Annotated in this window: 49 protein-coding genes, 1 rRNA gene and 1 riboswitch (1 of these 51 cut by a window edge); of the genes, 29 read left to right on the forward strand and 21 right to left on the reverse strand. The window is 64.2% G+C overall.

The window, feature by feature from the left end; translation table 11 throughout:
• Positions 1–67 precede the first annotated feature (67 nt).
• Both rho and trxA read right to left on the reverse strand, forming a co-directional pair.
• Positions 68–1,324 carry a transcription termination factor Rho gene (rho, locus tag K8I04_06380; protein MBZ0071336.1) on the reverse strand — a complete coding sequence of 419 codons (1,257 nt, stop codon included), beginning with the start codon at positions 1,322–1,324 and terminating at the stop codon, positions 68–70.
• A 209-nt stretch (positions 1,325–1,533) separates the two neighbouring features.
• A complete protein-coding gene (trxA, locus tag K8I04_06385) occupies positions 1,534–1,860 on the reverse strand; it encodes a thioredoxin TrxA (protein MBZ0071337.1) in 327 nt (108 codons plus the stop codon).
• Between the two features lie 300 nt (positions 1,861–2,160).
• Here trxA and rhlB point away from each other — a divergent pair, with 300 nt between their 5' ends.
• From rhlB to K8I04_06425, 8 genes are all read left to right on the forward strand, one after another.
• A complete protein-coding gene (rhlB, locus tag K8I04_06390) occupies positions 2,161–3,477 on the forward strand; it encodes an ATP-dependent RNA helicase RhlB (protein MBZ0071338.1) in 1,317 nt (438 codons plus the stop codon).
• Positions 3,478–3,567: 90 nt separating this feature from the next.
• On the forward strand, positions 3,568–4,461 hold the full coding sequence (gene gspC / locus K8I04_06395; protein ID MBZ0071339.1) for a type II secretion system protein GspC: 894 nt from the start codon (positions 3,568–3,570) through the stop codon (positions 4,459–4,461).
• 73 nt (positions 4,462–4,534) lie between these two features.
• Entirely contained in the window at positions 4,535–6,556 is a 2,022-nt protein-coding gene (gene gspD, locus K8I04_06400) for a type II secretion system secretin GspD (protein MBZ0071340.1), read from the forward strand.
• Complete coding sequence (gene gspE / locus K8I04_06405; protein ID MBZ0071341.1) at positions 6,553–8,079, forward strand: type II secretion system ATPase GspE; 1,527 nt, start codon at positions 6,553–6,555, stop codon at positions 8,077–8,079. The genes gspD and gspE overlap by 4 nt, the downstream gene beginning before the upstream one ends.
• A gap of 96 nt (positions 8,080–8,175) precedes the next feature.
• Complete coding sequence (gspF, locus tag K8I04_06410; protein ID MBZ0071342.1) at positions 8,176–9,390, forward strand: type II secretion system inner membrane protein GspF; 1,215 nt, start codon at positions 8,176–8,178, stop codon at positions 9,388–9,390.
• 171 nt (positions 9,391–9,561) lie between these two features.
• The gene (locus K8I04_06415) at positions 9,562–10,095 is read left to right on the forward strand and encodes a hypothetical protein (GenBank protein MBZ0071343.1); all 534 of its coding nucleotides are present in this window, start codon (positions 9,562–9,564) and stop codon (positions 10,093–10,095) included.
• 148 nt (positions 10,096–10,243) lie between these two features.
• Complete coding sequence (locus K8I04_06420) at positions 10,244–10,558, forward strand: hypothetical protein (GenBank protein MBZ0071344.1); 315 nt, start codon at positions 10,244–10,246, stop codon at positions 10,556–10,558.
• Positions 10,559–10,859: 301 nt separating this feature from the next.
• The gene (locus K8I04_06425; GenBank protein ID MBZ0071345.1) at positions 10,860–12,077 is read left to right on the forward strand and encodes an MFS transporter; all 1,218 of its coding nucleotides are present in this window, start codon (positions 10,860–10,862) and stop codon (positions 12,075–12,077) included.
• A gap of 148 nt (positions 12,078–12,225) precedes the next feature.
• Here the strand turns inward: K8I04_06425 and cpdA are convergent, their stop codons facing one another.
• From cpdA to argE, 3 genes are all read right to left on the reverse strand, one after another.
• Positions 12,226–12,996 carry a 3',5'-cyclic-AMP phosphodiesterase gene (cpdA, locus tag K8I04_06430; GenBank protein MBZ0071346.1) on the reverse strand — a complete coding sequence of 257 codons (771 nt, stop codon included), beginning with the start codon at positions 12,994–12,996 and terminating at the stop codon, positions 12,226–12,228.
• Between the two features lie 235 nt (positions 12,997–13,231).
• Positions 13,232–14,560, reverse strand: coding sequence for an amino-acid N-acetyltransferase (gene argA / locus K8I04_06435; protein ID MBZ0071347.1), 1,329 nt, complete (start codon positions 14,558–14,560; stop codon positions 13,232–13,234).
• 487 nt (positions 14,561–15,047) lie between these two features.
• Complete coding sequence (argE, locus tag K8I04_06440) at positions 15,048–16,211, reverse strand: acetylornithine deacetylase (GenBank protein ID MBZ0071348.1); 1,164 nt, start codon at positions 16,209–16,211, stop codon at positions 15,048–15,050.
• A 382-nt stretch (positions 16,212–16,593) separates the two neighbouring features.
• Between argE and K8I04_06445 the strand changes: the two genes are divergently transcribed.
• The 4 genes from K8I04_06445 (at position 16,594) to ilvD (ending at position 23,580) form a co-directional block, all read left to right on the forward strand.
• Positions 16,594–17,748 carry a GNAT family N-acetyltransferase/peptidase C39 family protein gene (locus tag K8I04_06445; protein MBZ0071349.1) on the forward strand — a complete coding sequence of 385 codons (1,155 nt, stop codon included), beginning with the start codon at positions 16,594–16,596 and terminating at the stop codon, positions 17,746–17,748.
• A gap of 288 nt (positions 17,749–18,036) precedes the next feature.
• Complete coding sequence (locus K8I04_06450) at positions 18,037–19,521, forward strand: RimK family protein (protein ID MBZ0071350.1); 1,485 nt, start codon at positions 18,037–18,039, stop codon at positions 19,519–19,521.
• 92 nt (positions 19,522–19,613) lie between these two features.
• Positions 19,614–21,377 carry a histone deacetylase family protein gene (locus tag K8I04_06455; protein ID MBZ0071351.1) on the forward strand — a complete coding sequence of 588 codons (1,764 nt, stop codon included), beginning with the start codon at positions 19,614–19,616 and terminating at the stop codon, positions 21,375–21,377.
• Between the two features lie 511 nt (positions 21,378–21,888).
• Positions 21,889–23,580: a dihydroxy-acid dehydratase gene (ilvD, locus tag K8I04_06460; GenBank protein ID MBZ0071352.1), complete on the forward strand. Its 1,692-nt coding sequence runs from the start codon at positions 21,889–21,891 to the stop codon at positions 23,578–23,580.
• A 16-nt stretch (positions 23,581–23,596) separates the two neighbouring features.
• On the opposite strand, the gene K8I04_06465 is transcribed toward ilvD, so the two are convergent.
• Both K8I04_06465 and K8I04_06470 read right to left on the reverse strand, forming a co-directional pair.
• The gene (locus K8I04_06465; protein MBZ0071353.1) at positions 23,597–24,322 is read right to left on the reverse strand and encodes a DUF1624 domain-containing protein; all 726 of its coding nucleotides are present in this window, start codon (positions 24,320–24,322) and stop codon (positions 23,597–23,599) included.
• 241 nt (positions 24,323–24,563) lie between these two features.
• Entirely contained in the window at positions 24,564–25,229 is a 666-nt protein-coding gene (locus K8I04_06470; GenBank protein MBZ0071354.1) for a TIGR04211 family SH3 domain-containing protein, read from the reverse strand.
• Between the two features lie 269 nt (positions 25,230–25,498).
• Here K8I04_06470 and ampD point away from each other — a divergent pair, with 269 nt between their 5' ends.
• The 4 genes from ampD (at position 25,499) to K8I04_06490 (ending at position 28,813) form a co-directional block, all read left to right on the forward strand.
• Positions 25,499–26,077 (forward strand): 1,6-anhydro-N-acetylmuramyl-L-alanine amidase AmpD, encoded by a 579-nt coding sequence (ampD, locus tag K8I04_06475; protein MBZ0071355.1) that lies wholly within the window; start codon positions 25,499–25,501, stop codon positions 26,075–26,077.
• Between the two features lie 58 nt (positions 26,078–26,135).
• On the forward strand, positions 26,136–27,044 hold the full coding sequence (gene ampE, locus K8I04_06480; GenBank protein ID MBZ0071356.1) for a regulatory signaling modulator protein AmpE: 909 nt from the start codon (positions 26,136–26,138) through the stop codon (positions 27,042–27,044).
• Positions 27,045–27,291: 247 nt separating this feature from the next.
• Positions 27,292–27,894: an alpha-ribazole phosphatase family protein gene (locus K8I04_06485; GenBank protein MBZ0071357.1), complete on the forward strand. Its 603-nt coding sequence runs from the start codon at positions 27,292–27,294 to the stop codon at positions 27,892–27,894.
• Between the two features lie 79 nt (positions 27,895–27,973).
• Complete coding sequence (locus K8I04_06490; GenBank protein MBZ0071358.1) at positions 27,974–28,813, forward strand: helical backbone metal receptor; 840 nt, start codon at positions 27,974–27,976, stop codon at positions 28,811–28,813.
• A 166-nt stretch (positions 28,814–28,979) separates the two neighbouring features.
• Here K8I04_06490 and K8I04_06495 read toward each other — a convergent pair whose 3' ends face one another.
• Genes K8I04_06495 through K8I04_06505 form a run of 3 tightly spaced genes read right to left on the reverse strand, consistent with a single transcriptional unit; the run spans position 28,980 to position 32,316 of the window.
• A complete protein-coding gene (locus tag K8I04_06495; protein MBZ0071359.1) occupies positions 28,980–29,546 on the reverse strand; it encodes a cob(I)yrinic acid a,c-diamide adenosyltransferase in 567 nt (188 codons plus the stop codon).
• Between the two features lie 48 nt (positions 29,547–29,594).
• Positions 29,595–30,359, reverse strand: coding sequence for a TonB family protein (locus tag K8I04_06500; GenBank protein ID MBZ0071360.1), 765 nt, complete (start codon positions 30,357–30,359; stop codon positions 29,595–29,597).
• 1 nt (position 30,360) lies between these two features.
• Positions 30,361–32,316, reverse strand: coding sequence for a TonB-dependent receptor (locus K8I04_06505; protein ID MBZ0071361.1), 1,956 nt, complete (start codon positions 32,314–32,316; stop codon positions 30,361–30,363).
• A 118-nt stretch (positions 32,317–32,434) separates the two neighbouring features.
• Positions 32,435–32,667, reverse strand: a riboswitch (cobalamin riboswitch).
• 119 nt (positions 32,668–32,786) lie between these two features.
• Between K8I04_06505 and K8I04_06510 the strand changes: the two genes are divergently transcribed.
• The gene (locus K8I04_06510) at positions 32,787–33,230 is read left to right on the forward strand and encodes a hypothetical protein (GenBank protein MBZ0071362.1); all 444 of its coding nucleotides are present in this window, start codon (positions 32,787–32,789) and stop codon (positions 33,228–33,230) included.
• 62 nt (positions 33,231–33,292) lie between these two features.
• On the opposite strand, the gene K8I04_06515 is transcribed toward K8I04_06510, so the two are convergent.
• The 4 genes from K8I04_06515 to K8I04_06530 all read right to left on the reverse strand — a co-directional run bounded on the left by K8I04_06515 (position 33,293) and on the right by K8I04_06530 (position 36,143).
• A complete protein-coding gene (locus tag K8I04_06515; GenBank protein MBZ0071363.1) occupies positions 33,293–33,496 on the reverse strand; it encodes a hypothetical protein in 204 nt (67 codons plus the stop codon).
• A gap of 209 nt (positions 33,497–33,705) precedes the next feature.
• Positions 33,706–34,470 (reverse strand): ABC transporter ATP-binding protein, encoded by a 765-nt coding sequence (locus K8I04_06520; protein ID MBZ0071364.1) that lies wholly within the window; start codon positions 34,468–34,470, stop codon positions 33,706–33,708.
• Positions 34,467–35,462 (reverse strand): iron ABC transporter permease, encoded by a 996-nt coding sequence (locus K8I04_06525; GenBank protein ID MBZ0071365.1) that lies wholly within the window; start codon positions 35,460–35,462, stop codon positions 34,467–34,469. The genes K8I04_06520 and K8I04_06525 overlap by 4 nt, the downstream gene beginning before the upstream one ends.
• Before the next feature lie 3 nt (positions 35,463–35,465).
• Complete coding sequence (locus tag K8I04_06530; protein MBZ0071366.1) at positions 35,466–36,143, reverse strand: HAD-IB family hydrolase; 678 nt, start codon at positions 36,141–36,143, stop codon at positions 35,466–35,468.
• 144 nt (positions 36,144–36,287) lie between these two features.
• Between K8I04_06530 and K8I04_06535 the strand changes: the two genes are divergently transcribed.
• The 4 genes from K8I04_06535 (at position 36,288) to bfr (ending at position 40,185) form a co-directional block, all read left to right on the forward strand.
• Positions 36,288–36,800, forward strand: coding sequence for an RNA pyrophosphohydrolase (locus tag K8I04_06535; protein ID MBZ0071367.1), 513 nt, complete (start codon positions 36,288–36,290; stop codon positions 36,798–36,800).
• Positions 36,801–36,891: 91 nt separating this feature from the next.
• On the forward strand, positions 36,892–39,159 hold the full coding sequence (gene ptsP, locus K8I04_06540) for a phosphoenolpyruvate--protein phosphotransferase (protein MBZ0071368.1): 2,268 nt from the start codon (positions 36,892–36,894) through the stop codon (positions 39,157–39,159).
• Between the two features lie 230 nt (positions 39,160–39,389).
• On the forward strand, positions 39,390–39,605 hold the full coding sequence (locus K8I04_06545) for a (2Fe-2S)-binding protein (protein ID MBZ0071369.1): 216 nt from the start codon (positions 39,390–39,392) through the stop codon (positions 39,603–39,605).
• A 115-nt stretch (positions 39,606–39,720) separates the two neighbouring features.
• Positions 39,721–40,185 carry a bacterioferritin gene (gene bfr, locus K8I04_06550; GenBank protein ID MBZ0071370.1) on the forward strand — a complete coding sequence of 155 codons (465 nt, stop codon included), beginning with the start codon at positions 39,721–39,723 and terminating at the stop codon, positions 40,183–40,185.
• A gap of 27 nt (positions 40,186–40,212) precedes the next feature.
• On the opposite strand, the gene K8I04_06555 is transcribed toward bfr, so the two are convergent.
• From K8I04_06555 to K8I04_06575, 5 genes are all read right to left on the reverse strand, one after another.
• Positions 40,213–40,968, reverse strand: coding sequence for a PepSY domain-containing protein (locus K8I04_06555; GenBank protein ID MBZ0071371.1), 756 nt, complete (start codon positions 40,966–40,968; stop codon positions 40,213–40,215).
• Positions 40,955–41,488, reverse strand: coding sequence for an FMN-binding protein (locus K8I04_06560; GenBank protein ID MBZ0071372.1), 534 nt, complete (start codon positions 41,486–41,488; stop codon positions 40,955–40,957). Before K8I04_06560 ends, K8I04_06555 begins: the two co-directional genes overlap by 14 nt.
• A gap of 216 nt (positions 41,489–41,704) precedes the next feature.
• Entirely contained in the window at positions 41,705–42,922 is a 1,218-nt protein-coding gene (locus tag K8I04_06565; protein MBZ0071373.1) for an OprO/OprP family phosphate-selective porin, read from the reverse strand.
• A gap of 188 nt (positions 42,923–43,110) precedes the next feature.
• On the reverse strand, positions 43,111–43,533 hold the full coding sequence (locus K8I04_06570) for a CopD family protein (GenBank protein MBZ0071374.1): 423 nt from the start codon (positions 43,531–43,533) through the stop codon (positions 43,111–43,113).
• 14 nt (positions 43,534–43,547) lie between these two features.
• Positions 43,548–44,051 (reverse strand): TlpA family protein disulfide reductase, encoded by a 504-nt coding sequence (locus tag K8I04_06575; protein MBZ0071375.1) that lies wholly within the window; start codon positions 44,049–44,051, stop codon positions 43,548–43,550.
• 432 nt (positions 44,052–44,483) lie between these two features.
• Between K8I04_06575 and argC the strand changes: the two genes are divergently transcribed.
• From argC to K8I04_06605, 6 genes are all read left to right on the forward strand, one after another.
• The gene (gene argC / locus K8I04_06580) at positions 44,484–45,515 is read left to right on the forward strand and encodes an N-acetyl-gamma-glutamyl-phosphate reductase (protein MBZ0071376.1); all 1,032 of its coding nucleotides are present in this window, start codon (positions 44,484–44,486) and stop codon (positions 45,513–45,515) included.
• 44 nt (positions 45,516–45,559) lie between these two features.
• The gene (locus tag K8I04_06585) at positions 45,560–46,294 is read left to right on the forward strand and encodes a hypothetical protein (protein MBZ0071377.1); all 735 of its coding nucleotides are present in this window, start codon (positions 45,560–45,562) and stop codon (positions 46,292–46,294) included.
• Complete coding sequence (locus K8I04_06590; GenBank protein MBZ0071378.1) at positions 46,294–46,731, forward strand: polymer-forming cytoskeletal protein; 438 nt, start codon at positions 46,294–46,296, stop codon at positions 46,729–46,731. The genes K8I04_06585 and K8I04_06590 overlap by 1 nt, the downstream gene beginning before the upstream one ends.
• 68 nt (positions 46,732–46,799) lie before the next feature.
• On the forward strand, positions 46,800–47,162 hold the full coding sequence (gene erpA / locus K8I04_06595; GenBank protein ID MBZ0071379.1) for an iron-sulfur cluster insertion protein ErpA: 363 nt from the start codon (positions 46,800–46,802) through the stop codon (positions 47,160–47,162).
• A gap of 157 nt (positions 47,163–47,319) precedes the next feature.
• On the forward strand, positions 47,320–48,480 hold the full coding sequence (locus K8I04_06600; GenBank protein ID MBZ0071380.1) for a citrate synthase: 1,161 nt from the start codon (positions 47,320–47,322) through the stop codon (positions 48,478–48,480).
• Positions 48,481–48,599: 119 nt separating this feature from the next.
• Entirely contained in the window at positions 48,600–50,048 is a 1,449-nt protein-coding gene (locus tag K8I04_06605; GenBank protein ID MBZ0071381.1) for a TrkH family potassium uptake protein, read from the forward strand.
• 26 nt (positions 50,049–50,074) lie between these two features.
• On the opposite strand, the gene K8I04_06610 is transcribed toward K8I04_06605, so the two are convergent.
• A complete protein-coding gene (locus K8I04_06610; GenBank protein ID MBZ0071382.1) occupies positions 50,075–51,208 on the reverse strand; it encodes an anhydro-N-acetylmuramic acid kinase in 1,134 nt (377 codons plus the stop codon).
• 158 nt (positions 51,209–51,366) lie between these two features.
• The gene (locus K8I04_06615) at positions 51,367–52,695 is read right to left on the reverse strand and encodes a peptidoglycan DD-metalloendopeptidase family protein (protein MBZ0071383.1); all 1,329 of its coding nucleotides are present in this window, start codon (positions 52,693–52,695) and stop codon (positions 51,367–51,369) included.
• 407 nt (positions 52,696–53,102) lie between these two features.
• On the opposite strand from K8I04_06615, the gene tyrS reads away from it, so the two are divergent.
• Complete coding sequence (gene tyrS / locus K8I04_06620) at positions 53,103–54,308, forward strand: tyrosine--tRNA ligase (GenBank protein MBZ0071384.1); 1,206 nt, start codon at positions 53,103–53,105, stop codon at positions 54,306–54,308.
• Between the two features lie 652 nt (positions 54,309–54,960).
• Positions 54,961–55,000, forward strand: a 16S ribosomal RNA gene (locus K8I04_06625) (its annotated part continues 1,321 nt past the right edge of the window); the annotation flags it as partial.

Below are 55,000 nucleotides of genomic sequence, written 5' to 3' on the forward strand. Positions count from 1 at the left end.
ATCCCGAATCCCGAATCCCGAATCCCGAATCCCGAATCCCGAATCCCGAATCCCGAATCCCGAACCCTCACCGCTTCATCGAATCAAAAAACTCGGCGTTGGTCTTGGTGTCCTTGAGCTTGTCGAGCAGGAACTCCATGGCGGCGAGTTCGTCCATGGGGTGCAGCAGCTTGCGCAGGATCCACATCTTCTGCAATTCGTCGGGCTTGGTGAGCAGTTCTTCACGGCGCGTGCCCGAGCGGTTGATGTTGATCGCCGGGTAAACGCGCTTCTCGGCGATGCGGCGGTCCATGTGGATCTCCATGTTGCCGGTACCCTTGAACTCCTCGTAGATCACGTCGTCCATGCGTGAGCCGGTCTCCACCAGTGCCGTGGCCAGGATAGTCAGCGAACCGCCTTCCTCGATGTTGCGCGCGGCGCCGAAGAAGCGCTTCGGACGCTGCAGGGCGTTGGCGTCGACACCGCCGGTCAGCACCTTGCCGGACGATGGCACCACGGTGTTGTAGGCGCGCGCCAGACGGGTGATGGAATCGAGCAGGATGACCACGTCGCGCTTGTGTTCGACCAGGCGCTTGGCCTTCTCGATGACCATCTCGGCGACCTGCACGTGGCGGCTGGCTGGCTCGTCGAAGGTCGACGACACCACTTCACCGCGCACCGAACGCACCATCTCGGTCACTTCCTCCGGGCGCTCGTCGATGAGCAGCACGATCAGGTAGCACTCGGGGTGGTTGGCAGCGATGCTCTGGGCGATGTTCTGCAGCAGCATAGTCTTGCCGGCCTTGGGCGGCGATACGATCAGACCGCGCTGGCCCTTGCCGATGGGCGAGGCGAGATCGATGACGCGCGGCGTGATGTCTTCGGTGCTGCCATTGCCGAGTTCCAGCTTGAGGCGCTGGGTCGGGTGCAGCGGGGTGAGGTTCTCGAACAGGACCTTGTTCTTGGCGTTCTCAGGTGAGTCGAAGTTGATCTCACTGACCTTGAGCAGCGCGAAGTAGCGCTCACCCTCCTTCGGGGGCCGGATCTTGCCGGAGACTGTGTCACCGGTGCGCAGGTTGAAGCGGCGGATCTGGCTGGGCGAGACGTAGATATCGTCGGGGCCGGCGAGATAGGAACTGTCCGCCGACCGCAGGAAGCCGAAACCGTCCTGCAGGATCTCCAGCACACCATCGCCGTAGATGTCTTCGCCGCCCTTGGCGTGCGATTTGAGGATGGAGAAGATCACCTCCTGCTTGCGCGAGCGGGCGGCGCCGTCGATGCCCATCTCCTGGGCGAGTTCGATGATTTCAGAGGCGGGTTTCTGCTTCAGTTGGGTGAGATTCATGAGTTGTTCGAAGATGTGTGAATGAAAAACGGGCTGTTGGGGGTCACGACACAAAGCCCGAGCGGGCTGGGAACTACGTACTGAACGGGGGGGTGCCGGTGACGGCGGAAAATCAAACTTAGGAATATTTTTCTAACCTGAATGGGGCAAGGCTAGCATGCCGGTGGGGCAGCGTCCAGCCCGGCGATGCGGGCCGGACACCACTTTTGTCAGAGATTGCTGTCGATGAAGGCGGTCAGCTGTGACTTCGACACGGCGCCCACCTTGGTCGCCTCCACACCGCCGTTCTTGAACAGCATCAGGGTCGGGATCCCGCGGATGCCGTACTTGGGTGGGGTCTGTGGATTCTCGTCGATGTTCAGCTTGGCGATCTTGATCTTGCCGGCGTACTCGTCGGCGATCTCGTCCAGGATCGGTGCAATCATCTTGCACGGGCCGCACCACTCGGCCCAATAGTCCACCAGGACCGGTTCACTGGACTTTAGCACATCGCTCTCAAACGATGCATCGGTGACATAGACAATACGATCGCTCACAAATGAGTCTCCTGAAGTAGCTGCGGTCTGCCCGGCAGGCAGCCCCTGATCATCCCAGTGTCACCGCGTCCGGTGTTTGATCCGGGCGCGCGCTGCGGCCTGCGCGACGGCCCGCTGGAGTCATCATCGCCGGGTGCGGCGGGCGGCTCACGGGGGGGGCAGGGCTGGAATGATGGGTCAGAGTCGTGGGCCGGGCATCGGATGGCTGCCATTCTGAGCCCAACCCGCCGCGCAATGCAAGCCCGCCGCCGCTGCCTGCACGGTTATGCGTCGGCCGGTTTTCGGTTATGCTGCGCCGTTATGGCGCAACAACATCTAACGGAATGTCGATTCACCACCCTCGGGCTGGCCGAGTCGATACTACAAGGGCTCGCGGCAGCGGGGTTCTCTCAATGCACACCCATCCAGGCACAGACCCTGCCGCTGGCGCTGCTGGGGCGGGATGTCGCCGGGCAGGCGCAGACCGGGACGGGCAAGACGGCCGCCTTCATGCTGGCGCTGTTCCAGAATCTCCTGACCCGGCCGGGCCCGGCGGATCGCCGTCCCAACCAGCCGCGCGCCCTGGTGCTGGCGCCGACCCGTGAGCTGGCCATCCAGATCCACGCGGACACGCAGCTCCTCGGCAAATACACGGGGTTGACGTACGCCCTGTGCTACGGCGGCACCGGCTACGATCAGCAGCGCAAGGATCTGGAGGCGGGGGTGGACATCCTGATCGGTACACCCGGTCGCATCATCGACTACTTCAAGCAGCATGTCTTCGATCTGCGCGCGGCCCAGGTGGTGGTGCTGGACGAGGCCGACCGTATGTTCGATCTCGGTTTCATCAAGGACATCCGCTTCCTGCTGCGACGCTGTCCACCACCTGAGCAGCGCCAGGGGCTGCTGTTCTCGGCGACCCTGTCGCTGCGCGTGACCGAGCTCGCCTACGAGCACATGAACAACCCGGAACTGATTCGTATCGAACCCGAACAGGTCACGGCGGAGCGGGTCCGGCAGGTGCTGTACCACACCGCCAACGAAGACAAAACACGGCTGTTGATCGGCCTGCTCAAGCATATGGATCCGCGCCGCAGCATCGTCTTCGTCAACACCAAGCGTGTTGCCGACCGGGTCTGGGGCTACCTCGAGGGTAACGGCTTTGCGGCGGCGATCCTGTCCGGGGACGTCCCTCAGCACAAACGTCAGACGCTGCTCGCGCGCTTCCAGGCAGGTGACCTGCCGGTCCTGGTGGCTACCGATGTCGCGGCCCGCGGCTTGCACATCCCCGAGGTCAGCCATGTCTTCAACTACGACCTGCCGCAGGATGCCGAGGACTATGTGCACCGCATCGGGCGCACGGCACGCCTGGGGGCGGAGGGTGATGCCATCAGTTTCGCCTGTGAGACCTATGTCTACTCCCTGCCGGAGATCGAGGCCTATATCGGCCACAAGATCCCGGTAGAAACGGCGGGGGATGCGCTCCATGCCGAGTTGCAGCCGCCGGTGAAGGTCGAACGCTGGCCGCGCCGCCCCGGTAGCCCCGGAGGCCCCGGCGGTAAGAAGCGCAATGGAGGTGGCTCGGGCCGCGCGGGCGGCGGGGGGCGTGGACGCCGCCGCCAGGGCGCGGACAGCTGACCCGGGCGAGGTCCGGGTGGACATGGGTTCCGGGTACGCCCCCGCGTCGAGGGGCGGTGGATACGGATGGATACGGGGGGTTCCCAGTTCATGCAGTTGAACCAGGTGATCGACTGGCTGCAGGGGCCTCGCGCCGAACACACGGCGCGGGTGGCCGCCCTGCTGCTCGGCGTCTGGGTACTGTACCGGCTGGCGGTGGTGGTCTGGCAGGTGGTGCCGGCCCCGCCCCTGCCGGACGTGGTGCTGGAGCCGGCGGCACCCACGACGGCGGCGGCTGCGATGCGCCAGGGGGTGGACATCAGTACTGTCGTCAATTGGCACCTGTTCGGTGCACCCGGCGAGACCGGTGCACCCACGGGCCCCGTGCCCATCGACGCGCCGGAAACCCGGCTCAATCTGGTCCTGCGCGGCGTGCTATCCTCCGGCGATTCTAAGAGCGCCTACGCCATCATTGCCGAACCCAATGGAAAGGAAAACTTTTTCCGGATCGGATCGGCCCTGCCCGGTGGAGCCGAGTTGGTCGAGATCCATCCCGATCGCATCATATTGAAGCGTGCCGGGCAGCACGAGACCCTGCGTCTGCCGCGAGACGGGCTGGAGGGCGGGGCGCCGACGCGCGCCCGGTCGCCTGGGTCCGCAGCAACCGCGTCCTCCGGTCCGGCCGACACGGCCGGGGAACTGCTGGCCGACTACCGCCAGCGCATGGCCGAAAATCCGCAGTCGCTGCTGGATCTGGCCCGGCCGGTGGCGTACAACGATGCGAACGGCTTCGCGGGATTCCGGCTGTTTCCGGGCAACAATCCCGCGTTGTTCGGGCAGCTGGGCCTGCGGCCGGGCGATCTGGTCAAGGCCGTGAACGGTATCGTGTTGGACAGTGCCGTGCGCGGGGTGGAGGGGATGCAGAGCCTGGCCGAGGCCAGGCAGCTGAATCTGCGTATCGAGCGCGCCGGTCAGGAGATCGATCTGTCGGTCGATATCCCGTGAGTTGCGCCGCCGGTCGGTTGTGGAGCGAAGCCGCGACCGCCGACGCACGCATAACAACAACAGGCCCTAGAGTATGGATTCTATGAAGGCGGCAGGCATGGCGGGTGCGAAGGGCTCAGTGCGGGCGGCGCTGGTGTTGATGCTGGCGCTGGCATGGCAGACGGCCTTCTCGACCAGCGTCACCCTCAACCTCAAGGATGCCGACATCAATGCCCTGATCGGCACTGTCGCCGAGGTCACCGGAACCAACTTCATTGTCGACCCGCGCGTCAAGGGCAAGGTCACGGTGGTATCCGCCAAGCCGATGGAGTCCGACGAGATCTACCAGGTCTTTCTGTCCATTCTGAAGGTACATGGCTATGCCGCGGTCCCCAGCGGCTCCGTGGTCAAGATCGTGCCCGACGTCAACGCCAAGTCCGAGGGTGTGCCGGTCGCGACCGGTCAGACGCCGGGGCGCGGCGACGAGGTGGTCACCCGCGTCATCGCGGTCAACAACGTCTCCGCCGCCCAGCTGGTGCCCATCCTGCGCCCGCTGGTTCCCCAGCAGGGGCATATGGCCGCCTACCCGGGCACTAATCTGCTGATCATCTCCGACCATGCCGAGAACATCGAGCGCCTGGTCGAGATCGTGCGGCGCATGGATCAGCAGAGCGACAGCGAAATCGAGGTCATGCCGCTGCAGCACGCCTCGGCCGTCGAGGTGGTGCGCATCATCACCGCCCTGGACCGACCGCAGCCGGGCCAGCCGCAGGGGGCGGCCGGCGGTGGCCCGACAGTGATCGCCGACGAGCGCACCAACAGCGTGCTGATCGGCGGCGACAAATCCGACCGCCTGCGCCTGCGCATGGTCATCTCGCACCTGGACACGCCCCTCGACCGGGGCGGCAACACCCACGTCATCTATCTCAAGTACGCCAAGGCGGAGGATCTGGTACAGACCCTGACCGGCGTCAGCGCCAGCATTGCCGAGGAGAAGAAGGGTGAGCCGCCCGCAGGCCAGGGCGCCGTTACCATCCAGGCCGACGAGAACACCAACGCGCTGGTCATCAACGCGCCGCCGGATGTATTCCGTTCGCTGGCGGCCGTGGTCCGCCAACTGGACATCCGCCGCGCCCAGGTGCACGTCGAGGCGGTGATTGCCGAGATCTCCTCCGACAAGGCGGTCGAGCTCGGCATCCAGTGGCGTGCGACCACCGATCTCTCCAACAATGGCATCCTCGGCGGTACCAACTTCGGTGGCACCGGTACGTCGATCAATGCCGCGGCGACGAATCCGCTGGCCACCGGCGACGGCCTGAGTCTGGGTTATTTCGAGGGCACCTCGACCATCTTCGGTACGGAGTTCCTCAACCTGGGGGCGCTGGTGCGGGCGTTGGCCTCGGACTCTGCGAGCAATATCCTTTCCACGCCGAACCTGGTGACGCTGGACAATCAGGAAGCCGAGATCATCGTCGCCCAGAACGTGCCCTTCATCACCGGTTCCTACTCCAGTACCGGCGCCGCCGAAGGGGCGTCCAATCCGTTCCAGACCATTCAGCGCGAGGACGTCGGTCTGACACTCAAGGTCAAGCCACAGATCAACGAGGGCGATGCCATCCAACTCGAGATCGAGCAGGAGATCTCGAGTGTCGGCAACAAGGCGGATGCCGTCGACATCGTGACCAACAAGCGTTCCATCAAGACCACGGTGCTGGTCGAGGACCGGCAGATGATCGTACTTGGTGGTCTGCTGGACGACACGCTGAGCGAGAACGTACAGAAGGTGCCGCTGCTCGGTGACCTGCCGGTGGTCGGCAATCTGTTCAAGTCACGCAAATCGACCAAGACCAAACGCAACCTGATGGTATTCCTGCAGCCGTCCATCCTGCGGGATGCGGCCTACTACACCTCGACCAGCGCGGCCAAGTACAACTACATCCGCGCCCGCCAGATGCAGCTGCGCGAGACCGGCGTCAATCTGCTGCCGAACGACGCGGCACCGGTACTGCCGGAATACCCGCGGCCGGGGGTGTCGGAAGGCCCTGAGGTCAAACCCTATCTGGATCAGGACACGCCGGCTCCGGCGTCGCCCGGGGCGTCCACCCCAACGCCATGAGTGACTCCGCGCTGAGCGCAATCCTGGAGGAGCCGGTGGCAGCCACCCCCGCCGCCCCCGGCCGGCCGAGCTTCGCCTTCGCCAAGCGCCACGGTGTGCTGGTCAGCGGGGAGCGCGACGGCAGCGTGATCGTGCGCCATCGCCCCGATGTCAGTTTGGCCGCACTCGCTGAGTTGCGGCGCTTCCTCGGCCGGTCCCTGGTCCTGGAGGTTGTCCCGGCGGAGCGTTTCAACAGCCTGTTGACCGACGCCTACGAGACCGAGACCAGCCAGACCATGCTGATGATGGAGGACCTGGGTGAGGACACCGACCTGTTCCGCATCGCCCAGCAACTCTCCGAGCCCGAAGACCTGCTGGACTCGGAAGACGATGCGCCCATCATCCGTCTGATCAACGCGCTGTTCACCGAGGCCATCAAGGAAAACGCCTCGGACATCCACATCGAGACCTTCGAGAGCCGCTTGGTGGTGCGGTTCCGCGTCGATGGCGTGCTACGCGAGGTGTTGCAGCCGCAGCGTGGGATCGCGCCCCTGATCGTGTCGCGCATCAAGGTCATGTCCAAGCTCGACATCGCCGAGAAGCGCCTGCCGCAGGACGGCCGCATTTCGCTGCGCGTCGCCGGTCGTGCAGTGGACGTACGCGTCTCGACCCTGCCCTCCGGGCACGGCGAGCGGGTGGTGCTGCGCCTGCTCGACAAGCAGGCCGGGCGCCTCGACCTGGAGCATCTGGGCATGGCGCACGAGGCGCGGCTGACCATGGATCGGCTGATCCACCGGCCGCATGGCATCATTCTGGTCACCGGTCCGACCGGCTCCGGCAAGACCACTACCCTGTACGCGGCACTGACCCGGCTCAACGATCGCAGTCGCAACATCCTCACCGTCGAGGACCCGATCGAGTACTACCTCGACGGCATCGGTCAGACCCAGGTCAACACCAAGGTCGACATGACCTTCGCACGCGGCCTGCGCGCCATCCTGCGCCAGGATCCGGACGTGGTGATGGTCGGTGAGATCCGCGACCTGGAGACCGCCGAGATCGCCGTGCAGGCGAGTCTCACCGGCCACCTGGTGCTGTCGACACTGCATACCAACAGCGCGGTCGGCGCCATGACCCGTCTGCGCGACATGGGCGTCGAGCCCTTCCTGCTGTCGTCGAGCGTGATCGGCGTGCTGGCGCAGCGCCTGGTACGGGTGCTGTGCCCGCAGTGCAAGCAGCCCTACACCGCCAGCGCCGGTGACTGTGCCATTCTGGATCTGCCGGCTGACAATCCGCCGACGCTCTACCGGGCGGTCGGCTGCGCGGCCTGCAGCAACCTCGGCTATCACGGCCGTACCGGCATCTACGAACTGATCGAGATCGACGACCCGCTGGCCAGCATGATCCACGCCGGCGCCAACGAACCGGAGATGGAGCATTACGCCCGTACCCACTCGCCCAGCATCCGTCAGGACGGCCGCCGCCGCATCCTCGAAGGTAAGACGACGCTGGAAGAGGTGTTGCGGGTGACGCGTGAGGATTAGATGCAAGAGACAAGAGACAAGATGCAAGTAAATGCGCAATACCGTGTCAAAGGCTTTACTTGTCTCTTGTCTCTTGTCTCTTGCATCTGCATGTAAATGCCTGCATTCGAATTCATCGCACTGGACAGCGCCGGTCGCCAGCACAAGGGTGTGCTGGAGGGCGACAGTCCGCGTCAGGTGCGCCAGCAGTTGCGCGAGCGGCAGTGGACGCCGCTGTCGGTGCAGGAGGTGGCGGCGCGCGAGGCCAGGGCGGCGCGCGGCTTCAGCCTGCGGCGCGGCGTGGCGGCCGGCGATCTGGCGCTGTTGACACGGCAGCTGGCGACGCTGGTCCGCTCGGGCCTGCCGCTGGAGGAGGCGGTGCGCGCGGTCTCGCAGCAGACCGAGAAGGCGCGCCTCAAGAGCATGCTGCTGGGTGTGCGCGCCCGGATCATGGAAGGCCACACGCTGGCCGCCGGTCTGGCGGAATTCCCGCACGTGTTCCCCGAGTTGTACCGTGCCACTGTCGGCGCCGGCGAGCAGTCCGGTCACCTGGATGTCGTGCTGGAGCGCCTGGCCGACTACACCGAGAGCCGCCAGCAGCTCGGCCAGAAGATCCAGCTGGCGCTGTTCTACCCCGCCATACTCACGCTACTGGCCATCTCGGTGGTGGTACTGCTGCTCACCTACGTCGTCCCGCAGGTGGTGCAGGTATTCGAGAATATCGGCCAGCAGCTGCCGTTGCTCACCCGTGGGCTGATCGCGGTCAGCGATTTCCTGCGCGCGTATGGCCTGGCCCTGCTGGTGCTGCTCGGCGTCGCCGCTGGCGTGCTGGCCTGGATGCTGCGCAAGCCCGGGCCGCGCCGGCAGTGGCACCGTCTACTGTTGCGCATGCCGCTGGTCGCACGCCTGGTCCGTGGCCTGAACACGGCACGCTTCGCGCGCACCTTCAGTATCCTGCTGGCCTCGGGCGTGCCGGTGCTGGACGCCCTGCGCATCGGTGCGGAGGTGATCGGCAATATGCCCATGCGCGAGGCCGTGGAGGACGCGGCCCGCAAAGTGCGTGAGGGCGCCAGCATTTATTCGGCCCTGGACAAGAGCCACTATTTTCCCCCACTGACCCTGCATCTGATCGCCAGCGGCGAGGCCTCCGGCAACCTCGAAGACATGCTCGAGCGCGCCGCCACCAGTCAGGAGCGGGAGATCGAGGTACTGGTCGCGACGCTGCTCGGCCTGTTCGAGCCGCTGTTGATCGTATTGATGGGTGGCCTGGTCCTCATCATCGTACTCGCCATCCTGCTGCCCATCTTCGACCTCAATCAGCTGGTCAGATAGCGTCGGACCGGCCGAGTACCGTCGTCCGGGGTACGGGAAATCCTTTTTTGCCCGTGCATTCCGCCTCTTCTATGGCTGGATTCTGCCTTGATGCCGGTGCCCCTCGAGGAGGGGGAATAAACCCTCGCGTGCCGCCGTCTTCCCGCTATGACAACGGGGAGACTGTTGCCCATGAACATCGTCTGCCGTATCTGTCGCGCATGGATCTTGCGTCAGCGGATCGAGTCCCACCGGTCGCAGCTCGAACGGGTCGCCTTCGCCTGGGGGCATGACGCCGTACTCGCCCGCCACCTCGCCGCGAGTGCCGGGCGTATGGCGGCGCACGACCTCTCCCTGTTCCGCGCCGGCAGTCGGCTGCGCGTAACGCTGTTCCGGTCCCTGCTGGACGGCTTCCGTATCTATCAGCGCGACAACCATGAGGTCCTGAACTTCGTCCCCAGGGAAAAGATGTCGGCGGCGCGCCGGCCGCTGGTGCACCGCGTACGTCAGGCCCTGGGTCAGCTCGACGACCTGCAGCGGCTGATCGTGGTGCTGGTGGATATCGGCGCCTGCAGCTACACCGAGGCGAGCCAGGTGCTGGGTATTTCGCGTGCGGAACTGTTGGCGCAACTCTGCCACGCGCGCGTCCACCTGAAGCTGCAGCTGCTTGACGCCGGGCGTACCGGGCAGAGCGCAGTGCGCCTCCAGCCATGGTGCGCGAAATGACACCGAAAAATCATTCCTGCCGAACAGGCGGCAGGAAGACACTGCAACACAAGCAAGTCATGCAGTGGCTGTTGAGCGGCGCCCGGGCGAAGCGTATGGCCTGGCCCGTGTTTTTCCCGTGTGACCCCGTGGCAATACGGTACTTCGGATGAAACGGCCGCCTTCGTCCTACGAAATGCTGGTGTCGTTCGCCGATGGCCAACTCGACGCCAATGATCGCGAACGGGTGCTGACCTTGCTCGACATGGACGCCGAGCTGAGCCGTGAGGTATGGGAACTGCGCAAACTCAAGGACATGGTCGACCTGTCCTATCAGGACCTGCCCGAACTCCTCGCGCCCTTGCCGGGTACGTCGCCACGCCGTCGGGGACGGTTGACAGTGGTGGTCTCCATCGTCGTACTGGTGTTGCTCACCTATCTGCTGCTGCTCGCCACTGGCCTGCTGGCGCCCCCCGGCACCTGATTCACGCCCGATCCCGGATCCAGCGACCTTGTCGGTGCTGTCCGCGGCAGTCTTTATCAACCTGAACAACGTACTTCAGCCACGCAAGCACAGGGAAGACGCTGCGATGAAACAGCGTCGCAACGCTCCGGCTCACCACATGGTGGGTGAGGAGTACTGTTGTGTGCAACGTATGATCGTGACCGTGTTGTTCCGTGTGCGTACGTGGCAAATGCGGTTTTTGGGATCAATATCCACCTGCAGATAGGAAATCGCCGCGCATTGCGCGAGAATGCGGGACGGATTCCACTACCCGCCCGGCATGAAATTCAAATTCCTCACCCGTTCGCTCCGGCACCGCAACTTCCGGCTGTATTTTTTTGGACAACTGCTGTCGTTGAACGGCACCTGGATGCAGAGTATCGCGCAGGCCTGGCTGGTCTACCGGTTGACCGATTCGAGTTTCATGCTGGGGCTGGTGAGCTTTCTCAATCTGGCGCCGGTGCTGGTGCTGGGGCTCGCGGCCGGGGCGCTCGCCGACCACTATTCGCGCTACCGGCTGCTCTGGATGACGCAGACGCTGGCGATGCTGCAGGCCTTCGTCCTTGGCGCGCTCACGCTGAGCGGGTATGTGCAGGTGGGGCATATCCTGGTGCTGGCAACACTGCTCGGCATCATTCATGCCTTCGAGATCCCGGCGCGACATGCGCTGGTGGCGGGGCTGGTCGACCGTGTCGACCTGCCCAATGCCATCGCGCTCAATTCCAGTCTGTTCAACCTGGCGCGCTTCGTCGGTCCGGCGCTGGCGGGTCTGCTGATCGCAGTGTTCGGCGAGGGACCGCTGTTCATCCTGAACGGGCTGTCCTTCCTGGCGGTGCTGGTGGCACTGGCGGCCATGCGGCCGCGCCCCAGGATGCATGTGCGCCCCAGCGGCGGCAGCGGCGGGCCCTGGGCCGCGCTGCGCTTTGCGTGGCGCCAGCCGCCGTTACGCTATGCGCTGGCGCTGGTGGCCCTGGTGGCTTTGGTGGGGACGCCCTATCTGGTGCTCATGCCGGTGTTTGCGCGCGACGTGTTCGGCGGCGATGCGCAGCAACTCGGCCTGCTGGTCGGTGCTTCCGGCTTCGGTGCCCTGCTCGGCGCCTTGCGGCTGGCGCAGCGTAGGATGAGCACGGGTCTGGAGCGCGTGATCGCGGTTTCCGGTCTGCTCGCCGGCCTCGGCCTGCTGCTGTTTTCTCAGGCCAGCAGCTTCGCCTTCGCCCTGGCGAGCCTGCCCATCATCGGCTTCGCCCTTACCTCGCTGGTGGCGGGCACCAATACCTTTCTCCAGCTCGAAGTGGAAGACAGTCTGCGCGGCCGCTTGATGTCGCTGTTCTCGGTGGTGTTCCTGGGTTCCGCGCCGCTCGGCAACCTGCTCGCCGGCAGCGTCGCACAGCACATCGGAGTCGCCCACACCGTCGCCGCCTGCGGGGCGATCTGCCTCATCGGCGGCGCGGTGCTCGGCTATGGCCTGTGCCGCAGTGCGGCGGCGCAGCGGGACTGAGGAGATGGATGGCCACGGAACCCTTATTGGCCACGGAAACACACGGAAGTACACGGAAGGCGGGGATACGGCGGGTTTTGCATTCCGTGTACTTCCGTGTGTTTCCGTGGCCAGGTTTCGCCTTTAACGACTTTCGTGGGTTCCGTGGCTAAAGCGGGGTTTTGCGGCGGGTGACATAGACGACGCCGGTCTCGATGCGGCCGTCGGGATGCAGGTCCAGCCAGCGGTAGCCGGGGGGGCGGTCGTCGAGGGTGAACGCGTCGCAGCCGGGCTTGAATTGCGTGCAGCTGGAGGGCGAGGCGAGCAGGCGCACAGCACCGCGCAGCCGGTCGAATTCCTGATGCACGTGCCCCCAGAGGAGGCCACGTACCTGGGGGTGGCGGTCGAGTACCTCGAACAGTACCGCGGCGTTGTCGAGCATGAGCCGGTCGAGCCAGGCGCTCCCGATCGGCACTGGCTGATGATGCAGACAGATCAGCGCATGCCGGTCCGGATGCTCCCGCAATGCGGCATCCAGGCGTTCGATTTCCTGCGGCCGCAGGTGACCGTGCACGGCACCGGCTACGGCGCTGTCCAGCAGGATCAGCTGCCACTCGCCCGGCAGCAGCCGTCCACCACTCTGCACCCGCGGCCCCTTCAGCACGCAGCTGAAGACGTCGCGGGCATCATGGTTGCCCGGCAGACAGTAGATCGGTGCCCCCAGCGGTGCGAGCATCCGGAGCAGGCGTCGGTACGCAGGCGTGCCACCGTCGTGACTGAGATCACCGGTGGCGAGGATACCGTCGATCCGTGACTCGCGTGCGCGTATACCATCGACCACCGTCGCGAGCGTCTGCGCGGTGTTCACCCCGTGCAACATGCCCCCGGCCCGGTCAGTCAGGTGCGTATCGGTGATCTGCACGAAGCGCAGGCTGCTCATGTCACGTCAAAGCGCTGCCAGCCACGAAACCCAGCATTGGCCACGGAACCACACGGAAGTACACGGGATACGAAACCTGCCGGATCCCCGCCTTCCGTGTTTTTCCGTGTGGTTCCGTGGCCAATATGGTTTTTTCAGGGCCAATAGCCTTTCGTGGCTTGCGTAACGTGCATGGTGAAAAGAGTTTTACCCGTGCTTTCCATGTCTTTTGCGGCACATGCCGGTCGCGCGCCGCCTATTCCGCCAGCGGCTTGATGAACACCTTGGAGTTGCGCTGGTAGTTATACAGGTCGCGGCGCCGCACGGGGAGGTCGCCCACGACGGCCGCTGCGAAGCCGCGTTCACGGAACCAGTGTGCGGTGCGGGTAGTGAGTACGAACAGCCGTCGGATACCGGCCTCGCGCGCGCGTTCCTCGATGGCGGTGAGCAGCGTGTCGCCGTATTCCTCGCCCCGGTAGTCGGGGTGCACGGCCAGGCAGGCGAGCTCACCGACCGCCTCGTCGGCATAGGGATAGAGCGCGGCACAGGCGGTGATCATGCCGTCGCGCTCGACCACCAGGAACTGATCGATCTCCATCTCCAGCAACTCGCGGGAGCGTCGCACCAGCGCGCCTTCGGCTTCCAGCGGTTCGATCAGCTCCAGGATGCCGCCGACGTCGTCGATGCCCGCCTGGCGCAGGCCCTCATAGACATCGGTTGTTACCAGGGTGCCGACACCGTCGCGGGTGAACAACTCCCGCAGCAGGGCGCCGTCGCTGGCATGGCCGACCAGGTGGGCGCGCCGCACGCCGCGCTTGGCGGCCCGGGTGAGGCTGGCCAGCTGGCGGGCGGTGTCCTCGGGCAGGGCCCGCCGGCCACGCAGCAGCTTCTCGGCGTCGGCCGGGCTGAGCTGGCGGACGGGCCTGCGACCCTTTGCCAGTCCCGGGCCGTCGGTGAGCAGGATGAGCTTGTCGGCCCGCAGCTCGATGGCGGTGTGCATGGCCACGTCCTCGGCGCTCAGGTTGAACACCTCGCCGGTGCGCGAATAGCCGAGCGGCGACAGCAGCACGATGCGCCCACCCTCCAGCTGCTGGCGGAGGGCGGCGCCGTCGATGCGGCGCACCTCGCCGGTATGGCAATAGTCCACCCCTTCGCGTACGCCCAGCGGCTTGGCGATGACGAAATTGCCACTGGCCACGCCGATGCGCGCGCCTGCCATGGGCGTGTTCGCCAGTCCCATCGACAGCAGCGCCTCCAGGTCTACCCGCAGGGTACCCACCGCCTCTTTGACGCAGGCCAGCGTCGCCTCGTCGGTGATGCGCAGGCCATTGGCATAGCGGATCTCCGCACCGGCCTTGCGCAGCCGCTCCTCGATCTGCGGCCGCGCGCCATACACCAGCACCAGCCGGATACCCAGGCTGTGCAGGAGGGCGAAATCCTGGATCAGCGCTGTGAACCCGGGCTCCGTGATCGCCTCGCCGGAAAAGCCGATGACAAATGTACGGCCGCGGTGGGCGTGGATGTAGGGCGCCGAATGGCGGAAGCCGGTGACGAATTCGCTGGTGATGGGGTTCTTGTTAGGCACAGGGGAGCTCGGTGTTGGGTTCGTGGGCTTATTTGTAACGTAAATGTTTTGAACCGCCAAGGTGGCAAGAACGATTTTCTGGAACCGCCAAGACGCCAAGGACGCCAAGAAACCTTATTGTGAACCGCCAAGGCGCCAAGGGCGCCAAGAAACCTTAATTGTGAACCGCCAAGACGCCAAGGCGCCAAGAATGCCAGAAATGAAAATATGTTGTTTTCAGTACCAGGACTGCGCGTCATGGTGAGGGAAGTCCTATTCGACGTCCAATCCAACGAAGTTTTACATCGAAGTCAGTACATGGTGCTACACCAAGCCCGCGTTTTATTTGAGTACCAAGGATACTCTTGTAGTCATAATGACTGCCCACAAAGTAATAAAGATTTTCTTGGCGCCTTGGCGGTTCCCATATTTCTTTCTTGGCGACCTTGGCGCCTTGGCGGTTCGCCCCCGGAGTTTCTGAACGTCTTGGCGGTTCAAAAAATATATCTCATCTCGTCGGTGCCACGCAGAACTCGCCGATCAGCCGTTCCAGCAGATCGAGCGTCGGTGGGATGCGGTCCAGACGCAGGTATTCGTCGGGCTGGTGCGCCTGATCAATGTCGCCCGGGCCGAGGATCAGGGTGTCCATACCCAGTTCGTTGAAGTAGGGTCCCTCGGTGCCGAAGGCGGCAGCCCCGGCGGGGTAACCGGTGAGGCGCTCCCCGGCCTGCACGATGGGTGCGCCGGCCGGGGTCTCCATCGCCGGGGTGCCGGCGAACAGGCGTTCGACCTGCAGCCCCAGGCCGCTGCCGGCCAGGCGCTGTGCCAGGCGTCGCTCCAGTTCGCCACGTAGTTCATCCAGGTCCATGCCCGGCAGTGGCCGCAGATCGATGTGCAACTCGCAGGCGCCGCAGATGCGGTTGGGATTATCGCCACCGTGGATGTACCCGAGGTTGAGCGTCGGCACCGGCACCTTGAAGAGTGGGTTGCGGTGGCGCTCCTGCAGTTCAGCGCGCCAGGCGAGGATCTCGCCGAGCACCTGATACATGCCTTCCAGCGCGCTGTTGCCCAGTGCCGGGTCGGAGGAATGGCCGGACTGCCCACGGACCCGGATGGCCTCCATCATGATGCCCTTGTGGGTGCGGATCGGCCGCAGGCCGGTCGGCTCGCCGATGATGGCGTGGCGGCCGAGTGCGCGGCCGGCCTCGACCAGGGCCAGCGCACCGGCCATGGAGCTCTCCTCGTCGGCGGTGGCGACGATGGTCAATGGCGCGTGCAGGCTGCCGGCAGCAAAGCGCCGGGCGGCCTCGATGGCCAGCGCCAGGAAGGATTTCATGTCGGCGGTGCCCAGGCCGTAGAGGCGCTGGTCGCGTTCCGTCAGACAAAACGGATCGGAGGTCCACAGCTCGGGGTCGCAGGGTACGGTGTCGGTGTGTCCGGCGAGTACCAGGCCACCGCCGCCGCGGCCCAGAGTAGCGATCAGGTTGGCCTTGTCGGGATGAATGTCCAGCGGCTGAACCTCGACCGCGAAGCCCAGGTCGTCCAGCCAGCCGGCCAGCAGGTCGATGACGGCACGATTACTCTGGTCGAACTGCGGGCTGACGCTGGACACCGAGGGTGTCCCGATCAGGCCGCGCAGCATATCCATCAGTGTCGGTGCAGAGGCAGGCATGCGCCGATTCTGTACCAACGGCGGCGGATTTGAAACGTCCCGCGGTGGGGGACTCCAAAAACCCCGTCACGGAAAATATGGAAAGCACGAAACCCACGAACAGAATCGATGTGCAAAGGCGACGGCCCGCAGGGTGCGTCCGCGCAGCGACGCACCATGACCGCGACGCGAACCCCGCGACTGAAATGGGTTTTCAGGATCAAGGCCTGCATTTGCCACCGAAGCACACGGAAGGCGGGAATGGGACGGGATTTACATTCCATGTCCTTCCGTGGCAGATTTTGGGTTGCGTGACCGTGACTACCCTTCAGGCCGGGCTGCCGGGGGCCGGGGCGGCGTGCTAAAGTGGTGGCCGGTGCACCCGCTTTCCGGCCCCCTGCCCATGATCCGCGACGCCTTGCTTGACGATCTCGATGCCCTGGTCGCGCTCGAGAACCGTTGCTTCGACCACGATCGGCTGTCGCGCCGCAATTTCCGCTACATGCTCACCAAGGCCAATGCCGCTACCCTCGTCGAGGAACACAAGGGCGAGTTGCGCGGCTACGTCCTGCTGCTGTTCCATACCGGGACCTCGCTGGCGCGTATGTATTCGCTGGCCGTCGACCCCGCCAGCCGCGGCCATGGCATCGCGGCGAAGCTGATCAAGGCGGCCGAACACGCCGCCCTGGCGCGCGGCCGAGTGTACATGCGCCTGGAGGTGCGGCCGGACAATGCCGCCGCCATCGCCCTGTATCAGAAGCTGAACTACCGTCAATTCGGAGTGGTCGACGACTACTACGAGGACCACGCCGACGCGCTGCGCTTCGAGAAACTCATGGTGCCGCACCTGCGGCCGGAGTTGGTGCGGGTGCCTTACTACGAGCAGACACTGGACTTCACCTGCGGCCCCGCTGCCCTGATGATGGCCATGCAGGCCCTGGACGACAGCGTGGACATGAGCCGCCAGACGGAGATCCGTATCTGGCGCGAGGCAACCACCGTATTCATGACCTCCGGTCATGGCGGCTGTGGGGCGCACGGGCTGGCGCTGTCGGCCTATCACCGCGGCTTCGACGTCGAGATCTATGTGAAGGACGAGACACCGATGTTTGTCGACTCGGTACGCAACGAGGAAAAAAAGGAGGTCATCCGGCTGGTGCAGGACGAGTTCATCCAGGAGGTCGCCGCGCTGCCCATTGCCGAACACTACACCAAGCTCGGCGTCGATGATCTGAAGTCCCAGTTCAACTCCGGTGGTATCCCCATCGTATTGATCAGCTCCTACCGTATCTACAAGGAGAAGTCGCCACACTGGGTGGTGGTGACCGGCTTCGATGAGCGCTTCATCTATGTGCACGACCCGTTCGTGGATTACGACATGGGTAAGACGCGCATGGATTGCATCAACATGCCGATTCTGCAGAGTGACTTCGATCGTATGGCACGCTACGGGAAGAGCGCCCAGCGTGCCGCACTGATCGTACGGCGTCGCTCCACCACGCGCAGGCGCAGGCTGGTGAAGAAGAGAGGCGTGAGGCGTGAGGCGAAAAGATCTTAGCCACGGAATCCACGGAAAAACACGGAAATATTGATTATTGAAAAGCAAAAATATATTGGTGCCCATGCAGGGGCTCGAGACTAGCAGGGTGCGTCGAGCACAGCCTGACGCACCAGGTTTTTGTACACCGATGGTGCGTCGCTGCCGCGGACGCACACTGGCAATCCTCAAGGTCCTTACAATAAATTTTTCCGTGTTTTTCCGTGGATTCCGTGGCTAAAATGGGTTTTCTTTTTTCTCCTCACGCCTCACGCCTCACTCCTCACCACCCCAAGGAACCCAGGTGACATGACCAACCAGATCATCATCGTCGACAACCTCAAGGATTGGAAGGCGGACTTTCCCGAGGCGACGGTCGTCGACGTCGACGATTACCTCACCAGCCCGGAATACTTCAAGATGCGCAATGTGCAGGTGATCAACCTGTCGCGCAGCTACCGCTATCAGAGTGTCGGCTATTATTGTGCGTTGCTGGCACAGGCGCGCAGTCATCGCACCATTCCTTCGGTGAAGACCATGCTGGATCTCTCCAGCAAGGCCATGTACGGCCTGGACGCCGAGGATTTGGACGATCTGGTAGAACGGGCCTTTCGACGCAGCGGGCAGCGTGGCGAGGGTAATACCTTTGTGCTGGATATCTACTTCGGCGAATGCGCGTACAAGAAACTCGCCGATCTTGCCCGGCAGATCTATGAAACCTTCCCTTGTCCGATATTGCAGGTCACGTTCGAGTACGGGAGCAAGTGGCGCATCAAGGAGATCCGACCGCTGGCATTGAATAAACTAAGCTCGGAACAATGTGAGCTGTTCTCCTGGGCGCTCAGCCATTACTTAAAGAAACGCTGGCGCTCGCCCAAGACCAAGGCGCCGAGCCGTTACGATCTGGCGATTCTGTACAACCCGAACGATCCTCTGGCGCCCTCGGACAAGCGTGCGCTGGCCAACTTCGTCAAGGCCGGCAAGGGGCAGGGTGTGTCGGTCGAGCTCATACAGCGTAAGGATTATGAGCGCCTGGCGGAATACGATGCGCTATTTATTCGTGATACCACACGGATCAATCATTACACCTATCGCTTCGCCAAAAAGGCCGAAAGTGAGGACATGGTGGTGATTGATGATCCGAATTCCATTCTGCGCTGCACCAACAAGGTCTACATGGCCGAACTGCTGCGCGCCAATCGCGTGCCGGCACCGAAGAGCAGCATTCTGCACAAGGCCGATATCAAGCGCATTGACCGGATCGTGGAGCGGGAGTTCGACTATCCGGTGGTGATGAAGGTGCCGGACGGGTCTTTCTCGCTCGGTGTCTACAAGGCGGAGAACCGTGCCGAACTGCTGGAGATAGCTCAGCGCCTGTTCAAGGATTCGGAACTGATCCTGGCACAGGAATATCTGTACACTGACTTCGACTGGCGTATCGGCATACTCAACCGTACACCGATCTTCGTCTGCCAGTATTTCATGTCCAAGAAACACTGGCAGATCGTCAATCATGGCCCGGGTGGGCGTATCACCGAAGGTGCCTTCAAGGCCTGGCGTGTCGGCGATGCACCCGCAGACGTGGTCACGGCGGCGCTCAATGCCGCCAATCTGATCGGCGATGGCCTGTACGGTGTGGACGTCAAGCAGAATCAGGACGGTGTGTACGTCATCGAGGTCAACGACAATCCGAACCTCGAGGCCGGTGTGGAAGACACCTATCTCAAAAGTGAACTCTACAGCCTGATCATCCGTGATTTCGTGCGCCGTCTCGACAGTCGTCGCAGGAACTGATCCTGCTGGTGGCCGTTGCATGTGGACCGTAGCCGGCACCTGTCGATCAACTCGACGGGACATGCATTTATCACGTTTCTGCAGGGGTTCATATGTTGCGCATCCGGACCATTCATGACGACGTCTCTCCAGCCAACCGCCATGCCTTGGAGCAGATCGCCGAGATCATGCGCAGTCAGTTTCCACTTGCCTCGCAACAGGAGATCGACAAACTTCCGGGGCAGCTGCGCGACCCACTCAAATACAAATTCCGTTCCATCGTGTTTGTTGCCGAGGACCAGTCGGAACGGGTGAAGGGTTTCGCGTTATTCCTGCATGTCACAGACCTGAACTTCTGTTATCTCGAGTTCATTTCCGTGGCACCGGGCACCACGGGCGGCGGGCTGGGCAGTGTCCTGTACGAGCGGGTGCGGGAGGAGGCGCTGCTGCTGGGTGCGGTCGGTATCTTCTTCGAATGTCTTCCGGACGAGGCGCATCTGGTCGAACATCCGGAGTTGCTGGAGCAGAACAAGGCGCGCTTGCGTTTCTATGAGCGTTATGGCGCACGCCCGGTGGTCAACAACGAGTTTCACAAGCCCATCAACGAAGGTGACAATAACCTGTTTTTTCTGGTCTATGACGATCTCGGCCAGGGGACTCGGGTCAGCCGCAGTCTGATGCGCAAGGTTGTGCGCGCGATCCTGGAGCGTAAGTATGGGGATGTCTGTGATGAGAAATACATCCGTGCAGTTGCTGATTCCTTCGGAGACGATCCGATCAGGCTCCGTGAGCCGCGTTATGTCAGGCGCAAGCGTGCCTTGTCCGTGCCGCCGAAAAAGATCAGCGGCAACGGTATCGGACTCATTCGCAACGAAGGCCACGACATCCATCATGTGCGTGATCGCGGCTATGTCGAGGCGCCGGTGCGTATCGCCTCCATTCTCAAGGAGCTGGACAAGACCGGTCTGTTCGAGGCGCTCAAGCCGCGCCGTGCCAGTGAGAAGTTGATCAAGGCGGTGCACGACAGTGATTATGTGGAGTATCTGCGGCGTGCCTGTGAGCAGGTGCCGGAAGGCAAGTCCATCTATCCCATCGTGTTTCCGTTACGCAATCCGCGCCGTACGCCCAGGGACTGGGAGCTGCGCGCCGGCTACTACTGCATGGATACCTTCACGCCACTCAACCGCAACGCCTATCTGGCGGTGCGTGATGCGGTGAGCTGTGCGATGACGGGTGCCGATGAGATCCTGGGCGGGCGGCATTTTGCCTATGCGCTGGTACGCCCGCCGGGGCATCATGCGGAGCGGCGTGCCTTCGGTGGCTTTTGCTATTTCAATTCCGCCGCAGTCGCAGCGCAGCATCTCAGTCGCTTCGGTACGGTCGCGGTGCTGGACCTGGACTTCCATCACGGCAACGGCACCCAGGACATCTTCTATCAACGTGCGGACGTACTGACGCTGTCCATCCACGGACATCCGAGTTACGCCTACCCGCATTTTGCCGGATTTGTCGACGAGCGCGGCGCCGCTGCGGGTGAAGGCTATAACCTGAACTATCCATTGGCCGAAGACGCATCGCCCGAACGCTACCGTAAGACCCTTGGGCGCGCACTCGCACGTATCCGCGATTTCCGGCCGGCATATCTGGTGCTGGCGCTCGGCCTCGACACCGCCAAGGGTGATCCAACAGGGACCTGGAGCCTGACAGCCGCCGATTTCCGCCGCAACGGTCTGGCCGTCGGCGCGCTCGGTCTGCCCACACTGGTGGTGCAGGAAGGCGGTTACCGCACGCGCACGCTGGGCGTCAATGCCCGGGCCTTCTTCGAAGGGCTCTGGGAGGGCTGGCAGCAGCTCAAGACGTCGCGGCGTGCCCCATGAGGCGTCGAGACTGCTGCTTTCCGTGGGCGAACCGCTAAGGGGTGCTGAGAAACTTCAGGGGGAGGGTATGAACCGCCAAGACGCCAAGGACGCCAAGAAACTTCAGGGGGGAACCGCCAAGACGCCAAGACGCCAAGAATTCTAAAAATGGAAGTATGCTGTTTTCAGTGCCAGTACTATGCGTCACGGTGGGGGAAATCAGATTCGACGTCCAATCCGACGAAAACCTTACTTAAAAGTCAGTAAATTATTGTTACACCAAACCCGCGATTCTTACGAACACCAAGCATACTCTTGTAGTCATAATTACTGCCCACCAAGTAATACAGATTTTCTTGGCGTCTTGGCGCCTTGGCGGTTCAAAATAAGGTTTCTTGGCGTCCTTGGCGTCTTGGCGGTTCCCCCCCGAGTTTCTTGGCGGTTCAAAATGATAAAAGCCAAGCTTTGGCTCCCGCCGGTCTCCCCGGTACAATAACCGGCTCTCACCGACGCCCCATCCCCGGAGATCCCCATGGCGCAGAAGCTGAACCGCTACAGTTCCCGCATCACCCAGCCCAAGAGTCAGGGCGCATCCCAGGCCATGCTCTACGGCACCGGCCTGACCGAGGCCGACATGGACAAGGCCCAGGTCGGCATCGCCTCGGTCTGGTGGGAGGGCAATACCTGCAACATGCACCTGAACGACCTGGCCGCTGAGGTCAAGCAGGGCGTGGTCGCGGCGGGCCTGGTCGGCATGCGCTTCAACACCATCGGGGTGTCCGATGGCATCTCCATGGGCACCGACGGCATGTCCTACTCGCTGCAGTCGCGCGAGATCATCGCCGACTCCATCGAGACGGTGATGGGTGCGCAGTGGTACGACGGCCTGATCGCCATTCCCGGCTGTGACAAGAATATGCCGGGTACGCTCATCGCCATGGGCCGGCTGAACCGTCCCGCGATCATGGTCTATGGCGGCACCATCAAGCCCGGCCACAGCCACGGCCAGGAGGGCGGTGAGGTGTACGACATCGTCACCGCCTTTCAGAGCTACGGGGCCTTCATCACCCACAAGATCACGGAAGAGAAACGCGAGGACATCGTCAAGCACGCCTGCCCCGGCGCCGGCGCCTGTGGCGGCATGTACACCGCCAACACCATGGCCTCGGCCATCGAGGCGATGGGCATGAGTCTGCCCTACAGTTCGTCCATGCCGGCGACCGAGCCGGGCAAGATTGCCGAATGTCATGCGGCCGGCGCGGCGCTGCGGAAACTGCTAGAACTCGACCTCAAGCCGCGCGACATCATGACCCGCGCCGCCTTCGAGAATGCCATGGTCATCGTCATGGCTACCGGCGGCTCCACCAACGCCGTGCTGCACCTGCTGGCGATGGCGCGCTCCGTCGACGTGCCGCTGGTCATCGACGATTTCCAGAGGGTCTCCGACCGTGTCCCGTTCCTGGCCGACCTCAAGCCGTCGGGCAAGTACGTGATGGAGGACCTGCACAAGGTCGGTGGCACGCCGGCGGTGATGAAATATCTGCTCGAGCAGGGGCTGCTTGATGGCGACTGCATGACCGTCACCGGCAAGACCATTGCCGAGAATCTGCAGACGCTACCCGGTCTCACGCCCGGCCAGGAGGTCTTCCATCCCATCGAGCGGCCGATCAAGGAGAGCGGCCACATCCGCATCCTCAAGGGCAACCTCGCCCCCGGTGGCTCGGTGGCCAAGATCACCGGCAAGGAAGGCCTGTACTTCGCCGGTCCCGCGCGCGTCTACGACCGCGAGGAGGCCATGCTCGCCGGCCTGGAGCGCGGCGAGATCCAGAAGGGCGATGTGGTGGTGATCCGCTACGAGGGCCCGAAGGGCGGGCCGGGCATGCCTGAGATGCTGACGCCGACCTCGGCGATCATGGGCGCGGGTCTGGGTAAGGACGTCGCGCTGCTTACCGACGGCCGTTTCTCCGGCGGCTCGCACGGGTTCATCATCGGTCACATCGTGCCCGAGGCTCAGGAGGGCGGTCCGATCGGTCTGATCCAGAACGGTGATCTGATCACCATCAACGCTGACAACAACACGCTGACCGTGGACCTCACCGATGAGGAGATCAAGCAGCGTCGTGCCGCCTGGCAGATGCCGTCCTATGTGGCGACCCGCGGCACGCTCTACAAGTTCATCAAGAACGTCAAAGACGCCTCGCATGGCTGCGTGACCGACGAGTGAAGGCGGCGCACGGCATTCAGCCGAGTGCGCGCTTCAGCAGCCAGAGTGCACCGATCAGCAGGGGTTGGTGCAGCATATAGATCAGCAGGCTGTGGCGTCCGGCAACGGCCAGCAGGCGTACCGGCAACCGGTTGCTGCGCCAGCGCGTGAGACGGGCGGGCGGCTGGCGCAGCCAGCAGCGGTCACCGAGGAAGATACCGACGAGCACCACGCCGAACCAGGGCAGCAGCGGGACATAGTCTTCCGTCGGCGGCTTGTAGGTCATGAGCCCGACCCACTGCAGGGCCGGCTGGTCGAAGAATGGGTGCGCGAAGCGGTTGCCGAGCAGAAGCAGGGCGATGCCGGTCGCCAACGCCAGGGCCGGCGCACGCACGAACGGCAGGCCGATGACACCCGCCACCGCGATGAAGTGCAGCACCCCGAAGAAGATCCAGCGCGGTCCGAACATCAGCCAACTCGTCAGGCTGATCAGTAGGGCACAACCGACGAGGTAGGCGAGCCGGCGCAGATAGGGCTTCCAGCGTATGCCGGAACGGGTGGCGAGCGTCAGGCTGATGCCGGACACCAGCAGAAAGCTGCTCAGGATCAGGGTGCGGGTATGCCGCCAGAAGGGGTCGCGGTAGAAATCGAACTGCGCGAAGCCGAAATAGGCGAGGTCGTAGCTGAAGTGGTAGCCGATCATCAGCGCGATGGCCAGACCACGCAGCAGGTCGACGGATTGCAGGCGTGTGTTCGGGGGCATGCGGCCATTGTCCCCCGTCGTCGACACCGCTCAAAGTGCCGCTGGTCCTTGCCTGGGCGGGCGCGGGCCGCGGCTCTTAGGAGCCTGCCGGACTTGGGCGATCGTAGCGAGCCGGGTGGGAGAGCGAGGCCATTTTTTCGATCCTTCGAGGAGAATAGCCGTAGCTATTTGACGAGAAGGATCGGGAAAATGGACTGCTATCCCACCGGCGCAGTAGATCAGTCCCAAGTCCGGCAGGCTCCTAGAGGCTGTCCCAGCTCGAGCGCTTGCGCAGGCGGATGCGCGGCAGGATCAGGCCGAGGATGATGCCGGCGACCATGACCCCGGCACCGATCATGAACCAGTCGCGGGCGGTGCGGTCGCGCAGTGCCACGTTTTCCTGGCGCAGGGTCTCCTGATCGCGCTGCATCTGCATCAGGGAGTTCTTCAGATCCTTGTTCTCGGCGTCGATGGCGAGCGCACTGGAGGCGGTGCGCTGGATGTCGGCCAGCTGCTTGGACAGCTTCTGGTTCTCGGCCTTGGTCTGCTCGAGCGCCTGTTCGATCGTCTGCATCTCCTTGCCGGTCTCGCTCAGACGGGTCTGGCGCTGGCGTGACTGGAGTTCCAGTTCGGCGAGCTTCTTCTCGGCGACGGCCAGACGGTCGCGCGCCGACGGTGTGGTCATGAGCAGGCGGGTCAGCACCCAGCCTTCCGTACCGCTGGGCGCCCGCACCTTCGTATAGCCACTGGCTTCGTCGTGCTGCAGGACCTGCAACGCCGTGCCGCTGGGGATCATGCGCAGGATGCGGTGCTGGGTGCTGGTTCCGGAACGCAGGGCGATCTCGAGTTCATCGGAGGCGTAGCGGGTTTCGGCCTGGGCGGTGGCGGCCAGGATGAGCAGCACGGCGAGAAGAAGCTTGCGGGTCACGGGGACTCCTCTATTTGGTGACGTCTCTGATCGGGCCTGAGGCGGTGCCCGAGGGGTGCACGCCTACACAGCCCCTCGGTGGATGCGCTCCGGCCGGGTCTGCGATTGACGACCCCTCGCGCCCCAGCCGGGAATGCGGGATGATTGCGCGAACGTCCACTTCAAATCAACCCTTCGGGCAGTATGCAGCGACTCGACCAGTTCAACTTTTCCGACATCCTGGCAGCCACGCCCGGTCCAGCGCGGGCCGTGGCCGCCGGGGAGGCGCCATGACGCAGCGCCATTGGGAACTGGACGGGGCACGTCGCTGGCTGCTGGGCGTCGAGCGACGGCTGTCACCCAACCGTGACCGGCGTCCCGACGCCGCGGACATTACGCTGATCGTGGTGCACGGCATCAGCCTGCCACCCGGTGAGTTCGGCGGCCCCTGGATCGACGCGCTGTTCATGAACCACCTCGATACCGGGGCGCATCCCTATTTTCGTCACCTGGAGGGCCTCGAGGTCTCGGCGCATGTGGTGATCCACCGTGACGGCCGCGTCGTGCAGTACGTGCCGTTTCCGGAGCGTGCCTGGCATGCCGGCCGCAGCTGTTTCCGCGGCCGCGACCACTGCAACGACTTCTCCATCGGTATCGAACTCGAGGGCAGTGACGAGATCCCGTATACCGAGGTGCAGTACCGCTGTCTGGCGGGCATCGCTGTGGCCCTGCGGCGGGCCTATCCGGGGATCGCCGCCGACGCCATCGCCGGCCACGCTGACGTCGCGCCGGGCCGCAAGACCGATCCGGGGCCGGCCTTCGATTGGCCCCGGCTCGCCGGCCTGCTCGACGGCAGTCACTTGGCTTGACGCTCGCAAGGGCAGCAGGTAGCGTTCCCGCATCCCGTCGCCAGCAGCCGCGCAGCCCATGACGCTCATCGCCATCCTCATCAGCCTCCTGCTCGAGCGCCTGCTCGATCATGTCCAGGACCTGCGGCGCTACGAACGCTATGCGGATTATATCGAGTGGATGCGCCGGCATCTGCAAGGCGATTCCTGGGACGGGCGTTTGGGCGTGCTCGTCCTGCTGGCGCCACCGGTACTGATCACGGCCGTGCTGCAGGCGGGGCTCGAGGATGCCCTGTTCGGGCTGCTGGGCCTGCTGTTCGCGATCGCCGTGTTGCTGTTCTGCCTCGGACCCCGTGACCTGGGGCATGAGCTGGCGCGCTACCGCGAGGCACTGAGCGCCGGCGACGATGAGCTCGCGACCCGCCTGGCGCGCACCCTGCTGGGCCATGAACCGCCGCCGCCTGCTGGTGCGCAGGCGCGGGCCGTCATCGAGACCGTGCTGGTACAGGCCAACGTGCGGGTGTTCGGTGTACTGTTCTGGTTCGTCATCCTCGGACCGGTCGGCGCCGTGCTCTACCGGGCGGTGACCGAACTGCGCCGGCACACCCTCCAGGACAGCGACGAGTTCGCCTGGGCGACGCGTCAGCTTACCGAAATCCTCGACTGGGTGCCGGCGCGGTTGACCGCGATGGGTTATGCCCTGTCGGGCGATTTCGAGGCGGCGGTGGCGCGCTGGCGGGCGGTCTCAGCAGGCACCGATCGGTGGCTGGTGCCGGCGTCGCAGGTGCTGATCGCCGCCGGCTGCGGTGCCCTGGATGTGGACGAGGACGAGGACGATGATGGTGACGCCGTCGACGCAAAGGTCCGCATCGACGCGAACGTCGCCTGGGACCGGACGCTGCAGTCCGCCATGGCGCTGGTATGGCGCACCCTGTCTCTGTGGGTCGTAGTCATCGCCCTGCTCACCCTGGCCGGCTGGGCGGGGTAGCGGTGTGGACCTCGGCGGTATGGCGGCACACCTTCGAGATGGCCACGAACCCCACGAAAAGCCGCTAGTGAAGCGCAACCTCTGCAGCGTACAGTAGCGGAGCGTACTGCGCCGGATGTCCTTCGGTGGCCGTGAAATGTCCGCCGCAATACACTCCGCTATTGCACCCTGCGGTGAGCTGTGCACATACCTTTTCGTGGGGTTCGTGGCCCCCATGTCTTTCGCGACGAATGAGCTGCAGGATTCCATGACCACCCCGACCACACACATCGACCTGATCCGCCACGGTGAGCCGGAGGGCGGCAGACGCTACCGCGGCCAGATCGACGACCCGCTGAGTGCTACGGGCTGGCGCCAGATGTGGGCTGCGATCGGCGCGGAGGTCCCCTGGACCGCCGTCGCCAGCTCGCCGCTGTCACGCTGCCGGGCCTTCGCCGAACGCCTGGCCGAGCGGCATGCGCTGCCGCTGTCGGTCGATGCGCGGCTGCTGGAGGTCGGCTTCGGGGCCTGGGAGGGTCGCACGGCCGCGCAACTGCACGCTGAGGACCCGGATCAGATCCGACGCTTCTACCTCGATCCGGTGAATGCGCGGCCGGCCGGTGCGGAACCGCTGGCCGATTTCCGCACCCGCGTGGTCGCCGCCTTCGAAGCGCTCGTATGCCAGCATGCCGGCGGACATCTGCTGGTGGTCACGCACGCCGGGGTGATCCGCGCGCTGGTGGCGCACGTGCTGGGCGCGCCGCTGGAGGCGATCTACCGCATCGAGGTGGCCTATGCCGCGCTCACCCGCATCCGGCTCGATGGGGAACGCCCGCCGACGCTGGTCACGCACGCTGGTTGTCGTGTCTAGGGGATCTCTGCAACAGCCCATCAAGCGATCCCCCAGGGGTACACTGCGCATCGCCACCCGCACGCTGCTGTTGGGCGCTATGGCGCTGCTGAGCTGGTCGCTGGCTGCCGCCGGGATCCGCGTCACCGACGATGTTGGCGTCACCCTGAATCTGCCCACGCCGGCCGAGCGCATCGTCAGTCTCACACCGCATATCACTGAATTACTGTTTGCCGCCGGCGCCGGTGACCGTATCGTCGCCACGGTCGCGTACAGCGACTACCCCGAGGCGGCGCGCACCCTGCCGCGTATCGGTGATGCGACGCGCATCGATCTCGAGCGTCTGCTACTGCTCCAGCCCGACCTGGTGATCGCCTGGGGCAGCGGCACGCCGGTGCGGATGCTCGATGGGGTGCGCCATCTCGGTCTGCCGCTGTTTCTGTCCGAACCGCGGCGCCTCGCTGCAATCGGTGAGCAACTGCGCCTCTTCGGGCGTCTGGCCGGGACGGTGACAGCCGCCGAACAGGCGGCACTGGATTACGAACGCCGTCTTGCCGGGCTGCGGCTGCGTTACATCAATCAACCGCACCGGCCGGTATTCTATCAACTCGCCCTGCAGCCCTTGTTGACGGTGAATCGCGCCCACATCATCAACGACGTACTGACGCTGTGCGGTGGTGACAACGTGTTCGCGGACCTGGCAACGCTGACGCCGCGCGTGGCGGTCGAGGCCGTCGTCGCCGCGCAGCCGGCGGCGGTGGTGTTCGCGCTGTACCCGGGCGAGGACGCCACCGCCACAGAGGCCTTCTGGCACCGCTACGGTCTGCCGGCGGCGACCCGCTTCATTGCCGTTCCCGGCGATGTCATCCACCGCCCCACACCGCGTATCCTCGATGGCACGGCGCAGATCTGTGCCGCACTCGCCCGTCCCTTCGATTGAACCCGCCTGTGATTGATGTGCAAACAGCTCTTGGCCACGGAAACACACGGGGCAACACGAAAAATGGGGCTGTGACGGGTTTTACATTCCGTGTGCTTCCGTGTGTTTCCGTGGCCATCGGTCCGGGTGCGTACGGGTTACGGTTCGGCCTTCACGGGGCACCGCTTCAAGGCGTCGTCGGCGTCGATCCGCGCACATGCCGCCACAGTACCTCGCCGCCATCGGCGCGCGCCAGCACACGGGCGATCACGAACAGCAGGTCGGAGAGACGGTTGAGGTACGCGATGACGGGCGCGTTGACGCGCTCCGTGCGCGCCAGGCTCACCACCCGGCGCTCGGCGCGGCGACACGTGGTGCGCGCCACGTGCGCGGTCGCGGCGGCGGCGTTGCCGCCGGGGAGGATGAATTCCTGCAGCGGCGGCAGGGCCGCATTCAGCGTGTCCAGTGCCTGTTCCAGGCGTGTGACATGGTGGTCGTCGATGGCCTGATGGCCCGGGATGCACAGCTCACCACCGAGGTCGAACAACTCGTGCTGTGTTTCGGTGAGCGTCGTGTGGATGTCCGCCGGCACCGCCATCTGCGCGAGCAGCAGGCCGATGTGGCTGTTCAGTTCGTCGACACTGCCGAAGGCCTCGACCCGTAAACTGTCCTTGGGTGTACGCGAACCGTCGCCCAGGCCGGTGTCGCCGGCGTCGCCGGTGCGGGTGTAGATCTTGGAAAGGCGGTTGCCCATGGGGCCTCCTTGGCGCTTGTGAATAGTTCCCCGGCCGTAGCGAGGCGCTCAGTTGAGCTGGAATACCACGTCTACCTGGAAGCGCCGGGTACGGTCCAGATAACGGTGCGCGTCGGTGAACGGCGCGATGGCCTGCACGGCGCGGAAGGCGGCCAGATCCAGCGAGCGTACACCGCTGGAGTGACCGATGTTCAGGTCGTCGATGCTGCCGTCCGGGGCGAGGCGGAAATCGATGCGGGCGGCACCCTCGCGGCCCAGGCGCAAGGCACCCTGAGGATAGCGCTTGTGGCGGTCGATGGCCTGGTGCAGCAGCGCGGCGAGTTCCAGCCAGGCGGCCTCGGCGGCAGGCCCGGTGTCATGTACGGTGTCATGCACGGTCGACCCGGCCGTCTGCGGGGCCGCCTCCGGAGGTACCGTACCCGCCGCCACCTGCGGCGCGGCCTGGGGTACGGACTGGGGCGCAGCAGGGCCCGGTCGGTCCGACGGGCCCGACGGACCTGGCACTGCCGCGACGGCTGCCGTCGCCCGTCGTGCCACGCGCTCGGGCGGTACGCCGGGGCGCAGCCTGTCGACGGGCGATGCCTGCAGGGGTTGTGACGGCGGCGGCCGGTCCGTGGCGACCCGCTGCGCGGCGTCATCCACCGCAACCGCCCCCACCTGACTCACCTGGATGCGGATCGGTACGGCATGCGCCGCGCCCGCTCCCGGCGGTTGGCGGACGGCATCCGGCCACGCGGTCAGCAGCAGTGCGTGCAGGACCATCGAGGCGCACAGCCAGGGCAGAAAGGACGGGGTGCGCGTCGGCCAGTGCATGTCAGAAGCGGTAGCGGGCGGTCAGGAAGGCACGGCGCTCGGGTGCCGGGTAATAGCCCGTCGCCTCCACCGGCCAGGGATCGAAGGCGCGCACGGCGATGTCGCTGTAGCGCTTGTCGGTGAGATTGTCGACCCGCAGCGTGAACGTCCAGGCCGTCCGGCGGTAGTCGACGCTGGCGTTGTAGACAGTGTAGCCCGGCAACCGGTCGAGCGTGTTGGCATAGTCGCCTTGCGGGACGCGCTCGCTGCTGTATTGGGCCTCGCCGAAGACGTGCCAGGCGTCGGTGAGCCGGTAGTCGGCATTCAGGCTCAGGGTGTGCTCGGCGACGAAGGGGATGCGGTTGCCGGCGAAGGTGCCGTGGTCGAATTCCGCAGCGACATAGCCGTAGGCACCGCCCAGGCGCAGGTCCGCGGTCGCCTGCAGGTGGCCATCGAGGATCAGACCGTCGCGGCGGGTCGGATCGAGGTTGGTGTTACCACCGAAGCCGAACGAGGCCGATGGGTCGTAGGCGATCTCGTTGTCCAGATCGAGCCGATAGACGCTGACACGGAGATCGTGGCCGTTGCGTCGCCACTCGGCGCCGAGTTCATAGGACGCGCCGGTCTGGGTCTCCAGCACGGTGACGGTCGCATCGGTGTTGGTGTACTCGTCGACCTTGGGGAAGCGCAGCACCTCGTCGCGACGCGCGAACAGCCGCCAGTCCTCGGTCAGGGTGAACGACAGACCGGCGCTGGTGACGAATTCGCTGTCATCGATCGAAGTCCCCGCCGGGAAACTGAACGAATCCGTCAGGTCATTCTCGACCTGCGCATGGCGCGCGCCCACAGTCGCACTCAAGCGCGGTGTCAGCGGGATCACGCCCTGCGCGTACAGGCTGCGCTGGTCCTGCCGGTTATCGGTGGTACCGAAGGGCGAGGTGATCTCGTAGTCGGTGCGGTCGAGATCGGCGCCCAGGGTGAGCAGCAGCTCGCCCGCATCCAGGGGCAGCGCGCCGATCAGGCGCGGCGTGAAGCCGAGGTGGTGGCGGTCCTGGGTCACCGGCAGGTTGGTCAGGATGCTCGTGGCATCGGAGCGCCGGTCGGTGAGTTCGGCCTCGAACTGCCAGTCCGCACCCAGCGCCTGTGCCATCCCCAGGCGCGTGACGTGGCTGCGGCTGTCGCTGTAGTCGTTCGGGTAGCGCGTCTGCCTGCGGTCGGCGGCGACCTGGTCGGCGAAGAGCGCGCCGGGCAGGTTGAGGTTCTCGTCGATCGCCTGGTGCTCCAGGAACACCGAGCCGCCGGCCTGATGTCGATAGTCGAGCCGGCCGAAGACGTTGGTGTATTCCTGGCGGTTGTTGTCGCGGTAGTTGTCGCTGCTGCGCGTCTCGGCGCTCAGCCGATAGGCCAAGCCGGTATCGCTGGCGTCGGCGATGGCGCCACGCAGTTCGCGACCGTCGAAGCTGCCAGCGCCCGCGCTCACCTCGGCCGAGAAGGTCCGTGGTACGCGGGTGATGATATTGATGACGCCGCCGACCGCCTGGTCGCCGAACAGTACGCCGGCACTGCCGTGGATGATCTCGATACGCTCGACATCTTTGAGCGCGATGCTGTTGAGATCCGGCGCCGCCAGATCGGAATTGTTCAGCCGCCGACCATCCACCAGAATCAAAGTATTGGCCGCAGCGTTCTCACCGAAACCGCGCATGCCGATGACGGCGCGGCTGCCATCGCCATAGGGGTCGCTGAGCTGCACACCGCCGCGCCCGCGCAGCACCTCGGTGATCTGGCGCGCGCCACTGGCCTCGATCTCGGCGCGGTCGATGATGCTGATCGCCGCCGGGGTCGGCACGCTGCTCTGCAGCGAGCGCGTGGCGCTGACCACCACCGGCTCGAGGCGGACGGCGCCTGCGGCATGCAGGCTGGAACTGCTCAGAATGAAAACGATCAGGCTGGCGTGGCCGCCGGTTGACTTGAACATCGTGCCGCTCTCCCTGTAGTGCGCACACCCGCGCGCATGGTGAAGGGCACGGTGTCGGGGGCAGGGAAATCGGGTTGGAGGAGACCGGCTCGCCCAATGCATCGCCCCCCGCGACACCGTACTCGGGTTGGCTTCGGGCCGGTCTCCGGGCTCGCGAGGGGGAGCGGACTCCCGGGCGCATCGCCTTCCCATGTCTGCATGACACAGTGGCCGATGATGTGCCTTGACTCGCTTACCGTTGCGGGGGCAGCGCCGGGATTGATCTCTTGCCTGTCTGCAAAAGGTCGCACCGGCTTCCCGTTTCATTCCGCGGACGATGGTCCTTGGAACACCAGAAGCAGTTGTGACGGGGCGCGACTCTACGCCGGGGTTGGGGGAGGGTCAAGCGGCTGCACTACCGTTCCGTCGAGGGGCCGGTTACACTGCGGGCAGCCGCCGGATCGGTATCCAGAGCTCCAGAGACGCGCGCCATGTCCCGTACCGCCGCAACCGCATCGCCTTTCTGGGTGTCTTTCAAGGGCACCTTCTATGGTGCGCTGCGCTGGCCGCAGCTCGACGGGTTGTGGGAGGCGTTACGCAACGATGCCGCGGGGGGCTGGTTCATCTATGCCGTCGGCACCGAGCCACCGACCGAGATCGTGGGGCCGGAAAAACTCCGCGAATTCATCACCGAGATCGACACGCTGCTACGCCGGGAGCACGACGAGGATTACTGTGGCATCGTCTACGCGGATTCCTTCGAGCAGCCGAGCTTCGTGAAGATCTTCGATCCGAACAACCTGGGGGTGTCCTGCGGCTACAGCGACAACCCGCCACTGCCGGGCTGGATACTCTCCAAGATCCCGCCCATCGACCTCCAGGCGCCGAGCCTGCCGGGCAACCGTCGCCGCTGGTGGCAGCGCCTGTTCGATTAGCCGCTCCGGCAGCAGACGCTGTGTCGCCGGTGTCCGGCCTCTGTAACCGTTCCGCCCGTCTTTCAGCCGCAATCGCGCTTCCAACCGGCATCGAGGTCGATACCCAGCTCCTCGGCCACGGCGATCCAGCGCGGTTCGGCCTCGCAGCAGCAGATGTCATGCCAGGCGGGGACGCCTTCATGCATGCTGATGGGTTTCCTGGGTGCGGCACCGGCAGGTGGCGTCTCGTGGGTCGGTTGTGTTTGCTCGTCGTGACGGTTGGCCATGTCTGTGCCTCTCTCGGTTGCACTTATACCTTATTGCGTATAGGCGTAAAGAATGTGTCGTTGTGGCAATGAGTGTGCTGCGCACGTTACGAGGGGAGTCTAGCCGATAATTTCGTTTCGGCCAGCACGGCGTCGCGCCGTACGGCCTGCTCAGTCGCGGCTGCGGGTGGCGATGGGTGCACGGCATGCCCTCCACCAGCGCCCGGGGGTCAGCGCGGCAGCCACGCCGGCGGGTCATCGCTCACCTGACGCAGTGCCTGCCCATAGAGTGTCTCGAGCCGTGCGGTCTGCAGCACGTCGCTGCAGGTGCCGGCATCGATCTGACCGTCGCCCCGCAGCAGCAAGGCATGATCCGCGCAACGCGCGGCGAGATTGACGTCGTGCAGGACCATGACGACCGTCTTGTGTCGTGTCCGGGCCAAACGGGCCAGCCGATCCAGCAAGGCGACCTGGTGACGCAGGTCGAGGTGATTGGTCGGTTCGTCGAGCAACAGGATGTCCGGGTCCTGTGTCAGCAGGGTTGCCACGGCCAGGCGCCGCCGTTCGCCACCCGACAGCGTGGCGACGTCGCGGTCGTCCCAACCGGCCAGTCCCACCTGCTGCAGGGCCGCTTGAGCCAGTTGCATGTCCGCGGCGGTTTCCCAGCCCCAGATCGAACTGTGTGGATGCCGGCCCAGCAAGGCCGTTTCCAGCACGGTCGCGGGAAACGGATCATGGCTGTCCTGCGGCAGCAGGCCGAGGTGCCGGGCGATATGGCGGCGTGATTGGTGTTGCAGCGATATGCCATCGAGCCGCACCTCACCCTGCTGGGGGTCGCGCACGCCGGCGAGGGTATGCAGCAAGGTCGTCTTGCCGCTGCCGTTGCGGCCGAGGACGACCCAGCACTCGCCCGGTGCGAACGTCAGCGTCAGTCGGTGGCAGACGTCGACTCGGCCGATGCGCACGCCCAGTCCGTGCAGACTCAGGCCGTTCATGCGCGCACGTCGGCGTGGCTGCGCAGCAGCAGGAACAGGAATACCGGGATGCCGATGCCGGCGGTGAGGATACCGACCGGCAGCTGCTGCGGTGCCCACAGCGTACGTGCCAGCAGATCGGCAGCGATGAGCAGCGCGCCGCCGCCAAGGGCGCACGCCGGCAGCAGGATGCGCTGATCACGTGCGCCGGCCAGCCGCAGCAGATGCGGCACGATGAGACCGACGAAGCCGACGCTGCCGGCGAGCGTCACCGCGCCGGCCGTACCCAACGCGGCGAGCAGGTAGAGCGTAGCGCGCAGCGGCACCACCGCGACGCCGAGCGTCTGTGCCTGCAGTTCGCCACGCGCCAGCACGTTCAGCGGCCGCGCCAGCGCCAGTCCCACGGACAGCACGACGAGCAGCAGTGCCAATGCCGGCCACGGCACCTCACCGGTGACCAGATCGCCCATCAACCAGAACAGCATGCCGCGCAGGTTGTGCTCCGGTGCGATCGTGAGGATGAAGGCGATCGAGGCGCCCCAGCCCGCGGCGAGGATGATCCCGGTGAGCAGCAGGCGGGCGGGCGCCCAGTCACCGTCGCGGCGCGCCAGGCCGAAGACCAGCACGGTCGCGAGCAGGGCGCCGAGGAAGGCGCCGCCGTTCAGCCACGCACCGGAGAGGCCGGCGAGCATGGCCAGCAGGGCACCGACCGCCGCACCCCCGGAGGTACCCAGCACATAGGGGTCGGCGAGGGGGTTGCGCAGCAGTACCTGCAGCAGGGCACCGCTCACGGCCAGCAGGGCCCCGACGGCGAAGGCGCTGAGTGCGCGCGGCAGGCGCAGCGCGAGTACGATGCTGCGCTGCGGTTCGTCGCCCGCGCCGGCCAGGATGCGCAGCACCTCGGCCAATGGGATCGGCGCACTGCCGATGGCGAGCGCGGCACCGAAACCGGTGAGGCTCAGCAACAGCAACAGGCCGATCAGCCGCCCCGACGGGTGCTTGGCTGCAGGCATGACTCAGTCGGCCGGCCCGGCCCAGCCGTGGCGCAGCGTCATGATCGGCCAGCCGCGGGTGTGCGCATGGTGCGCGAGGGTGGCGTCGGGATCGACGGCAACGGGGTGGGTGACCCGCTCCAGCAAGGGCAGGTCGTTGTGTGAGTCGCTGTAGAACCAGCTGCCGTCGAGATCGTCTTGTTGCTCGACCAGCCAGCGCTCCAGACGCTGCACCTTGCCGGACTGGAAGCAGGGGATGTCGGTGCTGCGTCCGGTGTAGCGTCCGTCCTGCATCTCGGCCTCGGTGGCGATCAGGTGGCGGATGTCGAAGCGCGCCGCGATGGGCGCAGTGATGAACCGGTTGGTGGCGGTGATGATCACCGGCGTGTCGCCGGCGGCGCGGTGGCGCTCCACCAGGGCGCGGGCATCGGGCAGGATGATCGGATCGATCATGCGGACGAGGAAGTCCTCGCGCCAGGCGTGCAGACGTTCCGGTGGATGCTCCGCCAGGGGCTGCAGCGAGAAGGCCAGGAAGGCCTCGATATCGAGCTGGCCGGCCTTGTACTGATCGTAGTAGCGGCGGTTCTCACGCTCGTAGTGCTCCCTGTCGACGATGCCTTGTTCGACCAGAAACCGGCCCCAGAGATAATCGCTGTCGCCACCCAGCAGGGTGTTGTCGAGGTCGAACAGGGCCAGGGCCACGTTGCAGCGCTCCACGGTCGCTTGGGAAGGCGCCAAGGATAGTGGTCGCCGCCGACGAGGTAAACGCGTGCCCGGTATTTGCCGCCGGACGCGTATCTGTGGGAGAATCGAGACATCGGGTCATTCTGTATTTTAGGTGTTCAAGTGATTGATTCAGACGGATATCGTCCCAATGTCGGCATTGTCCTGAGCAATCAGGACGGTGACCTGCTATGGGCGCGTCGTGTCGGTCAGAATGCCTGGCAGTTTCCGCAGGGCGGGATTCACAGCGACGAGATGCCGGAAGAGGCCCTGTTCCGCGAGCTTGCCGAAGAGGTGGGGCTGTATCCCGGACAGGTTCAGATCCTTGCCCAGACGCGTGGCTGGCTGCGTTACCGTCTGCCGGACCGGTATATCCGCCACGGTACCCGGCCGCTGTGCATCGGTCAGAAGCAGGTATGGTTTCTGCTACGGTTGATTGGTGACGAGCGCGATGTCTGTCTGAACAGCTGCGAGCATCCCGAATTCGACTGCTGGCGCTGGGTCGATTACTGGCACCCGCTGGACGCGGTGGTGGCCTTCAAGCGCAAGGTCTACCAGCGTGCACTGAGCGAATTTGCCCCGTTGCTGTTTCCAGGGGGAGCGCCGCCACTGCCGCAATCCCTGCGCCACCGCTAGATGGCAGGCCGGACAATCCCTCACCCCGGGGCCCCACCGTTGGCGCGGCCGCGCCGCGCCGCTGCGGTGACCTGATACCGTGGCCGCCTCCATGCTCGATGTGTTGCGGCGCATCATCGTCGAGGTGAATGCAGCACCCGATCTGAATCGGGCGCTGAACATCATCGTGCAGCGGGTGAAGAAGGCCATTCGGGTCGACGTCGCGTCGGTCTATCTCAGCGATTTCCGACTGCAGCAGTATATCCTGATGGCGACCGACGGTTTCAGACCGGCGGCGGTCGGACGGGTGCGGTTGAGCTTCGGCGAGGGTCTGGTCGGTGTGGTGGGGGAGCGTGCCGAGCCCCTCAATCTCGAAGACGGTCCGCAGCACCCACGCTATCGTCGCGTCGTCGAGACCGGCGAAGAGCCCTATCACGCCTTCCTGGGCGTGCCTATCATCCAATACCGCAAGGTGCTGGGGGTGCTGGTGGTGCGCCAGCGCGCCGTGCGCAAGTTCGCCGAGCAGGAGGTGACCTTCCTGGTGACCCTGGCCGCGCAGCTGGCCGGCGCCATCAGCCACGCCGAGGCCAGCGGTGGTTTCGCCCAACTGCTCAAGGACGTCGGCGGCGCCGCCTTTCAACTCAAGGGGCTGCGGGGCGCGCCGGGTGTGGCCATCGGTTATGCCCAGGTGGTCTATCCGCCGGCCAATCTGGATGCGATCCCCGATCGCAGCATCACCGATCCGGCCGCCGAGGAGCTGGCCTTCCGTACTGCGGTCGCCGATGTGCAGCGCGAGATCCGCGCCCTGTCGCGGCAGATGGCGAATTCACTGCCAGCGGAAGAACTGGCGCTGTTCGATGCCTACGCCATGATGCTGGGCAGCGACGATCTGCTGGAGGGGACGGTCCGGCGCATACGGGCCGGCAACTGGGCCCCGGGCGCGTTGCGCGAGACCATCGCCGACCATGTACGGATCTTCGAGGAGATGGAGGATCCCTATCTGCGCGAACGCGCCACCGACATTCGCGACTTGGGCCGGCGTCTGCTGCTGCACCTGCAGGCGGAGTCGCCGGCACCCAAAGTCGGCGGCAACGGCCGCATCATCCTGGTGGGTGACGAAGTGGCGGCTGCACATCTCGCGGAAGTACCGCCGGAGCAGCTGGCCGGTGTCATTTCGGCGCGCGGCTCGGGGTCCTCGCACGTGGCAATCCTGGCGCGCGCGCTCGGCATCCCAGCGGTGATGGGCGTGGCGGACCTGCCGGTCGGCCGGCTGGAGTCGGAGCAGCTGGTGGTCGACGGCTACGGTGGCCAGATCTTCGTCCGGCCGACGGCCGCCGCGCTGGCGGAATTCCAGCGCCTGGAACAACAAGAGGAGCAACTGCGCGCCGGTTTGCAGGAGCTCACCCACCTGCCGGCGGAGACGCCGGATGGCGTACGCATCCCGCTGTATGTGAATACCGGCCTGCTGGCCGACATCACGCCGTCGGTGCGCAGCGGTGCGGAGGGCGTCGGTCTGTATCGGACCGAGGTGCCCTTCCTGGTACGCGATCGCTTTCCGGGCGAAGACGAGCAGATGCAGATCTACCGGCAGCTCCTGGAGGGTTTCGCGCCACGGCCGGTGACACTGCGCACCCTGGATATCGGTGGTGACAAGGAGTTGCCCTACTTCCCGGTGCGTGAGGACAATCCGTTCCTCGGCTGGCGCGGCATCCGCGTCACCCTGGACCATCCGGAGATCTTCCTGACCCAGCTGCGTGCCATCCTGCGTGCCAACAGTGGTCTGAACAACCTCCGGCTGATGCTGCCCATGATCAGCGACGTCGGCGAGGTGGACGAGGCACTGGCACTGATCCACCGTGCCCATCAGGAGCTGCTGGAGGAAGGCGAGTCCGTCAGTCTGCCGCCGATCGGGGTGATGATCGAGGTGCCAGCGGCGGCCTATCAGATGGATGCACTGGCGCAGCGGGTGGCATTTTTTTCGGTCGGTACCAACGACCTCACCCAGTATCTGCTTGCCGTCGATCGCAATAACTCGCGCGTCGCCGAGCTCTATCGCACGCTGCACCCGGCGGTCATCCGGGCGCTGGTACAGATCGTCGAGGGCGCGCACCGCAATGGCAAACCCGTCGCTGTGTGCGGCGAACTGGCCGGCGATCCGGCCGCCGCCATCGTGCTGTTGGGGCTGGGCGTCGACAGCCTGAGCATGAGCGTCGGCAGCCTGCCGCGGGTGAAATGGGTATTGCGCACGATTTCCTGTGCGCGGGCGCGGGTATTGACCGAACAGGCACTGCAGATGGAGTCGGAGATTGCCGTCCGCACCCTGCTCAACAACGCCCTGGAAGAGGCCGGCCTGGGCGGTTTAGTGCGGGCCGGGCGCTGATCCGCCACAGCTTGCGTGGCCTTCCCGAAGCCTCCTGCACCTACCGTGGTCCGCGACACTGTCCTGGCGCGGACACGGGGCGTCGTCTCAACATGCACCTCGATCACCTACACGGCATACCCCGGTCTTGCATGCGCGCAATCGGTTTCGGCGGCAGGTCAACACCACGATAATGCCATTGACAATCGTTCTCATTTAGATTTAAATGCTGGCACAGGAGGTGGCCAGCCATGTATGTCTGTCTGTGCAAAGGTGTGACCTGCGGGGCGATCCGCACGGCGGTGACTCATCAGGGGGCCGCCAGCCTGCGTGATCTGAGTCGCGATCTCGGTGTCGCCACCCAGTGCGGCAAGTGCGCCCGTAGCGCACGGCAGGTGCTCGACGACGCACTCGGCGCCAGCCGTACCGGCGGCTGCAGCGGCCAGGCCGCGGGGGTCGCGGCCTGAGTGTTCTCCGCGATCTGCTAGACTCCAACCCACTTCCAGCCCCTCGGTGTGCGCTCGCTGATTGCGGCCGCGCGGGCTGCCCAACACGTCTGGCATCTCTCTTACAGGAGGCATCATGAAGGGCGACACCAAGGTCATCGACTACCTCAACAAGGCCCTGCGTAACGAACTGACCGCTATCAACCAGTACTTTCTGCATGCACGCATGTACGAGAACTGGGGGCTGAAAGAGTTGTACGAGCATGAGTACCACGAGTCCATCGACGAGATGAAACATGCCGATGTACTCATCAAGCGCATCCTGTTTCTGGAGGGGCTGCCCAACCTGCAGGATCTCGGCAAGCTCAAGATCGGCGAGAATACACCCGAGATGCTGCGCTGCGATCTGGAACTGGAGCGGGAAGCCGTGCCGCTGTTGCGTGACGCCATCGCCCATTGCGAGACGGTGCGTGATTACGTCTCGCGTGAGTTGTTCGAGGACATCCTCGAGAGCGAAGAGGGGCATATCGACTGGTTGGAGACCCAGCTGGAGCTGATCGAGAAGATCGGCCTGCAGAACTACCTGCAGTCGAAGATGTAGCGCGGGCCCATTGCGGCCCAGGCCGCATCAACGCTTGCGCTTGAGCCAGATCAGTACACCGCTGGCAGCGAGGAAGAGCATGAGCAGCACTGCGGCATCCATGACCCAGATCCCATAAGGCCCGAAGACGCGACCGCTGTGCAGATCCAGCAGTACGCGCTCCCATGGCAGGACGCGGCCACGGAAGGTGTGCTCCAGCGCCTGGCGCCGCTCCGGCGCCAGGGTTTGCGGTTGTGCCCAGGTGATGTCGTGCGCTGCTGACGGCAGCCGTTCCCAGTGGATGAAGTCGGTATCGGGACGATAATATCCCGCGCTGGCCGCGACCACCGGCCGGCCCTCCTGATCCCGGCCCAGGCGCCGCAGGCCGATGGGTACGCCGTCGAGGGCGGTCAGGTCGGCCAGCAATTCACCCTCCGGCCCGGTCAGCAGCAGATGATCGTCCACGGCCGTGATCAGCATATCCTGAATGGCCTCAGCGCCGATCAGCTGGTGATATTCGCCGGCCAACGGCTGGTCGCCGATATACAACTGCCGACCAAGCAGCGTGACGGGTGCGAGCGGCGTGGCATAGGCCGTAGATGTCTCCGGTGCGCGGATACCATACCAGTCCAATACCCAGGCCGACCGCACGAAGCGCGCGTCGAGTTGCAGTTCTTCGGTGTGATTGAGCGCGATCCCGGTCAGCGCGAGCACGACGACCAGCAGCGCCGCCAGCAGCCCGGTGTAGCGGTGCCACACATACAGCGATTTGAGTTTGATGCGGTGCTTTCTACGGTGTGGCATGGGCGGCCGGTATCTGCTGGTGAAGGTACAGGGCCAGCCGCGCGAGCCTGGTCAGCGCACGCACCGACAGTGTGGCGCCCGAGATGCCATCGATCGGACCGTCCAGGTTGCGGTCAACGGTCAGTCCCAGGTGGGCGAACTGGTCGGTGAAGAAGTCATGGCGCACCTCCCAGCCGCGGCTTTCGCGGAAGACCAGTACGTGCATGCGCTCAATGCGCCCGGCAGCGACGACGATGCCGGTGGTGATGGGCTGCTCCTTACCGATCTCCTCGAGGATCCAGGCGCTGCGCGCGTCACGATACCAGTAGCGTACCCGCAGCTGTGCCGGGTCGTGCCCCAGGATCTGCTTGGCGGTAGCGCGCACCGTGCCGGTGAGCCACAGGACCTCGGGCGCGGGGACGTCACCCGCAAACACCTCATGCAGGAAGTCCTCGGGACTCTGATAGACCTCGGCCCAGGCACGGGGGACGGTCATCAGCAGCGCGATGAGCAAGGCGGGCACGAAGAAGAGTCGGCTCATGCAGGTTTCTCATAATGAAACTTTTCAACACGGAGGCGCGGAGGCACAGAGTTTTCCAGCATGGAATCCTCTCTGCATTTTCTTTGTGCCTCTGCGTTGAGCAGATCCATACAGTGGAATTTCCTTAAAAGGCAAATACGATTTTTGGGATAAAGACACGGGGTGCGGTAGCCCGCACCCCGTGGATAGCCCTGGTTCAGCTGCCTGGCAGCGGTGTCAGAACTGGTAGCCGATACCCAGGTTGAAGCCCTTCTGTTCCTTGCCGTCGTCGTTGTCCTGGATCTGATAGTCCGCCTTCAGTACGACGTCCGGATGCGGCCAGAAATTCACGCCGACATCGATCTGTTTCTTTTCACTGTCGATGCTGTCACCGGCGGCATTGTCCCAGAGGTTATAGCGTGCGAACACGCCCCACTGCTCGGTGAATTTGAACGACGGCTCGATATACCAGCCGAACTGTTCATCCGCGCCGACGGCCGCCGGCCCACTGCCGTTCAGGTCCCAGCGCGCGTAGAGGGCGCGCAGGCCGAACGGCCCCTTGCCGATGATCGTGTGCAGCTCGTACAGATTGGCGCTGCCGGCGGCGGCGTCCAGCCCTTGGCGGATGTCGGTCTGGTGCTGGACGGTGCCGGCGATCTCCACGCCGGGCATACCGGTCCATTTCAGACGCGCGGTGTAGGCCAGATCCGAGGCATCGGCCTCGCTGGTCTTCTGGCGGCCTTTACGCACCGCGTAGCTGGCGTCGGTGATGTTGAGGCCCTCGTGCACGCCGGCATCGTAACTGAAGCCACGACCGAGCTCGCCGCTCAGCGCCGCGCCGCCGGCCCACCAGGTGGTGGGGATGATGTTCTTCTCGACCGGGTTGCGCTCGACGCCGTAGAAGGTGGGTGGTTCGTGGGTCTCGTTCAGGATGCCCACGGGGATGAGAAAGATACCGCCCTTGGCGCGGTGCCGGTCATTGAGGTCGAATTCGAGATAGGCCTGCTCCAGTTCGACCTCGCCCTTCTGGCCATCGCCGGCGACGCTGTGCTCCAGCTCGAGTTCGGAGAACAAACGGATGCGGTCGTTGAACTGATGACTGAAGAACAGCACGAAGCGGTGGAAGTCGAGTTCGTCCTTGTCGCTGGCGCCGCCCTTGCCTTCCAGGTTGTTGTAGTGCAGCTCGCCGTAGCCACCGATGCGGGTGCGCTCCGTCCAGCTGGCGCCGCCACTGCCCGACTTTGTGGCGGCGACCTGCTCCAGGGCGTCGCCCGTGGCCTCGACCTTCTGGTCGGTCTGGTTGATCTGGGATTTCAGCGCCTCGATCTGTTTTTGTTGTTCCTGGATGATGCGCCACATCTCGTCGGTGGAGGGTGGTTCGGCGGCAGCGGCGCTGCCAATGAACAGGGTCATGGCAGCGGCCAGCCCCAGGTTCAGCGGGGTGTTGGGGTTCATAGTGCGCGATTCCTCGAAGTTTTGGTTTGGAGTCTGCCGCTGGCCGGTGGAGCGAATGGCGGTCCGGTACGGCTGCGAGGAATTATACGTATCGAAATGGCGAATGCAAACGATTCGTATTCACATATTCAGATATGAGGAGGCTGATGATTTGCGTGTCTGGGCAGGGCAGCGGGGATGAGGCGCCATCAGAACGGCTTGAGGACCGCCAGCAGTACCACAGCGACCAGGATCAGGGCCGGGAACTCGTTGAACCAACGATAGAAAACATGGCTGCGGCGATTGCGGTCGGCGCGGAAGTCGCGCACCAGCCTGAGGCAGTAGAGGTGATAGGCGATCAGGGCAATGACCAGCACCAGCTTCAGCGGCAGCCAGAACGTGCTGAACAGGGTCTGCCACTGGTAGACGAACAGCAGCCACAGACCGAAGAAGCCGGCCGCCAGTGCACCAAGGGTCATGATGGCGTAGAGCTTGCGCTCCATGATTTTGAAGCGGGTGTTGCCGGGTTCATCGGTGCAGTCGGCATGGTAGACGAACAGGCGCGGGAGATAGAACAGGCCGGCAAACCACGTCACGACGAAGATGATGTGCCAGGCCTTCACCCAGAGCACGTGGGCCTGCCCCGTCAGGTGCCGAGCATGGCGCGGATCTGCGCCCGCACGTCGGCCATTTCCATTTCGCCGATCTTCTGCCGCACGATGCGCCCGTCCGGCGCGATCAGGAAGGAGGTCGGCGTCAGGCGCACGTCGCCGAAGGCGCGCGCAGCCTCGCCTTTGCTGTCCAGGGCAATCGGGTAGGGGATCTGCCGGGCGTCGCGCATGGCGAGCACATGATCCGGCGGGTCGTAATCCATTGCCACGGCCACCAGTTGCAGTCCCTGCGGAGCGAAGTCCCGGTAGAGCTCGATGAGGTGTGGGATTTCCTTTACGCACCCCGGGCAGGACGTGGCCCAGAAGGTGACCAGCACCGGCTTGCCCCGCAACCCGGCCAGGTTGATCTCATTGCCGTCGATCGTACGCAGGGCGACCTCGGGGGCCCGCTTCAGGCCCTCGGGGGACAGCCAGACGTAGGCCAGTGCGCCCACCAGTACCAAGGCAAACAATCCCAGAAGAATATCTTTCGTTTTCATGTCCGCTGTTCGTCACGACTCGGTTTGGACAGGGGCGCTATCGCCACCTGCGAGTGGGCGCCTGCGGGCGTCAGTCATGTGACCGACGGGGCGGCGAGTGCCCTTCAGGCCCTGCCAGATCTACACCAGCAGCCAGATCATCGTTCTCACAATGACCGCCAGCTACCCCGGAAACCACCAGGGGTCATACCGCGCCGACAACTCCCGCTCACCGCGACCGGTGGTTCAATGCCGCTGGCTCAGGCCGCTGTGTTCAGGGTCGGCGCGTCGGTCTGGATCGGGCCCATCCGCCAAGTGTGCCCTGTCGGTGGGACCGTAGCAATCCGGCCAGGTTCCGTCGGGGCAGCTGTACCGCGTTCCCGTGCCTGGAGTCGCATGCCCGCAGACCGTATTATTGAAGGTTCTGGACGTTGCTATTCGGGGAGCATCACCATGATCAGAGTCGGTGTGGTCGGGGGCACGGGGTATACGGGAGTCGAATTGCTACGTCTGCTGGTCGGGCATGGGCAGGTCGAACTGCGCGTCATCACCTCGCGTTCCGCCGCGGGCATGGCGGTGACAAACATGTTCCCCAATCTGCGCGGATACCTCGATCTGGAATTTTCCGCACCCGATGCGGCCACCCTGCAGGGCTGCGATCTGGTGTTTTTCGCCACACCCAATGGCACCGCCATGCAGATGGTACCGGAACTGCTTGCGGCCGGCGTGCGGGTGGTCGATCTGGCCGCCGATTTCCGCTTGCGTGATCCTGCAGTGTGGGAACAATGGTACGGCATGCCTCATGCCTGTCCGGAACTGCTCGCCGAGGCGGTCTACGGCCTGCCAGAGGTGCAGCGTGAGCGTATCCGTTCGGCACGCCTCGTGGCCAACCCGGGTTGCTATCCGACGGCAGTGCAGCTGGGTTTCCTACCGTTGATCGAGCAGGGGCTGGTCGAGCGTGCGACCCTGATCGCCGACGTCAAATCCGGTGTCAGCGGCGCTGGTCGCAAGGCCAGCGTCGGTACACTCTTCAGTGAGGCGGCTGACAACTTCAAGGCCTACGCCGTGCCTGGCCACCGGCACCTGCCGGAAATCCGTCAGGGGCTGACAGCGGCTGCGGGCGAGATGGTCGGCCTGATTTTCGTTCCCCACCTCACACCCATGATCCGGGGTATCCACGCCACCCTGTATGCGCGCCTGATCGGGGAGCCGGACGACCTCCAGGGTGTTTTCGAGCGGCGCTATGCGGCCGAACCCTTTGTCGACGTCATGCCGGCCGGCAGCCACCCCGAGACCCGTAGCGTGCGTGGCGCCAACCACTGTCGGATCGCCCTGCACCGCCCCCAAGATGGCGATACCGTCGTGATCCTGTCGGTTATTGATAACCTCGTCAAAGGTGCAGCCGGCCAGGCCGTGCAGAATATGAACCTGATGTTCGGGCTGCCGGAGCGGGCGGGTCTGGATGGGGTCGCGCTTTTGCCCTGAGGCGTGACGGTGGCCCGAATGTTGCCTGCGGCTTAGACGTGGATGTGAATCGTAAGGAAATCCTGATCTATCGGACATGGAAGCTGCGGCTCGCGGTGACGCTGATGGTGGTCATCGCCGTCGTTGGCGGTTGGGAGCTGTATCAATTCGGCCGCTCCCGGGCGGGCGGTGATCTCGACGCACTGTACGCGGAGCGGGAAGGCCTGCAGGCCCAGCTCGGTGAGTTGGACCGGCGCAATGCGGCGCTGGAGCGGCAGATCGCGGTCCTGGAGCGGGCGCGGCAGATCGACCAGCAGGCGTATGCGGTGTTCAAGCAGGAGCGTTCCGGCCTGCAGGACCAGCTGCTGGGGCTGCGTGAGGAGTTGGCGTTCTACCGCGGCGTAATGTCCCCGGGTGAGGGCAAGGTCGGCCTCCATGTCCAGGATTTCGACCTCCAGCCGGCCGTGGGCGCGGCGCGTTACCGCTACCGTTTCGTGCTGACGCAGCCGGGACGCCGCGATCAGACCGCCAAGGGTGTCGTGCACCTGTCCGTGGAGGGCATCCAAGAGGGGGTGGCGCGGCGCCTGGGGCTGGCCGAGATATCCGACGCGGGCACTGAAGATATTCCGTACCGCTTCCGCTACTTCCAGTCTGTTGAGGGGAATCTGCAGCTGCCCGAAGGCTTTCTGCCCGAACGGGTGACGCTGCAGGCGGTGCCCGCAAATGCGCCGCGCCTGCCATTGGAGTGGAGTTTCGATTGGCCGTCCGCCAGCGGTGGTCCGGCCGAGGAGGAAGAGTGATGTGGGGACGGGGCAAGAAGGCAACGAACACCAGAATCGGTACCTTGATTGGGAGGGACACCGAGATCGTCGGTGATGTCCGCTTCAGCGGCGGCCTGCACATCGATGGTTCCGTCAAGGGCAACGTCATAGGGGCTGGCGACGATGCGGTGCTGATGGTGAGTGAGCACGGCCGGATCGAGGGCGAGGTCCGCGTGCCCGATGTAATTCTCAACGGGGCGGTGAGCGGCGATGTGCACGCGTCCGGCCGTATCGAACTGGCACCTCAGGCCAAGGTGAACGGTAATGTCTATTACAGTCTGATCGAGATGGCCATGGGGGCCGCGGTCAACGGCAGTCTCGTGCACCAGGCGGCCGTGGCGGCGGTAACCGGTGTGGAATCCCGCAAGCCGAGTGCGGAAGAGGTGCCGGCCAGCATCGTCCGGGGTAATTCTTGACTGTAATAGTCAACAACCGGATAATGCCAGCAACGTTCATTCACCCGTATTTTGCTGGAGATGTGACCATGGCAGAGACTGCAACCAGTGTTGAAATGGAAGCCCCGCTGATCTTCACCGAGGCTGCGGCGCTCAAGGTCAAGGGCCTGATCGAAGAGGAATCCAACCCGAACCTGAAGCTGCGCGTATTCGTATCGGGCGGCGGCTGCTCGGGCTTCCAGTACGGCTTCACCTTCGACGAGGCCACTAACGACGGCGATACCGCCGTGGAGCAATGCGGTGTGACGCTGCTCATCGATCCCATGAGCTTCCAGTATCTGGTCGGCGCGGAGATCGATTATAAGGAAGATCTGGAAGGCGCACAGTTTGTGATCCGCAATCCCGGCGCGACCACCACCTGCGGCTGCGGCTCGTCATTCTCCGCAGGCTGATCTGCTTTCTCCTCTCCGTGCAACAGGGACGCTCCGGCGTCCCTTTTGCTTGCAGGGCTCGCTGTCACGGGCGTATCCCCATTTGTTATGCTTGGCGCCACCTCGCGCGGCGGTCCTGAAACGGCCCAGTGGCCCGCGCAAGCCAAGAGGAGTGACAATGAACGAATACCTGCCCGGCCTGGAAGGCGTTCCGGCGACCAAATCCAATATTTCCGATCTCGACGGCAAGCGCGGCATCCTCACGTATCGCGGCTATCGAATCAAAGATCTTGCCGAACACAGTACGTTCGAAGAGACCTCATTGCTGCTCCTGGACGGCAGGCTGCCTACACCCGAGGAGTTGGCCGAATTCGATCAACAGATCCGCGCCAACCGCATCGTGAAGTACAACATCCGCGAGATCATGAAATACCTGCCGTCTACGGGGCACCCGATGGAGATGCTGCAGGCCTCCATCGCCTGCCTGGCGATGTTCTACCCAGGGGACGAGTGTCTGACCGAGCGCGCCAAGTGTCCGGATCTGGACTATGTTCACAACGTGTCGGTGAAGATTCTGGCGCGCATGGCGACGCTGGTGACCACTTGGCAGCATATCCGCTCCGGCTACGATCCGATCCAGCCGCGCAAGGATCTGTCCTATGCAGCCAATTTTCTGTATATGTTCCACGGGGAGGAGCCTGACCCGCTGCTCGCCCGCATCCTCGACGCCTGTCTGATTCTGCATGCCGAACACACCATCAATGCCTCGACCTTCGCAGCACTGGTCGCCGGTTCGACGCTGACGAGTCCGTATCTGGTCGTCGCCGCGGGCATCGGCACGTTGGCAGGGCCGTTGCATGGGGGAGCCAATCAGAAGGTCATCGAGATGCTGCAGGAGATCGGTTCGCCGGGCAACGTCAAGCCCTGGCTGGACAAGAAACTCGGCAACAAGGAGAAGATCTGGGGCATGGGTCATCGCGAGTACAAGGTGAAGGATCCGCGCGCCACCATCCTGCAGAAACTCATGTTGGACCTGATGAAACGCCGCAACGGAAGCATCGGCCCGATGTTTGAAACGGCGCTGGCGCTGGAGGCCGCCTGCGAGGAGCGGCTGGCCGCAAAAGGCGTCTGGGCCAATGTCGATTTCTATTCGGGGATCCTCTATACGGAAATGGGCATCCCCTCCGACCAGTTCACCTCCATCTTTGCGGTGGCGCGCTGCGCTGGCTGGCTGGCGCACTGGCGCGAGCAGCTCAAGGATAATCGTATATTCCGTCCGACGCAGGTGTACACGGGCGAGCAGGAACGCGATTACATTCCGATAGCGGAGCGCGCCTGATTGAGGGGCGCCCCCGGTTCTCCGGATGGATGTACGACAGCGACTCGTGCCGGGCGCGGGCCCGCAGATCGTGATGAGGCGGTGATGGCCACGCGCGGATCTGGCCGATCACGGTCCGCATGAACATCTTAAGGCCCGCCTTGTTCGTGACCGGGTTGTTTCTGGTCGGTCTGGCCTTGGTCATGTGGATCCCCATCGGCTACATGCTGGCGGTCGGCGAAGCGGAGGCACCGGATTTCCTCCTGTCCAGCGGTATCACCCTTGCCGTCGGCCTGGTGGTGGCGCTGGCCAGCCGACGCCACGGTGGTTTCGCGCTGGTGCCGCGGCAGGTATTCGTGTTGACCACCCTGAGCTGGATCGGTGTCGTGCTGTTCGCGGCATTGCCGATGGTGTTCATTCAGCACATCAGTTATACAGACGCATTCTTCGAAACCATGTCGGGCGTGACGACCACAGGGTCGACGGTATTGATCGATCTCGATTATGCCCCGCGCGGCATCCTGCTGTGGCGCGCGCTGCTCCAATGGGCTGGGGGAATCGGCTTTATCGTGATGGGTGTGCTCATACTGCCGTTTCTCCGCGTGGGCGGCATGCGCCTGTTCCACGCCGAATCATCCGATCGCTCCGAGAAGGTGCTGCCGCGTTTCGAATCCGTCGCCAAGGCGATCTCGCTGGCGTACCTGCTGTTGTCGCTGGTCTGCGCCCTGGCCTATTGGCTGGCGGGTATGTCGATATTCGATGCCATCACGCATGCAATGACCACCCTGTCGACCGGCGGATATTCCAACTACGATGCCTCTATCGGGTATTTTCAGAAACAGTCGATCCTGTGGATTGCGGTGGTGTTCATGCTGTTGGGATCGTTGCCTTTTTCGTTGTATGTGCATGCCCTGCGCGGTCGATTCGCACCATTATGGCGGGATCGTCAGGTGCGGGGCTTTCTGGGTGTGGTGCTGTTCTTCGGCTTGCTGTTGACGTTGGTGAATGTGCAGGGCCAGGGCCGCGCTATCGACTCTGCCTTGGTGGTGAGTTTTTTCAGTGTCGTCTCGGTGGTGACCACGACCGGCTACGTCGCGGAGGATTACGGCCTGTGGGGCGGCTTGGGCGTGATGGTATTTTTTTATCTGATGTTTGTGGGAGGTTGTTCCGGATCGACCGCCGGCGGCCTGAAGATATTCCGTCTTCAGGTAGCCTACATTTTGCTGCGCCAGCAGCTCAGGCGGCTCGTCCATCCACACGCCATCTTCACTGAGCGCTATAACGACCGTGAAATTGGCGAGGATATCCTGCGCTCGCTCATCAGTTTTTCCTTCTTCTTCGCGATTACCATCGGCCTGCTGGCGCTGGCGCTATCTGCGGTCGGGCTGGATTTCATGACCAGTCTGACCGGTGCAGCGACTGCGGTCACCAATATCGGCCCCGGGCTGGGGGCAATCGTCGGCCCGACCGGGAACTTCGCATCACTCCCGGACAGTGCAAAATGGTTGCTGGGCACCGGCATGCTGCTCGGCCGCCTGGAGATCATGACGGTATTGGTGCTCCTGACGCCAGCCTTCTGGCGAGGATGAGGCAGTGGTACTTTCCCGTTGTATCCTCAGGGAAGTCCCAGCGGCCCACTACCGCCCGGGTAGATGCCGCCAAGCAGGGTCGCAGCGCGTGCCCCGGTGACACTGGGTTGACTCGTGGCCCTGCCTGCCAGGGTTTCCCTTGCCATCCAGGCGAATGCGGCGGCCTCGATCCAGTCCGGCTGCAGGCCATGCTCGCCCGTCGATTCGATGCCGACGCGCGGGATGCGTTCGCACAGATCGGCGAGCAGTTGCGTATTGTGCACGCCTCCACCGCAGACCAGTACACGTCGTGTCTGCGGTGCCCAGCTGTGCAGGGCGGTCGCGACGGATTGCGCGGTGAGAGCGCTGAGTGTGGCCTGAATATCCGCAGGTGACGCCGGCACGCCTTCCAGATGCCGCTCCAGCCAGGCCAGATGAAAGTACTCACGGCCGGTACTTTTCGGGGGCGTCCGGGTGAAATAAGGATCCCGCAGCAAGGTATCCAGCAGGGTCGGGAGCGGACGGCCGCTGGCAGCCCAGGCGCCGCCACGATCATAGTGGGTGCCTTGCTCCCGCTGGGTCCAGGCATCCAGCAGCACGTTGCCGGGCCCCGTGTCGAACCCACCGATCGGCTGCGCCGGATCGGCCGGCAGAAGGGTGAGATTCGCCATGCCACCGACGTTCAGTACGGCCCGATCTTCGTCCGGTGAGCGGAAGCATGCGGCGTGGAAGGCGGGCACCAGTGGTGCCCCCTGGCCACCGGCAGCCATGTCGCGGCGGCGGAAGTCTGCAACGGTCGTGATTCCGGTGCGTTCGGCCAGAATGTTGGGGTCACCGATCTGCAGGGTGAAGGGGTGTGGGCCGTCCGGGCGATGACGAACGGTCTGGCCATGACTGCCGATCGCCCGGATGTCCCGAGGTTTCAGCCCCGCTTCCTTGATCAGCATCAGGGCCGCCTGGGCGAGTGCTTCGCCCAGGCGCTTGTCGGCTTCGCCCAACTCCTCGAGTTCGCGCTTTGACCGTTCCAGAGCGAGGTTCAACAACAGTTCGCGCAATGCAGGTTCGAATGCGAATGTACGCGCCGCCGTCACGTGCGGTACGCGTGTGGCGCCATCGATGATAGCGGCGTCGATGCCGTCAAGACTGGTGCCGGACATGAGGCCTAGATAGAGATCGTGCATGCGGTGACTGTCACTGCGTTGAAGCGGGCCATGACACGCGGGAACAGGGAAGAGAAATCGCCGGTGGCTGGGTAAACCAAGGGGTCATCGGCGGGGATATGCCCCGGTCGGTCGTGGCCGTGACCGACCGGGGTGGATGCGGGCGGGTCGGCGTTCGTTCAGTTGCTCTCGGACAGCGCCACCTGAGTGCTCCGTTCGCGAACCAGTTCGATCCGCGCCAGCATGGCGCCCGCTGTCTTCTGAAAGTCCGTGCGGAAGCGTTTCTCGATCGACTCCGCATCGGGGAACTTGATCGTGAGCGGATTACGATGCACGCCGTTGACCAGGAATTCGTAATGCAGGTGCGGTCCCGTCGCCATACCGGTCATGCCGACGTAGCCAATGGTCTGGCCCTGGCGGACACGCGTCCCCGTGCTGATGCCTTGGGCAAACCCCGAGAGATGCGCATACAGGGTGCTGTAGGTACTGCCATGCTGTACGATCACGGCGTTGCCGTAGCCACCCTTGACGCCACGGAAGGTGACACGGCCGCTACCGGTGACCTTGATGGGCGTGCCCTTGGGGGCTGCATAATCGACACCCTTGTGCGCGCGGATACGGTTCAACAAGGGATGCTTGCGCTTGAGGTTGAAGCCTGAGCTGATGCGTGAAAATTCGACCGGCGTGCGCAGAAAGGCCTTGCGCAGACTGCGACCATCGGGGGTGTAGTAGTCGGTTCTGCCATCGGGGTCGGTGTAGCGGATGGCACGGAAAGCCTGCCCTTGGTTGACGAATTCGGCTGCCAGGATATTGCCATCACCGATGCGCTCACCATCCAGGTAAAGCTCATCATAGAGAACGGTGAAGCGGTCACCTTCACGGATGTCCAGCGCAAAGTCGATGTCCCATCCAAAGATACCGGCGAGATCCATGATCATGCCGTCCGACAGCTTGGCCTTCTGTCCCGCGAGGAACAGCGAGCTTTCGATGACGGCGGTGGCGTTGGCCGTCTGCCGATCGGGTATCCGGTGGATGGTCGTGGCCGTGAAGCCGTCAGGTCCCCGGGTCACGTGCAGACCCAGGGTCTGACTCTCTTCGTAGCGAAGCTCCAGCAGCTGCCCGCGGTCGTCGGCACGCAGCTGTAGGGTCTGGCCCGGATGGATGCGCTTGAGCGTGTTGACTGCAGCGCCCAGGGCCATCAGTTCATGCAGATCGCGGGCACTCACGCCCGCGCGATTGAAGATCCGGGCCAGGCTGTCGCCCGACTGGACGGTGCTCTGGGTCCAGCTATTGCCGTCGTCACTGTCGGGCTTGGCGGCGCTGTCCGCGGGTGCGGGTTCAGGGGGCTCGTTTGCGGTCGCGACACCGCTCTGTGCGGGGGACCGGTCGGGGAGTTCGGTGGCCGGGACGGCGCGAGCGACCATGATGTCCTGTGTAGCCGCGGCCGGTTGGTCGTTCGGGCTGACGCCGGGAGGGGCCGCGGGGACCTCAAGGGCCGTTATCGCCAAGGACGGCGTTCGTGTCGCCTGGGCGTGCCCTCCGGCATAGCTGAATAGCGCGGTACCGGCGAATACGGCGCCGGCCAGTACCAACCAATGAAAACGATGGAGCCGCGGACCGGTTGTAGGTCGAAAAGAAACGGCTTGGCGGCGCTGCTGGCGGAGGAATGGGTAGTTCACGGAATTTCCTTATAAATCACCCGCCGATAAGGTAATAGGCCGGCCGGGAAAGGTCAACACCTGGACAGGGATTCGGCCAACCCGCCCAGTAACTTGAGTGATAAGACTCTTTTATGGCCAAGCTGGCCCAGCGCGCGTCTCCTGAGCATCGTCGTCAGTCTGCCGCGATCGTGGCTACGCGTATGCTAACCTGTTCGCCTTTTGCGTCAACAGGCGATCCGGGGGAGTAGAACAACATGGTGTCAGCCACCGAGGCACTGGCCGAGATCAAGCGCGGTGCGCACGAGATTCTGGTCGAATCCGAGCTCCTGGAGAAACTGGAGGCCGGCCGTCCGTTACGCATCAAGGCCGGCTTCGACCCGACCGCACCTGATCTGCACCTTGGACACACCGTACTCTTGAATAAGCTGCGGCAGTTTCAGGAGTTGGGTCACGAAGCGCTGTTCCTGATCGGCGACTTCACCGGGATGATCGGCGACCCCACGGGTAAGAATGTCACCCGCATGCCGCTGACCCGCGACCAGGTCATTGAAAACGCCAGGACCTACGAGAGCCAGATATTCAAAGTCCTCGATCCCGAGAAGACCCGCGTGGTGTTCAATTCGAGCTGGATGGGGGCTATGGACGCCGCCGGCTTGATTCAGTTGGCCGCCAAGCATACGGTCGCACGCATGCTCGAGCGCGATGACTTCCAGCGACGTTACAGCTCCGGGCAACCGATCGCCATCCACGAGTTCCTGTACCCGTTGATTCAAGGCTACGACTCCGTGGCGTTGAATGCCGATGTCGAGCTGGGCGGTACCGACCAGAAATTCAACCTGTTGGTCGGGCGCGAACTCCAGAGACATTTCGGCCAAGCGCAACAGGTTGTGTTGACCATGCCCCTCCTCGAGGGCTTGGATGGTGTACAGAAGATGTCCAAATCCCTGGGGAACTACGTCGGCATTGTCGACGCCCCGGACGACATGTTCGGCAAGCTCATGTCGATCTCAGACGAGCTGATGTGGCGGTATTTCGAGTTGCTGAGTTTTCGGCCCCTCGCGGAGGTTCAAGGCCTGAAACAGCGGGTGTCCGAAGGTCTCAATCCGCGTGACGTGAAATTCGAATTGGCGAAGGAGATCATTGCCCGCTTCCATGACCAGGCGGCGGCCCGACGGGCGCACGAGGCATTCGTCGCGCGATTCCAGAAGGGGGCGTTGCCTGATGTCATACCCGAGGTGGAGCTCGCCGTATCGGCCGACGGGCTGGCCATTGCCAACGTACTCAGAGACGCCGGCCTGACTGGCAGCACCTCAGAGGCACTGAGGATGCTGGGTCAGGGTGCGGTCCGGATCGACGGGGAGCGGGTCGGAGATCGCGCATTGCAGTTCAGGGCGCCGGCCAGTGTGGTCATTCAGGTCGGCAAGCGGCGTATTGCGCGGGTAACGCTCAAGCCGGGCTAAGGGTGGTGGCACTTACCTTAAGCCGATGTTTCGGAAAGATAGACACGGAAGCACGCGGAATAACACGGAACAAGACTCACTGTATAAAGGCCGGGGACCAACTCGAGGCGGATCGCGGATGCTGGCCCTGGGCCGGCATAATGGATTCTTTCCCTGTGGTTCCGTGGCTTCCGCGGCCAAGCGGGGTTTACGTAAGCGCCATTCGGGCCATGGGCATCCCGTGGCGGGCGCACCGATGGCGCGCATGGCGGTTTTCCCCGAAACCCCGGTTTTTCAGTGCCGGTCGTCTCGTCCGCCGGTCCTTTTGGGGGGGGGGCGGAGAGGGTTTTTCACGGGATTGTGGAAAAGGTATTGACGGCCTGGGAAAGCCTCGTATAATCGCCGCCTCCTGTCACCGGGCAGGTCACTGAACAAAGCAGCACCCAGTGATTTCAGGTGTTGACGGGGGCTGAAGTCGCGGTATAATGCGTCTTCTTTGTCGGGCAAGTTCTCGACAAGCTTTTTAACAATCAGGATCAGGTAACTTGTGTGGGCGCTCACGTCGAATGGGTTGCGATGCAAATCGTATTTCGATGAAGAGCGTCTATGTAGTAATACCTAGACAGTAATTCATCGAGCCAAGATTGGTCGCCTCAAGCGACTAAACATGATTGAACTGAAGAGTTTGATCCTGGCTCAGATTGAACGCTGGC

Source organism: Gammaproteobacteria bacterium (assembly GCA_019911805.1).
Taxonomy (GTDB): domain Bacteria; phylum Pseudomonadota; class Gammaproteobacteria; order Thiohalobacterales; family Thiohalobacteraceae; genus JAHJQQ01.

Excerpts from the sequence above, each read along its gene's own strand:
- rho (MBZ0071336.1), bottom strand. The coding sequence starts at position 1,324 with ATGAATCTCACCCAACTGAAGCAGAAACCCGCCTCTGAAATCATCGAA.
- rhlB (MBZ0071338.1), top strand. The coding sequence starts at position 2,161 with ATGGCGCAACAACATCTAACGGAATGTCGATTCACCACCCTCGGGCTG.
- gspC (MBZ0071339.1), top strand. The coding sequence starts at position 3,568 with ATGCAGTTGAACCAGGTGATCGACTGGCTGCAGGGGCCTCGCGCCGAA.
- gspD (MBZ0071340.1), top strand. The coding sequence starts at position 4,535 with ATGGATTCTATGAAGGCGGCAGGCATGGCGGGTGCGAAGGGCTCAGTG.
- gspE (MBZ0071341.1), top strand. The coding sequence starts at position 6,553 with ATGAGTGACTCCGCGCTGAGCGCAATCCTGGAGGAGCCGGTGGCAGCC.
- gspF (MBZ0071342.1), top strand. The coding sequence starts at position 8,176 with ATGCCTGCATTCGAATTCATCGCACTGGACAGCGCCGGTCGCCAGCAC.
- K8I04_06415 (MBZ0071343.1), top strand. The coding sequence starts at position 9,562 with ATGAACATCGTCTGCCGTATCTGTCGCGCATGGATCTTGCGTCAGCGG.
- K8I04_06420 (MBZ0071344.1), top strand. The coding sequence starts at position 10,244 with ATGAAACGGCCGCCTTCGTCCTACGAAATGCTGGTGTCGTTCGCCGAT.
- K8I04_06425 (MBZ0071345.1), top strand. The coding sequence starts at position 10,860 with ATGAAATTCAAATTCCTCACCCGTTCGCTCCGGCACCGCAACTTCCGG.
- cpdA (MBZ0071346.1), bottom strand. The coding sequence starts at position 12,996 with ATGAGCAGCCTGCGCTTCGTGCAGATCACCGATACGCACCTGACTGAC.
- argE (MBZ0071348.1), bottom strand. The coding sequence starts at position 16,211 with ATGCCTGCCTCTGCACCGACACTGATGGATATGCTGCGCGGCCTGATC.
- K8I04_06445 (MBZ0071349.1), top strand. The coding sequence starts at position 16,594 with ATGATCCGCGACGCCTTGCTTGACGATCTCGATGCCCTGGTCGCGCTC.
- K8I04_06450 (MBZ0071350.1), top strand. The coding sequence starts at position 18,037 with ATGACCAACCAGATCATCATCGTCGACAACCTCAAGGATTGGAAGGCG.
- K8I04_06455 (MBZ0071351.1), top strand. The coding sequence starts at position 19,614 with ATGTTGCGCATCCGGACCATTCATGACGACGTCTCTCCAGCCAACCGC.
- ilvD (MBZ0071352.1), top strand. The coding sequence starts at position 21,889 with ATGGCGCAGAAGCTGAACCGCTACAGTTCCCGCATCACCCAGCCCAAG.
- K8I04_06465 (MBZ0071353.1), bottom strand. The coding sequence starts at position 24,322 with ATGCCCCCGAACACACGCCTGCAATCCGTCGACCTGCTGCGTGGTCTG.
- ampD (MBZ0071355.1), top strand. The coding sequence starts at position 25,499 with ATGACGCAGCGCCATTGGGAACTGGACGGGGCACGTCGCTGGCTGCTG.
- ampE (MBZ0071356.1), top strand. The coding sequence starts at position 26,136 with ATGACGCTCATCGCCATCCTCATCAGCCTCCTGCTCGAGCGCCTGCTC.
- K8I04_06485 (MBZ0071357.1), top strand. The coding sequence starts at position 27,292 with ATGACCACCCCGACCACACACATCGACCTGATCCGCCACGGTGAGCCG.
- K8I04_06490 (MBZ0071358.1), top strand. The coding sequence starts at position 27,974 with ATGGCGCTGCTGAGCTGGTCGCTGGCTGCCGCCGGGATCCGCGTCACC.
- K8I04_06495 (MBZ0071359.1), bottom strand. The coding sequence starts at position 29,546 with ATGGGCAACCGCCTTTCCAAGATCTACACCCGCACCGGCGACGCCGGC.
- K8I04_06500 (MBZ0071360.1), bottom strand. The coding sequence starts at position 30,359 with ATGCACTGGCCGACGCGCACCCCGTCCTTTCTGCCCTGGCTGTGCGCC.
- K8I04_06505 (MBZ0071361.1), bottom strand. The coding sequence starts at position 32,316 with ATGTTCAAGTCAACCGGCGGCCACGCCAGCCTGATCGTTTTCATTCTG.
- K8I04_06510 (MBZ0071362.1), top strand. The coding sequence starts at position 32,787 with ATGTCCCGTACCGCCGCAACCGCATCGCCTTTCTGGGTGTCTTTCAAG.
- K8I04_06515 (MBZ0071363.1), bottom strand. The coding sequence starts at position 33,496 with ATGGCCAACCGTCACGACGAGCAAACACAACCGACCCACGAGACGCCA.
- K8I04_06520 (MBZ0071364.1), bottom strand. The coding sequence starts at position 34,470 with ATGAACGGCCTGAGTCTGCACGGACTGGGCGTGCGCATCGGCCGAGTC.
- K8I04_06525 (MBZ0071365.1), bottom strand. The coding sequence starts at position 35,462 with ATGCCTGCAGCCAAGCACCCGTCGGGGCGGCTGATCGGCCTGTTGCTG.
- ptsP (MBZ0071368.1), top strand. The coding sequence starts at position 36,892 with ATGCTCGATGTGTTGCGGCGCATCATCGTCGAGGTGAATGCAGCACCC.
- K8I04_06545 (MBZ0071369.1), top strand. The coding sequence starts at position 39,390 with ATGTATGTCTGTCTGTGCAAAGGTGTGACCTGCGGGGCGATCCGCACG.
- bfr (MBZ0071370.1), top strand. The coding sequence starts at position 39,721 with ATGAAGGGCGACACCAAGGTCATCGACTACCTCAACAAGGCCCTGCGT.
- K8I04_06555 (MBZ0071371.1), bottom strand. The coding sequence starts at position 40,968 with ATGCCACACCGTAGAAAGCACCGCATCAAACTCAAATCGCTGTATGTG.
- K8I04_06560 (MBZ0071372.1), bottom strand. The coding sequence starts at position 41,488 with ATGAGCCGACTCTTCTTCGTGCCCGCCTTGCTCATCGCGCTGCTGATG.
- K8I04_06565 (MBZ0071373.1), bottom strand. The coding sequence starts at position 42,922 with ATGAACCCCAACACCCCGCTGAACCTGGGGCTGGCCGCTGCCATGACC.
- K8I04_06575 (MBZ0071375.1), bottom strand. The coding sequence starts at position 44,051 with ATGAAAACGAAAGATATTCTTCTGGGATTGTTTGCCTTGGTACTGGTG.
- argC (MBZ0071376.1), top strand. The coding sequence starts at position 44,484 with ATGATCAGAGTCGGTGTGGTCGGGGGCACGGGGTATACGGGAGTCGAA.
- K8I04_06590 (MBZ0071378.1), top strand. The coding sequence starts at position 46,294 with ATGTGGGGACGGGGCAAGAAGGCAACGAACACCAGAATCGGTACCTTG.
- erpA (MBZ0071379.1), top strand. The coding sequence starts at position 46,800 with ATGGCAGAGACTGCAACCAGTGTTGAAATGGAAGCCCCGCTGATCTTC.
- K8I04_06600 (MBZ0071380.1), top strand. The coding sequence starts at position 47,320 with ATGAACGAATACCTGCCCGGCCTGGAAGGCGTTCCGGCGACCAAATCC.
- K8I04_06605 (MBZ0071381.1), top strand. The coding sequence starts at position 48,600 with ATGAACATCTTAAGGCCCGCCTTGTTCGTGACCGGGTTGTTTCTGGTC.
- K8I04_06610 (MBZ0071382.1), bottom strand. The coding sequence starts at position 51,208 with ATGCACGATCTCTATCTAGGCCTCATGTCCGGCACCAGTCTTGACGGC.
- tyrS (MBZ0071384.1), top strand. The coding sequence starts at position 53,103 with ATGGTGTCAGCCACCGAGGCACTGGCCGAGATCAAGCGCGGTGCGCAC.